Genomic DNA, 57,671 nt, shown 5'->3' with positions numbered 1-57,671 from the left:
GCCGCCGTCGGTGGAGCGGAACAGCGCGGCCGGCTCGGTGCCCGCGTAGACGACGCCGGGGGCCTCCGCTCCGGCGGGCTGGAGCTGCCAGACCCTGGTGAGCGAGGCGCCGGTGGACTCGGGGAAGCGGACGGCCGGCTGCGGCGGCTCGAACCAGGTGGCGCCGAGGTCGTCGGAGCGCCAGACCGAGGGCCCCCAGTGGCTGCTGTCGGCCCCGGCCAGCACTCTGGTCCGGCCGTCACGGCGGTCGATGGAGACGGAGTAGATCGCGTTCATCGGGAAGTGCGGCCCGCTGAACCTCCACGTCAGCCGGTCGCGGCTGCGGCCGAGAAAGAGGCCCTTCTCGGTTCCGACGGCCAACAGCACCTCGGTCATGCCTCACACCACCTGGTCACGAACTCGGCCCCCCGGGACGGCCCCCGACTGCCAGTGTCCCGCCGTCCACCGGCGGTCACACCTCGCCGCGCCGCTCACCCGGGAGGCCGACGGGTACGCCGGTCGCCCGGGAGGCCGTCGTCCGGTCGGACGGACGGCCTCCCGTCCGGGGGCGCCGCTACCCCCGGCAGTCCTCCAGCAGCCGCAGCCAGACCTCGCTGATCGTCGGGTACGCGGGCACCGCGTGCCAGAGCCGGTCGATCGGCACCTCGCCGACCACCGCGACGGTCGCCGAGTGCAGCAGCTCGGCCACCCCGGGGCCGACCAGGCAGGCGCCGACGATCACCTCCCGGTCCAGGTCGAAGACCACCCGGGCCCGGCCGCGGTAGTCGTCGCCGTAGAGCGAGGCCCCGGCGACGGAGCCGATCTCGTGATCGACGGCCTTCACCCGCAGCCCGGCCGCCTCGGCGGCGGCCTGGGTCAGACCGACGGCGGCGACCTCGGGCTGGGTGAAGACCACCTGGGGGGCGCCCGCGAGGTCGGCGGACGCGGCGTGCGCGCCCCAGCGCGAGGTGTCCAGCGGGCGCCCCTGGGCGCGGGCGGCGATCGCCGCGCCGGTGATCCGGGCCTGGTACTTGCCCTGGTGGGTGAGCAGCGCCCGGTGGTTGACGTCCCCGGCGGCGTAGAGCCACGCGCCGTCCACGCCGAGCACCGTGCAGCTGTCGTCCACCTCCAGCCAGCCGCCCGGCTTCAGGCCGACCTGCTCCAGCCCGATGTCGGCGCTGCGCGGGGCCCGGCCGGTCGCGTACAGCACCTCGTCGGCGGTCAGCGTCCCGCCGCCGCCCCGGTCGTCCCGGGTGGCGAGCGTCAGGGTCACCGGCCCGGAGCCGTCCGCCCGCTCCAGCGCGGTGACCTCGGTGCCGAAGCGGAGGTCCACCCCGGCCGCCCGCAGTCCGTCCGCCACCAGCTCGCCCGCGAACGGCTCCATCCGTGGCAGCAGCCCGTCACCGCGCACCAGCAGCACCACCTCGGAGCCGAGCGCCCGCCAGGCGGCGGCCATCTCCACCCCGACCACCCCGCCGCCGATCACCGCCAGCCGCCCGGGGACGGCCTGCGAGCCAGTCGCCTCCCGGTTGGTCCACGGGTGGGCCTCGGCGAGCCCCGGTACGTGCGCGGGCAGCATCGGGCGGCTGCCGGTGCACACCGCGACGGCGTGCCGGGCGGTGAGCACCCGCTCGCTGCCGTCCTCGGCCTCCACCGTCACCGTCCGCTCCCCGGACAGCCGGCCGTGGCCGCGGACCAGCTCGATGCCGGTGTCCCGCAGCCACTGGACCTGGCCGTCGTCCTGCCAGTCGGAGGTGAAGGAGTTCCGCCGGGCCAGCACCGCGGCCGGGTCCAGCTGCCGGTCGCCGACGGCCTCCCGGGAGCCGGCCACCGCGCGGGCGTCGTCCAGCGCGGCCATCGGGCGCAGCAGCGCCTTGCTGGGCATGCAGGCCCAGTAGGAACACTCGCCGCCGACCAGCTCGGCCTCCACGATCACGGTGCGCAGCCCGGCGGCGACCGTCCGGTCGGCAACGTTCTCGCCGGTCGGGCCGGCCCCCAGGACGATGACGTCGTACTCCTCGGCGGTGCTGGTCATGCCCGGTCCTCCGTCGTCTCGATGGCCACCCCGGCCCGCTGGGCGAGGGTGGCGGGTGTGCGCTCGCGGATGTCGAGCGGCCGGGCGCGCCGGCTCCCGTCCGGGCCGCCGGTGAGGGCGACCCTCCGGGAGAGCGGGCCGCGGCCGCCTTCGGTTCCGTACCCGAGCCTGACCCGGACCGCCCGCAGCGGCCACTTCTCGGGCCCGTCACGTGTCCGCAGGGTGGCCAGGGGGCAGGGGCCGGGCGCGGCGCGCAGCAGGGCGAACGGCCCCGGACCGCCGTCCGGCCGGAACTCCGGCACGGCGTCCGGCGGTTCGGTACGGCTGGGCTGCTCGCGCACGGATGCTCGCTCTTCGCTCGGGTACGGCGTGGGCCCCATCCTGCCGGTCCGGGCGCGGTTGCGCGACGGACGGACACGCGGAGGGCGCCGTCGGACGAGCCGAGGACACGGACAGGACAGAACGAGGGCCCGGCGGCGGACGGACCGACGGGCCGGGCTCAGAGCGTGGCGAGCTCCGCCAGCACCGCCGCCGTGTCGGCCGGGCGGGAGAACATCGGCCAGTGCCCGGTGGGCAGTTCACGCAGCTCCCAGTTCGGCCCGGACATCCCGGCGAAGTACGGGTGCCCGGCGGCGATCAGCTCGCGCACCTGGGAGAGCGGGAAGGAGCAGGAGACCAGTGCCTGCGGCAGCGCGGCCCCGGCGCCGGTCAGCCGCAGCCGGTCCCGGAACGCCCCGGCCGGGTGCGGGGTGGCGCGGGAGCGGATGCGGGCGAGGGCGGCCTCGTCCAGCCCCGCCGTGCTCACGCCGTGCTCGGACTGGAACTCCCAGGACGGCATCGGGAGGCGGCCGTCGACCACCGAGGTGTCGGCCATCCGACGGTAGTCGGGCTGCCACAGGTCGTACACCGACGCGCCGTCGATCAGCGGGCCGCCGTCCAGGTAGACCACCCGGCGGATCCGCTCCGGCAGCCGGTCCGCGAGCCCGCCCACCGGGGCGCTGGCGCCGCTGTGGGCGACCAGGACGACGTCCGACAGGTCCTCCCGGACCAGCAGTCCGGCCAGGTCGGCGATCTGCTCCTCCAGCCCGAACTCGCCCGCCTCGCAGGCGCGTTCGGCCATCCCGGGCAGGCTGACGGCGTACACCCGGTGCCCGGCCGCGCGCAGCGGCGCCGCCACCTCGTCCCAGGCCCAGGCGCCGAGCCAGAACCCGGGGACCAGTACGAACGTGCTCATGGTGCATCTCTCCTTCGTCGACGGGGATGTCCGGGGGAGGCCGCGACGGGCCCGCGGGCGGGCTCAGCCGCGGTGGGGCCTCCTGCACCGCCGACCCTAGGATCGGATCCGGTCAGAAGTCGCCCGGATTTCTCTCCGCCTCGCCGCCGGGCATGCGGAAGAGCGGCGCAGAGAAGGGAAGGAGTACACGGTGGAGCACCCGGTCAGCCGCGTCCTCGCCCTGCTGGAACTGCTCCAGGACCGCCCCGGCCTGACCGGCGCCGAACTGGCCGCCCGGCTCGACGTGGACGAGCGCACCGTCCGCCGTTACGCCGCCCGGCTGGCCGAACTCGGCATCCCCGTCCAGGCCGACCGCGGCCGCTACGGGGGTTACCGCCTGCGGCCCGGCTACCGGCTGCCGCCGTTGATGCTCACCCCGGACGAGGCGGCCTCCGTCGTGCTCGGCCTGCTGGCCGGCCGCAGCTCCGGCCTGTCGGTGGGGGAGGGGGCCACCGAGACCGCCCTCGCCAAGATCCAGCGAGTGCTGCCGCCGCCGCTGCGCGAACGCGTCTGCGCCGTCGAGCAGACCCTCGGCCTCACCGCCGTCCCCGCCACCGGTCCCGGCCCGGCCGCCGCCGCGCTGTTCACCCTGGCGGAGGCGGCCCGCCGCCGGCGCCGGGTGCGGATCGCCTACCGGGACCGCGAGGACCGGCCCAGCGAGCGCGAGTTCGACCCGTACGGGCTGGTCTTCCACTCCGGGCGCTGGTACACCACCGGGCTCGACCACCGCAGCGGCGAGCAGCGCACCTTCCGGCTGGACCGGATCACCCGGGTCGAGCAGGGTGAGGCCGGCTTCGAGCCGCCCGAGGACTTCGACCCGGTCCAGCGGGTGGTGGAGTCACTGGCCGGGGCGCCCTGGCGGCACCGGGTGGAGGTGGAGCTGGAGACCACCCTCGCCGAGGCCCGCCGCCGGCTGCCGCCCGCCGCCGGCACGCTCACCGAACTCGCCGAGGACCGGGTGTTGCTGCGGGCCCGGGCACAGAACCTGGACGGCGTCGCGGTGCTGCTGGCCGGCCTGGGGTGGCCGTTCACCGTCCGGGAGCCCGCCGCGCTGCGCGCCGAGGTGCGGGCGCTCGCGGCCCGGCTCGCCGCCTGGGGCGCCGAGCCGGACTGACCGCCGCCGGACTGACCTGAGCGGGACTGGTCGGAGCCGGACTGGTCGGAGCCGGACTGGTCGGAGCGGGACTGGCCGGAGCCGGCGTGACGGGCCGGGGCCCGGTACGGCGAAGGGCCGGGGAGACCACGCTCCCCGGCCCTCGGGCGTCCGGATCAGGCCTGGCCGCCGGCCGCCTGGTCCTCGGCGACCTTGCGCTTCACCTCGGCCATGTCCAGGTTGCGGGCCTGGCCGATCAGGTCCTCGAACGTCGCCTCCGGCAGCGCTCCGGGCTGCGAGAAGACGAGCACGCCCTCACGGATGATCGCCAGCGTCGGGATCGACTGGATGTCGAACGCGGCGGCCAGTTCCTGCTGCGCCTCGGTGTCCACCTTGGCGAAGACCAGGTCCGAGTGGCGCTCGGCGGCCTTCTCGTACACCGGGGCGAACTGGCGGCACGGCCCGCACCACCCGGCCCAGAAGTCGATGAAGACGAAGTCCTTGCCCTCCGGGCCCGGGACGATGTCGTCGAAGTTCTCCTTGGTCAGCTCGACCGTGCTGCTCATCTCGCGGTTCCTTCCCTTCCGGCGTCGGCGCTTCCGACCATGTGCCCGCCACAACGGTCCTGGCCGACGGGGTATTCCGGCGGTCCCGGGCGCCGGGGTCGGGCAGCCGGAGGCCACCGCCCGTACAGAAGGGTGTCCGGTTCGTCCCGAACCTTCCCCCGCGCGGGAGGCACCCCATGCGCAACACACTCCGCACCCGCCGGGCCGTCGCGCTGACCGCGTCCGGCATCGCGGCGGCCGCCCTGATCGCCGGCTGCGGTTCGTCCGGCGGCGCGGCCTGCCAGCCGGGGGACATCGACCACTTCGAGGTCCGCGTCCAGAACGGCGGCGCGCTACTCGTCGTGGTCCCGGCGCGCGATGAACGACCCCCACGAAATCGTGTACGACTCCAGCCGCTCGACCCGGGCCGCGCCCCGGACGCCGGGCCGGTGCGGGTTCGGCTCGCCGGCGCCGGTCATGTGCTCCCGCCGCCAGGTCCGGCTCCAGCCGACCCGCAGCGCGGGCTCGAAGCTGTGCCACTGCCCGCAGTCACAGGGCGTCAGGACCCGCGCGCAGCAGCGGCACAGCTCGGCGTGGCCGTGGCCGGTCGGAAGCGGCACCGGCCGGCCCTGCTCCCCGCACGCCGGGCAGCCGGGCAACTCGGCGCCGTCCAGCAGTGCGTTCTGCCGCCGCACGTAGTCGGGCAGGCGCAGCGGCGGATGCAGGAACGGGTCGTGCTGCCAGGCCGCGTCCGGCGAGCCCCACCAGCGCAGGTGCCACCAGGCCGTCTCCGGCGGCTGCCGCCGCCCGGCCTGCTTCTGCGCCCGGCGCTGCTCCGCGTACTCCTCGGCCCGGGCCAGCCACAGCTCGCGCGCCTCGTGCAGCTCGTCCACCGCACGGACCAGCGAGTCCGGGTCGGCCTCCAGGTGGCGCGGCACCCGGGCGCTGACGGTGAGGTGGTGGTACGTCGCCCGCAGGCCGTACGGGGCGAAGCGGGTCAGGCAGGTGCGCAGCGCGCTGTGCCGCCGGTACGGCGGGAGCGAGGCGTCGTGCACTCGGGCCCGGTGGGTGTGGAAGCTGGTCATGCCGGCGGCTCCAGGTCCAGTGCCCGGGCGAGCGCGGCGGTGACGGTCTCGGCGTGTTCGGGAACCTGCTGTCCGGCCCAACTCGCCACCAGGGCGAGGAAGTCGAGCAGGTCCTGCTCGGCCCCGGCGAGCAGCCGGCGCAGCTCGTCCACCGGCAGCTCGATCACCGTGTCGTCGCGGTCCTCGCCGTCCTCGCCGTCCTCGCCGTCCTCGCTGTCCTCGCGGTCCCCGGCGTCCTGGGTCAGCCGGACGACCCGGCCGACGCGTTCGGCCCGGGCATCGGGGTCGTGGCCGAACCAGGCGGTGCCGGAGCCGTCCGTGGCGTCCCGCCATTCGCGCCAGTCCTCCAGGCCGTTGCAGCAGCCCGGTTCGAAGACGGCGCCGGTGACCGAGTCGCTCAGCACCAGCCCACCGGGGGCGTGCGGGTGCGGCTCGGTGAGCAGCCCGTGCAGGAAGGCACCCAACGGGTCCGCCGGCCGGGGGCCGCGCTCCTCGGCCTGCTCGGGGTCGGGCTCGACGTCGTTGCAGACGGCCAGGCGCCACACCGCCATACCCACCTCGGCCGGCGTCAACCGCCCGGTCAGCGTGAGTTCCAGGTGCGGCGCGTGACTGCCCGTCGGCCAGAGCGTGAAGCCGTCGGGGGCGAAGATCTCCAGGACCGGGCGCATCGACATCATCCGCCGATCATCCAGGACAGCCCGCCGTCCCGACCAGCGGTTTTACCCCCGCCGGCAGGCGCCGGCCCCGCCGCGATCCGGGCCAGTACGCGCCCGCAGTGCCGGGCGAAGACGCGCTGGGCGAGCGGGAGCAGCGGGCCGGCGAGCCGGGCGTACCAGGCGACCGGGCGGCTGAAGGCGGTGACGGAGAACCGGACCGCACCGTCCGGGGCCAGTTCGACCAGGAAGGTCTCCTCGCCCCGGGCCAGGTGCCCGGCCCTGGTGCCGTAGGTGAAACCGTACCGGTCCGGGCCGTCGAACGCGGCCGGCACCCGGTTGGGGGCGCCGGCCCGCAGCGGGCCGAGGCCGATGGCGCAGCGCACGGCGACGCCTGGGGCGGCCCGGTGGGCCGTCGATTCGATCCGGACGCCCGCGAGCCGGTGCATCCGCCAGTCGAGCAGGGCGGCGCCGGCGGCCTCCAGCGCGGGGCGGCCGTGGCCGATGAGGGCGCTGTGCCGCAGGTGGTTGTAGCCGGCGGGCAGTTCGCCGGTGCGGCTGGCGCCCTGCTCGGGGTAGTTGTAGTCGTTCACCGGGCGGTCTCCGGCGTCTTGACCGGGGTGGTGGTGCGGGGGCGGTCGGCGGCGAGCCGCCGCCAGGCGAGCAGGGCGCAGAGCGCGAAGCCGAGCGCGTTCGACTCTACGCGGCTGACTTGAACGCGTTCAACTCTCTCTCCCACTGCCAACCGACCCGGCTGGCCTGGTGTTCACGGTGGGTGCGGCGCACTCTGGAGGAGTAACCGATGGAGGTGATCCGCCATGAAGACTCTGGTCGGTTGGCACATCGAGATGGAGTTCCGCGAAGAGGGGCCGCGGACCAGCGCCGCCGCGCTGCTGCGGCTCGGCGACGGGAGCGAACTGCGCGCCCACGGCTACAGCAGCCGCCACCCCGCCGACCCGGAACAGCTGCGGGTCGGCGAGGAGATCGCCGGGGCCCGGGCGCTCAACGAGCTCGCCTCGCAGTTGCTCACCAAGGCCCACGGCGAGATCCAGGAGGTCAGTCCGGTCCCGACCCACCCGCTGTCGTGACCTCCTGGTGACCGGACGGCGGCCCGGGAGCGGCTCTGGCGGCCCGGGAGCGGCTCCGGAAAGGAGGCGGCTCCGGAAACGTCGAGCGCCGGAGCCGCCCGTTCCGGGGTCCGGCGCCCGACGGGAATTGACGGCCCGTCAGTTGGCGCAGTAGGTGCCCGGCGGCTGCCACTCCGGGCCGACCAGCCGCTGTTCCAGCTCGTTCGGCGTGATCCGGATGCCGACCGTCCCGGCCAGCCCCACCCGGAACCGGCTGCGGGCCAACGCGATCAGCGCCGTCAGTCCGTACTTGTTGATCAGCGAGGTGCGGTAGCGCGCGGTGTCGTCGGCGTCGCAGAGCCGCGCCCGCGCCGGGACCTGCCGGCCGGTGGGGCGTCCGTGGGCGTCGCAGGGGCCGATCAGTACCCGGGGGTGGCGGCGGATCCGTTCGGCCTCGCCGGAGTGGGCCGGGGTCCAGACCCCGAGGGCCGTGCCGTCCGGCACCACCCAGAGCTGCGACTCCATCCGGCTGCCGTCCTCGCCGAAGGTGGTGAGCAGGAGGTACCTGCTGTCGGCGAGCCGGTCGGTTCGGTGGTGCACCTGTCCTCCCTGTGCCATCGGGGGGTGCGGGTCAGTGCCCGCGGCCCTCGGTGATCTCGCGGTACTCCTCGGCGGTGGGCTTGGGGATCCGGCCGCTCTCGCCGTGGAACCCGCGGGAGAGCCGGGTCCGGGTGCGGGTGAGCACCCCTGCCGGGCGGGCCACTCCATTCTCGTCCACCGGGGCGGGCAGTTCGAGGGGGCGGGGCTGTTCGTGCGCCGTGAGCCGGTGCAGCTCCCGTGGTGAGAGCCGGGCGTGCACCTCGGTGAACTCGCCGTGCGGCAGGCGCTTGATGACGCCGGTCTCGCGTCCGTGCAGCACCTTGTCGCGGTCCCGGCGCTGGAGGCCGAGGCACCAGCGCTTGGTGACGAGGAAGACGACCACCGGGACGACGAAGAAGCCGACCCGGGCGGCGTACGTGATGGCGTTGAGCGACAGGTGCAGGTGGGTGGCGATGAGGTCGTTGCCGCCGGCCACCAGCGCCACCAGGTACAGGCTGATCCAGGCGGCACCGAGCGCGGTGCGGACGGGCGCGTTGCGTGGCCGGTCGAGCAGGTGGTGCTCCCGTTTGTCGTCGGTCGCCCAGCCCTCCACGAACGGGTGGACGGCGATGGCGCCCAGGATCAGCGGGAACAGCGTGAACGGGATGAGCACCCCGAGGTTGAGGGTGTGCCCCCACAGCCCGATCTCCCAGCCGGGCATGATCCGGATCAGGCCCTCGGCGAATCCCATGTACCAGTCCGGCTGGGCGTCGGTGGACACCTGGTCCGGGCGGTACGGGCCGTACGCCCAGATCGGGTTGACGGTCGCGACCGCCGCCACCAGCGCGATGATGCCGAAGGCCAGGAAGAAGAACCCGCCGGCCTTGGCCGTGTAGACCGGCATCAGCGGCGAGCCGACGACGTTCTTCTCGGTCCTGCCCGGGCCCGCCCACTGGGTGTGCTTGTGGTGGAAGACCAGGATCAGGTGCGCCACCAGCAGGCCGAGCATGATGCCCGGGATGAGCAGCACGTGGATGGTGAAGAACCGCGGCACGATGTCGTGGCCGGGGAACTCCCCGCCGAACAGGAACATCTGGATGTACGTGCCGACCAGTGGTACGGCGAGGATCGCGCCCTCGATGAACCGGATGCCGGTGCCCGAGAGCAGGTCGTCCGGCAGCGAGTAGCCGAAGAAGCCGTCCAGCATGCCGAGGAAGAGCAGCAGGAAGCCGAACACCCAGTTGATCTCGCGCGGCTTGCGGAAGGCTCCGGTGAAGAACACCCGCATCATGTGGACGAACATGGCCGCGACGAAGACGATCGCCGCCCAGTGGTGGATCTGCCGGATCAGCAGGCCGCCGCGGACCTCGAAGCTGATGTCCACGGTGGAGGCGTAGGCCTCCGACATCGGAACGCCCTTGAGCGGCACGTACGAGCCGGCGTAGACCACCTCGCCCATGCTGGGCTTGAAGAACAGCGTCAGCCAGACACCGGTCAGGATGATGATCAGGAAGGTGTAGAGGCAGATCTCGCCCAGCATGAAGGACCAGTGGTCCGGGAAGATCTTCCGCAGGTTCGCCCTGGCCAGGGAGTAGATCCCCAGCCGGCCGTCCGCCCAGTCGGCGGCCCGCTGCCCCCGCCCAGGGCTCTGATTCCGGGTCATGTGCACGCACCTCGGTCCGAAGGAAACGGGGATGTGTCCCCGATTCGCACTGGCGCCCACGATAACCGGGGAATGATCCCCACTTCTACTCGTGGTGTCGGGTGCCGGGTGCTCGGTGCCGGAGTCGCGGCCGGCGGAGCCGGCCGGTGCGGGAGGGGTGGGGCGGGGGCCCGCGCCCCGGGGCGCTAGGAGAGGTGCTCCTCGATCTCGGCGATCAGCCCGCCCTCGAACCGGAAGTAGGTGGTGGCGTGGACCCGGCTGCGGGTGCCGTCCGGCGCCACCAGCTCCAGGACGTGCTGCTGGAGTGCCTCGCCGGGCTTGTGGAACCGGCGCACGACCTCGAACCGCAGCGATTCGACGGTGTCGAGGAACGTGGCGATCTGTTCGAGCCGGACGTCGATCGTCCGGGTGCCGTCGCCGTCGTTCTGCCACACCGTGGCGCCGGGGGTGCACAGCGCGCGGAAGCCGGCGAGGTCGCGCGACTCCAGCAGTCGCAGTCCCGCGGTCAAGGCCCCGTCGAGTTCCTGTTCCGTGCCGACGTCCTGTCCCATGGGTTCTCCGTTCGGTGGGATCGGCTGGTGGTGGACGGTGGTGTGACGCAGCGTCAGATGCCCTGGTCGAGCAGCCCGAGGCCGCGCAGGTCGGTGACGTACTTGGTGACGAGGCCGGGTGACAGACGCGGTACGTCCCGGTCGGGCCCGATCCCGGCCGCCTGCACGGCGGCCCGGAACCGCGGGGCCGGAGCGCGGCGTTCGTCGTCCGGCCGCTCGAACGCGTGCAGCAGGGGTAGCAGCGAGTGGCTGCGCTGCCGTTCCGGCAGGGCCCGGACCGCGGTCGTGAAGCGGGCGAACCAGTCCGCGTAGTCGTCGATGCGCCGGATCGGGTGGCCCTCCTCGACGAGCCGGTCCACGAAGGTGTCCAGCGAGGCGCCGTCGTGGTGCGTGTTCCAGGCGTTGTAGGTGCGGTAGCCGTCCGGGCCCGGGGTGCCCAGCGCGGTGACCGCCTCGGCGAGGAAGTCGACCGGGAGGCCGTCGTGGGGCACGGGCACTCCGCCGCGGTGGAACGACCGCGGGGCGATGCCGGTGGCCACCAGGCTGAGGACCAGCCGGGTGAACACGTCCGGCACGTTCAGCTGCCCGGGGTAGCTGCTGTGCGCGAGGATCATGCCCGACCGGAACGTGGTGACCGGTAGGCCGTACCGCTCGTTGGCCTCCCGCAGCAGCACCTCGCCGGCCCACTTGCCGGCGGCGTACCCGTCGGCGTAGCCGCGGCCGAGGCGCCGGCGCGGGATCGCCTCCCGGACGTCGGCGTCCTCGTCGAGCACGGACGGCCCGGCCGCCCCGCGCACGGCCACCGTCGACAGGTAGGTGATGGGCTTGATCCGTTCGGTCAGCGCCAGCCTGACCAGTTCGGCGGTGCCGGTGACGTTGGGGCCGAACAACTCGGCGTAGGGCAGCACGTGGTTGACCAGCGCGGCCGGGTGGACGATCAGGTCCACCGACTCGGCCAGCCTGTGCCACCCGGCCGGGTCCAGGCCCAGGCGGGGTTCGGCGAGGTCCCCGGCGAGGACGGTCAGTGTGCCGGGGGCCAGCTCCCGGTACAGCCGGGACGCCTCGCCCCCGTCGCCGAAGGCCCGGTCGAGCCGCTCGGCCGCGTCCGCCGGCGTCCGGCCCCGGACGAGGCAGACCAGCCGACCGCCGGACGGGCCCAGCCGGCGGAGCCACTCCAGGCAGAGGAAACGGCCGAGGAACCCGTTGGCGCCGGTGAGCAGGACGGTCCGCGGGGACGCCGCGGGGCCGGGCAGGTCCGGTGCGGCGGCCAGGGTCGGGGCGTCGATGAAACGGTCCGGAGCGAGGTCGCGGGCCCGGACCTCGGTCGCGCCGGGGCCGTGCACGGAGGCGGACGTGGGCCTGGTCCCCGGGACGGCGCGCCGGGCCTCGACGTACGCCGCGAGGCCGGCCAGGTCGGTGGTCGGACCGATGACGACGCCGACCGGCACCTCGACGCCCAGGACCTCCTTCAGGAGGGTGGCGAAGGACAGCGCGGAGAGCGAGTCGCCGCCGAGGTCGGTGAAGCGCGCACCGGGGTCCGCTCCGGCGTCGGCCCGGCCCAGGACGGCGCGAACGGCCCGGGCCACGGTCTCCTCGACCGGCCGGTCGGCACCGGTCCGGCGCAGTTCCCGCAGTTGCCGGCCCTGCTCGTCGGCGAGTTCGGCGTAACGGCGCTCCAGGGCCTCGCCGTAGCGCTCCAGGAGCTTGGGGCGCAGCGGCTTGTGACTGTCGGAGAGCAGGCCGTTGGCCGGGCTGAAGGGCTCGGTCTCGACCAGGAAGTCCCGGGGCACCTCGTACGGGTTGAGCCCGTTCTCCCCGGCCGTGCGCCGGAGTTCCCGGTCGACCAGCCGCTTGAGCTCCTGCGGATCGCCGCCGGCGCGGGCGATCGCGTCCGGCGTGGGCACCACCACGGCGAGCAGGTGGGCGCGCTCGCTGTTGCCGTACACGAACACCTGCCGGATCAGCGGACTGCCGAGGAAGACGCCCTCCAGCCGGGAGACGGTGACGAACTCGCCCTGGGACAGCTTGAGCACGTCCTTGGTGCGGCCGACGTAGACCAGCCGGTCCGGGCCGACCTCGGCCATGATGTCGCCGGTGCGGTAGTAGCCGTCCTCGTCGAAGACGGCCGCGGTGAGTTCGGGCCGACGGTAGTACCCGGCGAAGGCGGCGCTCGTCCTGAGCAGCAACTCGCCGCGCGGGTGCGGCAGATCGGTGGTGAAGCAGCCCAGCTCGGGGACGTCGACCAGCTTGTAGTCGAGTACGGGCGGGCGCTGCACCACGGTGTCGAGCAGCACCCCGCCGGCCTCGGTCGAGCCGTACCCGGTGTACAGGTGCAGTCCCAGGCAGGACTCGACGAACTCCGCGACCTCGGCGGACACCGGCGCTGTCCCGCAGAAGGCCTTCGCCACCCGTCCGCCCAGGACGGTCTCCCGCAGGTGGGCCTTCACGGCCGCGTCGACGTCGCCGGGCTCGCCGGCCCGCCGGTCGAGTTCGCTCCGGTACTGCTGGAAGAGCATGTCGCAGATCCGGGGCACCATGGTCAGCTCGGTCGGGCGGACCAGCGCGATGTCCTCGAACAGGCAGGACAGGTCGCTCCTGGCGGTGAAGCAGCCCAGGCCGCCCCGGGCGAGCGTGCCCAGCACCGACATCCGGCCGGCCTGGTGGCTCTGCGGCATGTAGTGGACGACGACCGACGGCACGTCGGCGGGCCCGTAGACGAAACCCCACCACGTGTTGCGGGTCAGCCGCTGCGGGTGCATCGCCCCCTTCGGGGCGCCGGTGCTGCCGGAGGTGTAGAGGAGCAGGGCCAGCGGGTCCTCACCCGGGGCGGGCACGTGCAGCGGGGGCTCGGGCAGCAGGGCGCCGCGCCCGACCGCCGCGGTGAGCGTGTCGAGCACGGCGGTGCCGCCGGCCTCGGCCAGCCGCCGCGCCGCGGCCTCGACGGCCGCGTGCTCGGCGGGGACCCCGGGGTGGTGGTCGAACACCAGGAGGTGACGGACCGACGGCTGCCCGAGCAACGCGGCGACGGCGATGTCCAGCCGTTCGACACTCGTGGCGAGGACCCGTGGCTCGGTCTCCGCGACGATCGGCGCCAGCTGGGAGAGCGGCGCGCTGGCGTGCAGCGGCACCGGGACCAGGCCCAGGTGGACACAGGCGAGGTCGACCGTGGCGTAGTCGGTGCTGCTGAAGCCGAGGACGCAGATCCGGTCGCCCGGCGCCAGCCGGTACCGGGGCTCGTGCGCCCAGGCCCCGGCGAGCGCCCGCACCCGGGTCCACAGCTCCCGGTAGCTGATGGTGTCGTACCTCGGCAGCAGACGTCCCGTCGCGTGGTCGCGGGCGCGTTCGCCCAGGGCGGGCCGGTCCCCGTAGGCCACCATGACGGTCGCCATGATCTCGGCCGGGCTGACGGCCGGATCGGCGATCGCGGCCCGGACGGCCTCCGACTGGCCCGTCGTGCCGGACCCGGCCGTGGTGGGGCTCACCAGGCGACCGGCAGGGCTTCCGCCCCGCGGATCAGGCGTTCGGTGCGCCAGCTGATCCGCTCGGACGGGACGGCGAGGTGCAGACCCGGCAGCCGGCGGGCCAGGGAGTCGAGCACCGTGCGCAGTTCCATCCTGGCGAGCTGGGCGCCGAGGCAGTGGTGCACGCCGTGCCCGAAGGTGACGTGCGGGGCCGCGTTGCGGTGAAAGTCGATCACGTCAGGCTGCTCGAAGACCTCCGGGTCCCGGTTGGCCAGCCCGAGTTCGGCGACCACCGCCTCGCCCGCGCGGATCTTCTGCCCGCTGAGCTCCACGTCCTCGACGGCGATCCGGGTGAACCCGGCGGTGGCGCTGATCGGGACGATCCGGGAGAGCTCCTCCACCGCGTCGGGGATCAGGCCGGGATCGGCGACCAGCTCCCGCCACAGCTCCGGGCGGGTCAGCAGGGTGTAGACGAAGTTGCCGATCTGGTTGGCGGTGGCCTCCTGGCCGGCGGACAGCAGGCTGACCCCGAGACCGACCAGCTCCTCCTCGGTGAGCGAGTTCTCCTCGCCCTCGACGGAGGCCAGTTCACCGAGCAGGTCGGAGGTGGGGTGCTCCCGGCGTTCGGCGACCAGGCCCGCCAGGTAGTCGTTGAGGTTTCCTCGGTCGCGGGCGGACAGCTCGGGGTCGGAGAGCGTCAGCAGGCCGTCGACCCAGGAGTTGAACCGGTCGCGGTCGGCGACCGGCACCCCCAGCAGTTCGCAGATCACGGTGACCGGGAGGGGCCAGGTCAGGGCCGTGGTCAGGTCGGCCGGCGAGCCCGAGGCGATCATCACGTCCAGCAGGTCGTCCACGATCTCCTGGGCCCGCGGCCGCAGCTTCTCGACCCGGCGGAGGGTGAACGGGTTGGCCACCCGGCGCCGCAGCCGGGTGTGCTCGGGCGGGTCCATGCTCAGCATCGAGGTGCGGGGGAGGCCGGCCGAGACCGTGCGGGGCACGTGGTCGCCCACCGCCTGGGCGCGGCTGAACCGGGGGTCGGCCAGCACGGTGCGGACGTCGGCGTAGCGGGTGACCAGCCAGCCGTCCCCGCCGAAGGGCAGCCGGACCCTCAGCACGGGCCGCTCGCCGCAGACGGCGGCCAGCTCCGGGTCGATGTCGAGCCGGTGCGTCGGGCCGAACGGATAGGCCCGGGGCCCGTCTTCCGTCGCGGTCATGATGTCAGTCCTTCCGGTCCCGGGGGCGGTCACAGAGCCGCGATCCGCCCGCCGTCGATGACGAGGTTGCTGCCGGTGATCCAGGAGGCGCGCGGGGACACCAGAAACCCGACCGCCTCGGCGATGTCCTCGGTGCGCCCGATCCGGCCGAGCGGGATCCCCTCGGCCCAGTCCGCCGTTTCCGTCCCGAGCCCGAGGTAGTCGGCGATCCCGTCCCGGGCCTCGTCCGCGCCCGGTGTCATGACATTCCCGGGGGAAAGCGCGACGACCCGGATGCCGTCCGGCGCCAGCTCGGCCGCGAGCCCCTTGTGGTAGACCTCCAGGGCCGATTTCGCGGCGGCGTAGTGCAGGATCATCGGATAGGACGAGACCGTGGCGATCGAGGACATGTGGACGATGACGCCACCGCCTCCCGAACGCATCACGGGGACGAGTGCGGAATTGAGCCGGACAGCAGCCAGGAAATTGATGTCGACGGTGTACTGCCAGTCCTTCTCGATGTCCAGTGCGCTCTGGAAGCTGCGGCAGCCGCCGGCGTTGTTGACCACGATGTCCACGCCGCCGAGGATTTCGAGCGCGGTGTCGGCGAATTCACGGACACCGGCCGCCGTGCTGAGGTCGGACGGCACGAAGGCGGCCTCGGCCGGCGTGTCCTCGGTCGGTTTGCGCGCGGTGGCGACGACGGTGGCGCCGTCCTCCAGCAGCTTCCGCGTGATGGCGGCGCCGATGCCGCGGCTCCCACCGGTGACCACCGCGCGCTTTCCCGTCAATTCCCGTTCCATTCCGGTCCCGTCGCCCTTCCCTGGTCGGAAAATCTGTCCGCGACGCTTTCGGCAACGGGGCGCGCATGGTCCGGTGTCGATTCGAAAGGGCGGCGCGGAACCACTGCGGACCACTATCCGGGACCACCTTCGTCATGGTCAAGAAGATTGTGTCGATGCAGTGCATCGCCTGATGCGGTGCAAAGGCGGACCGGCCGATGCGCGCGCTGGTCCCGCTGGACGCCGGGAACGCCGGCACCGATAATCGTCGATTGCCGACGCACGGGCATCCGGTATTCGACGGAGGGAAACGCCGCCGGGACGCGGCCGGATATCGACCGGGGCGTCCGGCTCGGAATTCAGACGAACTCGGGAGGAACAATGGCGGGCTTGGGAGAGCCGTTCACCGTGGGCGACCTGACGGTCCCGAACCGGATCGTGATGGCGCCGATGACCAGGATGAAGTCCCCCGGAGGGGTGCCGGGCCCGGACGTCGCGGAGTACTACGCCCGCCGTGCGGCGCACCGGGTGGGGCTGATCGTCACCGAGGGCACCTACATCGGCCGGGAGGCCGCCGCGGCCTACGACGGAGTCCCCCACTTCCACGGGGAGGAGGCCCTGGCGGGCTGGTCCCGGGTGGTGGCCTCGGTCCACGCGGCCGGCGGCCGGATCATCCCGCAGCTGTGGCACACCGGGGTGCAGCGCCCGGGCACCGAACCGCCGGCCGAGGGGCCCTCCGGGATCGGCCTGGACGGCGGCCCGGCCGGGCGGGCGATGAGCCAGCAGGACATCGACGACACCGTGGCCGCCTTCGCGCGCGGTGCTGCGGACGCCGAGCGGCTCGGGTTCGACGGGGTCGAACTGCACGGTGCGCACGGCTATCTGATCGACGACTTCCTGTGGCGGGGCACCAACCGCCGCAGCGACCGCTACGGCGGCGACCCGGCCTCCCGGGCGCGGTTCGCGGCCGAGATCGTGCACGCCGTCCGCGCGGCGGTGAGCCCGGGCTTCCCGCTCTTCTTCCGGCTCTCCCAGTGGAAGGTCAACCGCTACGACGCCCGCATCGCGGAGAGCCCGGACGAGCTGGAGCAGCTGCTGACCCCGCTGGCCGACGCCGGCGTCGACGCCTTCCACGCCTCCACCCGCCGCTACTGGCTGCCCGAGTTCGAGGGCAGCGCCCTGAACCTGGCGGGCTGGGCGCGCGAACTCACCGGCAAGGCGGCCGTGACGGTCGGTTCGGTCGGGCTGGACCGCCAGTACGGCGAAGGCGAGTTCGTCGACGGCTTCACCCGGCCGGCCGGGCTCGCCGGCATCGAGGGGCTGGTCGAGCGGCTGGAGCGCGACGAGTTCGACCTGGTCGCGGTCGGCCGGCCGCTGCTGGCCAACCCCGACTGGGCGGTGCGAGCGCTCAGCGGCGAGCTGGCCGGGGCGGTCCCGTACGACCCGTCGGTGCTCACGACGCTGGTCTGACCGTCCCACCGCCGGAGCGGAAGGGCCTGGCCTGCGGCGTGTGCCGCGGGCCAGGCCCTTCGGCGTCCCGGCCCGGTGGGCGGGGGAAGTCCCCGCCCACCGGGCCCGCTACCCGGCGGCCACGACGGTCCGCAGGGCCGCCAGCCACTCGTCCGCCATCCGCCGGGCCGTGGCCTCCTCGAACAGCTGGGTGTCGTACTTGAGGAAGGCCTTGAAGCCGTCCTCGTCCCGGTAGACCTCCAGGGCGAGGGCGTACTCCCCCGGGTAGGGCAGGTCGTCGAAGGGCCGGAGGTCCAACTCGCCGGGGCCGGTGGGCGATCCGATGGTCAGCAGGTCCGCGCCGTCGAAGTTCTGGAACAGGAAGTTGGTCCGCACCAGCGGTTCGTCCCCGTCGCCCCGGGCCCGGCCGATCTCGGCCAGCGGGTAGGCGCCGTGCTCGATCCCGGCCACCACCCGGCGGTGGACGGACCGGAGCAGCTCGGCGACGTCCTCCGTGGCGGTGGAGCGGATCGGCAGGCAGTTCGCGAACTGGCCGACCACGCCCTGGAAGCGCTCCTCGTAGCGCGCGGCCGTGGTGACCCCCGCGATCAGGTCGTCCTGGCCGGTCACCCGGTGGAGGAACCGGGTGTAGGCGGCGAACAGCACGGTCGAGACGCTCACCCGGTGGCTGCGCGCCGTTCCCGCGACCGCGGCGGCCAGCTCCCGCGGCAGCCGGGCCACGACCACGTCCGCGCGGGGCAGCCGTCCCGGCACCGGCGGACGGTCGTACGGCAGGTCCAGCCGCCCGTCCGCACCGGCCAGTTCGGTCAGCCAGTGGTTCCGGTGGCGCTGCCCCCGCGGGCCGGCCAGCAGCTCCTCCTCCCAGGCGGTGTAGTCGCCGAACTCGGCGTCCCCCAGCTGTCCCCGGCCGCGGTAGGCGTCCTTGAGCGTGCGGACCAGCAGGGCCGTGGAGGTCCCGTCCAGCAGGATGTGGTGCGCGGTGACCAGCAGGAGCCGGCGTCCGTCCGAGAGGGTGACCAGGTGCGCCCGGACCAGCGGGCCCGCGGCCAGGTCGAAGGGCGCGCCGACCAGCTCGCGCAGCCCGGCCGTCCGGCCGGCCGGCGTGGTGGGCGTGAGCGTGGTCCGTTCGAAGGACGGGCCACGGGCCGGATCGACGTCCAGGTACGGGACACCGTCCCGCTCGGCGACCACCGCGCCCAGCAGCGGGTGGATCCGGGCCAGCTCCCGGACCGCGCGCTCCAGCGCCGCCTCGTCCGGGTCGCCGTGGAGCTCGAAGAGGATCGGGAGGTGGTAGGCGACGGAGTCCGGGCAGCGCAGCTGGTCCCGGTACATGGTCAGCTGGCCGCGGGACAGGGCCCACCGCCGGCCGGGGGCGCCGGCGAGGCGGGCGTGGAGGGCGTCGATGGTCTCGGCCTCGAACAGCAGGGTGGGGGAGACGTCCTCGCCGAAGTCCTCGCGCAGGGCGTTGGTGAGCTGGAGCACGAGGATCGAGTCCAGGCCGTAGTCGGTGAGCGGGGCGGAGGCGTCGATCCGCTCGACCGGGATACCGAGGACGGCCGCCGCCTTGGCCAGGATCAGCGCGGCCGGATCGGTCTGCGGCCGGGCCGGCGGGGTGTCGACGGGCGGGGTGTCGACGGGCAGGGTGTCGACCGCCCGCGTCCCCGACCTGACGGCCGGGGCGCCGACGGCGCGGGTGGCCGCGGACGGCTCCCGCCCGCCGACCGCCGGTGCCGCCGCTGCCCGCTGCCGGGCCACCCCGTCGCTCTCCGCCGCGATGACCTGCTGCCCCAGCGGAAGCGCCCGGGACACCGGGAACACGACGGTGCGGAAGCCCTCACCGGCCAGCACATCCCGCCAGCTCTCCGGCGACAGCGCCGGCGAGCCGGGGATCCGCAGCGACCGGTCGTCGAACAGCCACCAGCCCTCCAGCAGGCCGAAGGTCACGTGGCTGAACAGGTCGAACGCGGAGAGTTCGTTCAGCAGCAGCCAACCGCCGGGCCGCAGCGCGGCCTTGGCATTGCGCAGGGTGTTGCGGGTGTCCTTGGTCGCGTGCAGCACGTTCGCGGCGATGACCAGGTCGAACGCGCCCTCGTCGACCTCCTGCCCGGCCAGCGGCCGCTCGATGTCGAGCAGCCGGCAGTCCAGGTACGGGACCTCCGGCCCGTACGAGGCCCGGGCGTGGTTCAGGAAGGCCTTGGAGACGTCCGTGTAGACGTAGCTCTCGATGCTGTCCCGGTACGGCTGCAGGGCCGCGAACATCCCCACGCTGGTGCCGCCGGTGCCCGCGCCGACCTCCAGGATCCGCAGCCGGGTGCCCGGCTCCCGGCGCAACCGGTCGGCGACCAGCAGGGCGGCGGTCCTGGACATGGCCCGGTTGAACAGGTCGGCGGCGTGGTTGTCGCGGTAGCAGCCCTCCACCAGCTCCATGGAGCCGCGCGGGAACATCACGTCGGTGGGCCGGACGCGGCCGGTCAGGATCCCGGGCAGGGCCCCGAGCATGGCCGAGGCCAGTCGCAGCTCCGCCGCCCGGTCGGCGTCCGCGGACCACCGGGCGCACTGCCGCTCCCACCGGGCCAGCACCTCGTCCGCGGGCTCCGCCGGAACCAGGACCCGCTGGGCGTGCTCCCACCACTGTGCGTACTGCGGCAGGACCGCGGCCCGGTCGACGCCGGCCAGCTGGGCGGCAAGGACCTTGGCGAGCCACGGGTCCCGCTCGGCCCGGCGCCACCGGACGACCTCGTCCAGGCCGGTGTCCGGCTCGTCGAGGCCGGCCAGCGGCGTGCCGGGGTGCGGCAGGACGGCCGGGCCGTGCGCGGAGACCCTGGTGGTGCGGTCGAAGTTGGACAGGGTGTTGCGCCGGTCGGTGCGGACGTAGGCGAGCTGCCGCTGCGCGCCGCCGAGCAGGGCGTCCAGGGCGGCGAGCCCCTCCGGCGGTTCGATCGACACCAGCCCGACCCGGGTCATCCGCTCCCGGTAGAACTCGGAGGTGACGCTCCCGAGTCCGCCCCACCAGCCCCAGTTCATGACCCGGACCGGGGTGTCCCAGTGCCGGCCGAGGGCGTGCGCGTAGGCGTCGCTGAAGGTGCATCCGGCCGCGTAGTTGCCCTGGCCGGCGGCGGTCGTGAAGGACTGCATGGAGGACAGCAGGAGCGCGAAGTCCAGTGGTTCGCCGTCGAAGGCCTCGGCCATCGCGGTCGTCACGTCGACCTTGGCGGCCAGGGCGGCCCGCAGGCCGGCCTCGTCCATCCGTGCGACGGTGCTGTCCCGCAGCACCAGCGCCGCCTGGACGACGCCGTGCACCCGGGGGTGGCTGCGCCTGATCTCCGCCAGGGCCCGGCGCAGTGCGGCCGGGTCGCCGGCGTCGGCCCGGAGGTAGCGGACGTGGTCCGGTCCTCCGGCGGAGCGGATCCGCTCCGCCACGGTGGCGTCGTGCGCCCGGCGGCCGATCCAGGTGACGTGGGCGCCGTGGTTCCGCACGACGTGCCGGGTCCACGCGGAGCCCAGCCCGCCGGCCCCGCCGATGACGACGTACACGCCGCCCTCCCGGTACACCGGGCGCCGCGGGGCCTCGCACGGGGCCCAGCGGCGGGCCAGCCACTGGCCGGCCCGCCGGACCCAGGAGTCGTCGGGGGAGCGGGCGGGCAGGGCCGTGAGGTCGGCGGGCCAGCCGGAGCCGTCCAGGTCGACGCGGCGGACGGTCCAGTTGCCGTACTCCCGGCCCAGCGAGCCGAACAGTCCGTGCAGCCCGGCGTGCGCGGGCTGGACCGCGTCGTCCGCGTGGGTGGCGAGCGCACGGGTCGTCACCAGGGTGATCCCGAGCGGCCTGGCGTCGTAGCCCGCCGCGATCAGTGCCTTCACCAGGCGGAACGCCGCGACCACCCCGTCGTTCTGCGCGGTGGTGTACCCGGCGGCGTCGGTGGGCGCGAGTTTGGCCTCGGGGGCGGCCCACACCAGGTGGTCGATCGGTCCGAGCCCGCGCAGGGCGGCGGTCGCCTCCTCGACGCTCGCCGAAGCCGGCAGCGGCCAGCCGAGCGCACCCGCGATCGGGGACGGGCCGCCGACGACCAGGACGCGGTCCGCGCCGGAGGGCACCGAGGGGCCGTCCGCGGCGATCGGGTCCCAGACCGGGGCGTAGAGGGCCGGTTCGACGGCCGCTTCGGCGCGGTCCCCGGTCAGGTCCCCGGCGCGGTCCTCGGCCGGCGTCCCGGGCCGGTGGTCGGGGGAGGGTTCGGCCCGTGGCTCGGTCCGGCGGGAGCTGTAGCCGACCAGCCGCACCCGCACCTCGCCGTCCTCGTCCACCAGGTCGATGTCCAGCTTGCCGAGCGGCCCGGCCGCGAGGCCCCGTACGACGGCCGTCATGACCGGGGTGCAGGGGGCGAACAGGTCGAGCCGCTCCAGCGCGAACGGCACGGCGGTGTCCCGCAGTTCGGTCAGGTGCGCCGCGACGGTGGCCTGGATCGCCGAGTCCAGCAGGGCGGGGGTGAGCGCGCCGGGCTCGGCCGAGTCGGGCAGATCCAGTTCGGCGAGCACCGTGTCGGAGCCCACGTGCGCCCGACGGACGGCCCGCAGGCTCGGTCCGTGCTCGATGCCCATCGACCGCAGGGCCTGGTGGATCCGTTCGCCCGTCACCGTCTCCGGGCACTGCGCGCGCAGCACGGCGAGGTCCACCCGGGCCGGGCTCGGGGCGTCGGAGGCGGTCAGCGTGCCCTCGCTGCGGACCGTCCCGCCGGTCGACACCGAGAACCTCCGGTCGCCGCGGGCGTCGGTGCGCAGATCGACCAGCACCTCGACCGGGTCCTCCCCGACCTCCAGCGGCTGGACCCACGTCACGTTGGTCATCCGGACGCGGGTGCCGCCCAGCGCCCGACGGGCCAGTTCCAGGTGGGCGACGGCGGGCAGGATGTGGCGGCCCTGCACGACGTGGTCCCGCAACAGGCCGTCCTCGCGGGACAGCGTGACGCGGTCGCGGCCCGCCGCGGGCCCGTGCCGGTCCCGGGCGAACGGGTAGGCCGGCAGCGGGACGAGGCGCCCCCCGGCCGGGGCCGGTGCGTCCCCGGCCGGACGGGCGGGCACGGTGCCGTCGAGCACCGCGATCAGCTCGGCGGTGTCGCCCACCAGGCAGTCGAAGCGGTGCTCGAACCGCTTCCGGCCGGCCCACAGCGTGTGGGCGAGGTCGCGCAGTTCCACCGAGGGGTGGGCTCGCAGGTGCGCCGCGAGCCGGCGCCGCTGCTCGGAGAGCTGGTGCTCCGAGCGGGCCGACAGGACCACGGGGTGGTCCGCCCTCGGCGCCGGCGGCCGCTCCACGGGCGGCGCCTCCTCGAGGACGACGTGCGCGTTGGTGCCGCTGGCGCCGAAGGAGCTCACCACGCCGCAGCGCGGGCCGCCGGCGGGGGCGGTCCAGTCGAGGGTCCGGGTGTTGACGTAGAACGGGCTGCCGGCCAGCGGGACGGCCTCGTTGGCGGCCTCGAAGTTCAGCGTCGCGGGGATCCGCCGGTGCCTGAGCGCCAGCAGGACCTTCAGCACGCCCGCGATGCCGGCGGCGAACTGGGCGTGCCCGATGGTGGTCTTCACCGAGCCCAGCGCGCAGTACTCGGTGCGGTCGGTCCGGGCGCGGAAGACCCGGTCGAGGGCCCGGAACTCGATCGGGTCGCCGAGCGGCGTGCCGGTGCCGTGGGCCTCGACCAGGCCGATCCGCTCCACGTCGATGCCGGCCCGCTCGTACAGCCCGCTGATCAGGTCCTCCTGGGAGACCGAGCTCGGGGCGGTGATCCCGTTGGTGGCGCCGTCCTGGTTGACCCCGACAGCCGTGATCACGCCGTGGACGTGGTCCCCGTCCGCCAGCGCGTCGGCGAGCCGCTTGAGCACCACGACCCCGACCCCCTCGCCGGGGACGAAGCCGTCCGCCCGGTGGTCGAAGCTGTGGCAGCGCCCGCTCGGGGAGAGCATCCCCGCGCGGCCCGCGAGCCCGTACAGCCGCGGTGTGGACTGGACGAACACCCCGCCGGCCAGGGCCATCGAGGTCTCGCCGGACCAGAGGTCCTTGCACGCCAGGTCGATCGCCACCAGCGAACTGGAGCAGGAGGTGTCGACGGCGATCGCCGGGCCCTTGAGGTCCAGGGCGTAGCTGACCCGGCTGGGGATCACCGAGGCCATGTTGCCCCACAGGGCCTGCGCCGGGGCGTCCCGGTCGAGCAGCTCCAGGTAGTCCCCGGCCCAGGCGCCGACGTACACGCCGCACCGCCGCCGGTCCATCCGGCCGGCGTACCCGGCGTCCTCCAGGGCCCTCCAGGACTCCTCCAGCAGCAGCCGCTGCTGGGGGTCCATCACGGCGGCCTCCGTGCCCGAGATGTTGAAGAACAGCGCGTCGAACTCGTCGATCCGGTCGAGGAACCCGCCCTTGGTGCACGGGCTCACGCCGTCGAGGCGGAAGCGGGTGGCGTCGGTGACCAGGTCGTCCCCGTTCTCCAGCCGCGTCCACAGCTCGTCCAGCGAGCCGGTGCCCGCGAACCGGCCGCTCATGCCGACGATCGCGATCGGGCCGCGCTCCGCCGGCCCGGGGTCGGGGGCCGGACGCCCGGGGGCGGGACGGTGCTCGGCGGTCCCGCCGCCGGGCGGTGCGGTGGGAGGCGCGGTCGGAGTGGTCCCGGCGGGCGGTGCGGTGCGGGCCGGCGGTGCGGTGCGGGCGGGCACGATGGTGTCCCGGTGTTCGGCAAGCAGGTGCGCGGCCAGCCGGTCGACTGTGGCGTGGTCGAACACCACGGTGGTCGAAAGGTCCAGCGAGAGCGCGGTGTTGAGCTCGTGGACCACCCGGACGGCGAGGATGGAGTCCAGGCCCAGGTCGGCGAACGCCAGCCCGTCGAGGACCTCGCCGACGTCCATCACGAGGGCCGCGGCGACCTTCTCCCGCACCAGCGCGGGCACCAGCTCCTCCAGGTCGGCCGGTTCGGGGGCCGGTTCGGCCGCCGGTTCCGGAGCCACGAGGAGCGCGGGAGCGGGCGCGGGAAGGGGCGTCGGAGCGGGCGCGGGCTCCGGATCCGGCACGGACCCGGAGCGGGGCAGGTCGCCGATCCAGAACCGCTCCGCGGCGAACGGATAGGTGGGCAGGGCGATGGTCCGCCGCGCGCCCCGGTGCAGCCGCCGCCAGTCGACCCCGACGCCGGACGCCCAGAGGGCCGCGATCTTGGACAGTTCCCCGGCGGCGCTCCACCGCTGGACGAGCAGGTCCTGGAGCTCGCCGTCCGAGGTGAGTTCCGCGAGCAGTCCGCCGGGCGCCGCTCCCGCGCTGCCCCGGTGTCCCCGGCCGTCGCGCAGCGCGGCCCGCAGGTCCCCGGTCGAGGAGACCACGACCGCGTACCGCTCGGCCATCGCCTCCCGTCCCACCTGGAGCGTGTACGCGAGGTCGGTCAGCGGGGTGTCCGGGGCCCGGTCCAGGAATGCGGCCAACCGGTCGACGGAGTCGGCGAGTTGGCCGGGGGTCCGGGCGGACAGGACGATGACCTGTTCGGCGCCGTCCACGGCGCCGTCTGCGGGCTGCACGGGGTACTCCTCGACGATCACGTGCGCGTTGGAGCCGCCGGCGCCGAAGGAGGAGACAGCCGCGATCCGCGGGCCCTCACTGTGCCAGGGCGCCAGTTCGCGCTGGAGCCGGAAGGGGGACGATTCGAAGTCGATGTTCGGGTTGGGCCGTTCGGCATTCAGGGTGGGGACCAGTTCCCGGTGCCGGAGCTGCAGCAGCACCTTGGTGAGGCCGGCCACGCCGGCGGCGGCCTCCAGGTGTCCGATGCCGGACTTCACCGAGCCGATCGCGCAGTACTGCCGGTCGTCGGTGTCCTGCCGGAATGCCGTGGCCAGGCCGGCGATCTCGATCGGATCGCCCAGCTCGGTGCCGGTGCCGTGCGCCTCGACGTAGCCGACCCGCCGGGCCGGGACACCGGCCCGGTCCAGCACCTCGCGGATCAGCGAGGCGTGGGCGGTCGGGCTCGGCACCGTGTAACCGGTGCTGCGTCCGCCGTGGTTGACGCCGGTGGCGCGGATCAGCCCCAGCACCCGGTCCCCGTCCGCCAGGGCCCGGGACAGCGGCTTGAGCAGGACGCAGCCGACTCCCTCGCCGGGCACGAACCCGTGGCCGCCGGCCCCGAAGCTGCGGCAGTGCCGGTCGGGCGAGAGCATGCCGGAGCGGCACAGTTCGACGTAGTCCAGCGGGTGGGCGTAGACGTTCGCGCCGCCGGCGAGGGCGACCTCGCAGGCGCCGCTGCGGAGCTGCTCACAGGCCTCGTGGATCGCGGTCAGCGAGGCGGAGCACATGGTGTCCACGGTCAGGCTCGGCCCCCGCAGGTCGAGCAGGTAGGAGACCCGGGCGCTCAGCGAGGCGAACGAGAGCGCGGGGACGACGAGTTCGCCCGAGGGCAGCCGGCCGGCTTCGTGCCGGGCGTGCCCGACCTTGGTGACGCCGGCGAACACGCCGACCCGGTGGTCGTGTTGTTCGGCGAGGCGGGCCCGGGTGTACCCGGCGTCCTCCAGTACCTCCCAGGCGGCCTGGACGAACAGCCGCTCCTGCGGGTCCATGGCGTAGGCGTCGCGCGGGGCGATGCCGAAGAACCTCGGGTCGAAGTCGGCGAAGCCGTCCAGGAACCCGCCCCACTTGCTGTAGCTGCGCCCGGAGGCCACGGCGGTGTTGCGGTCGGGTTCGAAGAAGCCGTCCAGCGGCCACCGGTCGATCTCCCGGATGCCCTCGCGGCCGGCCCTGAGGTTCTCCCAGAACTCGTCCGGGTCGGCGGCGCCCGGGTAGCGGCCGCTCAGCCCGATGACGGCGATCGGCTCGTCGGGGGCGACGGCCCGTCCGGTGGCGGGCTCCCCGGAGGGGGCGGTCCGTCCCGACCGGGCCACGGGGGCTGCCGGGGCGGGCCCGTCCGGCCGACCTGTCACGGGCTGCGATACGGGCTGCGGCACGGCCTCCGCCGTGGGCTGCGGCCGTCGGCCGCCGCTGAGCCGGGCGGCCACCGCCCGCAGGGTCGGGTGCTCGTAGAAGAGGGTCGACGAGGCCTCGGGGTAGAACGGGGCCAGCGCACGCCTGAGCTGGATCACCATCACCGAGTCGAGACCGATGTCGACGAACGGCCGGTCCGGATCCACCGCCTCCGGCGCGAGCTTGCTGACCTCCGCGAAGACCTCGCGCAGGTGGTCCAGCACGGCGCGGTCGGCGGCGCGGCTCCCACCGGGGCCGGGCGGCGCGGACGCGGGCCGCACGGACGTGGGCGGCGCCGACGCGGGCCGGGCGACCGGCGTGCCGTGGTGCACCCACACCCGGTCCGCCCCGGTGCGCCAGGCGTCGGCCAGGGCCGCGAAGCCCGCCTCCGTCGGCATCGGGACCAGCCCCCGGTCCTCCCGCAGGTAGGCCAGGGTGCGGTCGTCGACGGCCATGCCGCCGTCCTGCCACAGCGGCCAGGCGACGGAGAGCGTCCGGCCCCGCCGTTCTCCCAGGGCGACGGCCGCGTTCCGGGAGACGGCGAACTCGTCCAGGAAGGCGTTGGCGGCCGCGTAGTCGCACTGCCCGGGGTTGCCGGTGACCGCGGCACCGGAGGAGTAGGCCAGGACGAACTCCAGCGGGCAGTGCGCGGTGGCCCGGTCGAGGTGGACGAGGCCGTCCGCCTTGGCGCCGAGGACCTCCTCCCACTGCGCCCCGGTCTTCTCGGTGAACAGGGCGTCGCGGACCGTACCGGCGGCGTGCACCACCCCGGTGACCTCGCCCGCCTCGGCGACGAGGTGGCGGACCTCCTCCCAGCGCGAGAGGTCGGCCCGTACGTAGCGGGCGACCGCGCCGGTCCGCCGCAGTTCGGCCAGCAGCGCTTCCACCCGCTCGTCGGCCGGCGAGCGGCCCGCGAGGACGAGGGTGGGCCGTCGGACGTCGGCGGCGATCCGGCGGGCCGTCGCGGCGCCGATGGCGCCGGCGCCTCCGGTGATGAGGTACACACCGCTGTCCCGCCACGGCGGGGCGGAGCCGGTGACCGGGGGCGCGACAGGGGTCCAGCCGAGGGTCTGCCGGACGCCGTGGTGGTAGCGGACGAGGTCGTCCGCGCCGTCGGCGTTCTCCGCGACCGCCACGGCCGGGTCGACGGCCGAGCCGCGGTCCAGGACGATCACCTGGCCGAGCACTCCCGGGTCCTCCTTGGCCACCGAGCGCAGCAGCCCGGCCGGGGCCGCCGTGTCGGTGACCACCTGGACCAGCACCGTGCCGCCCTCGGCCGCGAGGCCCCGGACGGTCTCCAGCAGCTTCCAGGACAGGTCGCGGAACCGGCTCTCCGGCCGCCGTTTGGCGGTCTCCAGCCGGATCGCCCCGGGGACGTCGCCGTCGACCCCGCACAGCACGACCGCGCGGCGGTCGTGGCGGCGGCCAGGCGCGGCGCGGGCCGGGGCGGGGGCCCAGCTCGGGACCGACAGGGTCGTGACGGCCTCGTGAACGCCGTCGGGCGCCGTCCGCGGTCCCGCGGCCGGGGGCACGGCCGCCGGTGCCGGCTCGGCCTCGGGGTACCAGAACCGGTCCCGGGCGAAGGGGTACCCGGGCAGGTGCACGCGCCCGGGTGTCGCCCCGTCCGGCCACACCGACCGGCCGAGGGCCTCGCCGGCGATCCAGCGCGCCGCCGGACCGGTGGTTTCGCCGCGGTCGCCGGTGGCCACGAACTCCCGCAGCCGGTCCGTCAGTTCGGCCAGTGACGACACGCTCCAGGCGGCCCGCTCGGCCATCTCCTCCCGGCCCTCCAGGAGGGTCCGGGCGACCGCGCGCAGCGACAACCCCTCCGACCGCTCCAGGAAGGCCAGCAGGTCCCCGGCCCGCTCCGTCAACTGCTGTGCGGTGCGCGCCGACAGCGGGACCAGGACGTCCCCGGCGGGCTCGTCCCGCTCCGCACGGACCGGGACGTACTCCTCGACCACGACGTGGGCGTTGACGCCGCCGAAGCCGAAGCTGCTCACCCCGGCCCGCCTCGGCGCGTCCCGGCCGTCGCGGTCACGCGGACGCGGCCAGGGCTCGTTCTCCCGGACCAGGTGGAAGGGCCCGTCGGCGATTTCGACGAAGGGGTTGACCCGCCGCAGGTGCCGGATCGCGGGCAGCACCCCGTGCCGGAGCGCGAGCAGCACCTTCAACAGACCGGCGATGCCGGCCGCCGATTCCAGGTGCCCGATATTGGTCTTCACCGAGCCCAGGCCGCAGGAGCCGTCGTCACTCCGGCCGAGCCTGCGGAAGGCCGTGCGCAGCGCGCGGACCTCGACCGGGTCGCCGAGGGCCGTCCCGGTGCCGTGGGTCTCGACGTAGCCGATGGTGTCCGGGTCGAGGCCGCCGACCGCCGCGGTGACCAGCTCGGCCTGGGCGTCGGCGTTCGGCGCGGTGAGCGAGTTGGCCCGCCCGCCGTGGTTGTAGGCGCTGCCCCGGAGCACACCGAGGATCGCGTCGCCGTCGCGTTCGGCTGCCGCCAGCGGCTTGAGGACGACGGCTCCCACGCCCTCGCCGCGTACGTAGCCGTTGGCCTCGGCGTCGAAGGTGCGGCAGAGCCCGTCCGGGCTGAGCATCCCCGCGCGGTGGGCGCTGACGAAGGTGCCGGCGTCGAGCAGGACGTTCACCCCGCCCGCGATCGCCAGGTCGCAGGCGCCGGACCTGATCGCCTCCATCGCGCGGTGCACCGCGACCAGCGAGCTGGAGCAGGCGGTGTCGATGGGCTCGCTCGGGCCGCGCACGTCGAGCAGGTAGGAGATGCGGTTGGCCAGGATCGCGTGGGTCGTGCCGGTCGCGGTGAAGGCGTCCGGCGGTACCCCGCGAGTGCTGAGCAGCGTCGCGTAGTCGTTGCCGGTGACGCCGATGAACACCCCGGTGTTGGCGGGGAGTTCGCTCGGCCGGTGGGCGCTGTCCTCCAGGGCCTGCCAGACCGTCTCCAGCATCAGGCGGTGCTGCGGGTCCATCAGCTCGGCCTCGCGCGGCAGGATCCGGAAGAACGCCGCGTCGAAGGCGTCGACGTCGTCGAGGACGCCCATCCGCCGGGGGAAGTCCAGGGCCGTGACGGCCCGGCGCTGCTCCTCGTCGTAGCGGTCCAGCGGGAAGTCGGTGACGGAGTCCCGCCCGGCCAGCAGGTTCGCCCAGAACTCGGTGAGGTCGCGGGCACCGGGGAAGCGTCCGGCCGCGCCGATCACGGCGATCGGCTCGTCCGGGGCAACCCCGGCCCGGGCCGGCCGGGGTTGCGGCCGGGGCTCGTCGGCGGGCGGCGGGGCCGGGTCCGCCGCGGTGGCGGAGACCGGCACGGGACCCTCGGCCGCCGGGCGGGCCGGGTGCGGCGCGGCCGAGGCCCCGTGCTCCTCGACCAGGTGGGCGCCCAGCACCTCCAGGTTCCTGAGGTCGAAGAAGACGGCCGGGCTGACCGTGACGCCGAAGCGCTCCTCGATCCGCTTGGCGAAGGCGACCAGGGAGATGGAGTCGAAGCCGAACTCGTCCAGGCCGGTCCGGGGGTCGAGTTCCGCGGGCTCGAACTTCAGCAGCCCCGCCGCGATCTCGCGCAGCCCGTCCACGACCCCGGCCGCACCGGCCGGGGCCGACGCGCTCTCCGCCGGCTCGTCCGGGCCCGCCCCGACGGTGTCCGCCCCGATGGTGCCGGGCCCGGCGGTGTCGGGCCCGGGTAGGACGCCGGCCGGCCGGGGAGCCGGGCGTGCGGCCGGGGCCGTTCCCCCGGTGCCGCACAGTACGTCCTCCAGCACTCCGAGGACCTCGCCCGAACCGTCGGCCAGGAGGATCCGGTCGGCAGCGAGGAGGACGTACGCGACCGGCCCGCCGGAGCGGACCGTGATCCCGCCGATCCGGTTGGGCGCGACGTGCGGCCAGTCCGGACGTCCGGCCCGCCGGGCCGTCCACTGCACGCCCAGGGCGATCGCCGCGAGCACGGGCGGCTCGATGGTCACGTGCCGCCGGACGTGGTCCTGCTGGGCGTCGGGGCGGGTCAGCCGCAGGACGGTGCTGCCGTCCGGCGCGGCGGACACCCCGTCGACGGCGCACGAGGCAGCCCGGGGGACGACACCGCCCTCGGCCAGTTCGGCCAGGAAGCCCGCCCGGTCCAGCACGGGCCGCAGACCCGTCAGGTCGATCCGGCCGGTGGGCGCGCCGCCCGCCCGGACGGTGAACTCGACGGCCGGCGACCCGTCCCCGGCCAGCACCCGGCCGTGGCCGTCGGCGAACTCGGTGACGAGGCGGTCGGTGGCCGGCCAGTCGATCGGCCGCAGCACCCGCAGGTCGTGGACCGCCGGCCGGGCCGCGAACCCGCTGACCTTCCCGGTGGCGAGTGCGAGGTCCACGGCGAAGGTGGGCACCACGACGGGGAGCCCGTCCTGGCGGTAGGTGTAGTCCAGGAGGTCGTCGAGGCGCAGGTCCGCGGTGTACCGCAGGCCGTGGACGTCGGACTCGTTGCGTCCCAGGAAGGGGTGCAGCCGCTCGCGGAAGGCCAGCGGGGCGAGTACGGACGGCGCGTCCTCGTCCACCTCGACCCAGCAGCGCACCCGGTCGAAGGGGTACGGGGGCAGCGGAACCCGCCGGGCGGAAGGCAGACGGTCCCAGTCGACGCTCCGGCCCGCGAGCCAGGTCCGGGCCGTCTCGTGCTCCGGCACGTCCCGGCGGCCCGCCGGCCAGCCGTCCAGGGCGGCCAGGGCGGCGGCCTTGTCGCCCGCCAGGAAGGCCCAGCGGTACGGCAGTTCGTTCCTGCCGACCCGGAGGGTGAAGGCGATGTCGGGGAGGTCGGCCTCGCGGACCCCGGCGAGGTGGTCGCGGAAGACGGCGAGGTAGCGCCCGAGGGCGGCCTCGTTCATCGCGGAGAACACGAACAGCTGCTCGCCGAAGGGTTCCCGGCGCACCGGCCGCGGCGGGTACTCCTCCAGGATGATGTGGGAGTTCATGCCGCCGGCGCCGATCGAGGTGAGGCCGGCCCGGCGCGGGTGGGTGACCTCCCGGCCGTCGACCGTGGTGACGACCGGCTGCCAGTCGGCGAGGGTCTGCTGCACCCGGAACGGGGTGTCCGCGAAGTCGATGTCCGGATTGAGCTCCGAACTGTGCAGGGACGGCACCAGCTTGCCGTGCCGCAGCTGGAGCAGCACCTTCGACAGGCCCACCATCCCGGCGGCGGCGAGCAGGTGTCCCATGTTGGCCTTGACCGAGCCGAGCGCGCAGAACTGCCGGTCCGCGGTGTACTTCCGGTACGCCGAGGTGAGGGCGCGGACCTCGATCGGGTCGCCCAGGGCGGTGCCCGAGCCGTGGCCCTCGACGTAGCCGATCGTCCGCGGGTCGATCCCGGCGTCCTCGACGGCCTTCTCGATCGCGCGGGCCTGCATCGCGGGGCTCGGCACGGTGAAGCCGTTGCGCACACCGGCGTTGGCCAGGGCGGTGCCCTTGATCACGGCGTACACGTGGTCGCCGTCCCGCTCCGCGTCGACCAGCGGCTTGAGCACCACCGCGCCGACGCCCTCGCCGAGGATGGTGCCGTCCACGCCGAGACCGAAGCTGCGGATCACGTCCGAGGTGCCGGTGGTGAAGTGCTCCTGCGAGGAGGTGATCAGGTTGTACGGGTGCAGCAGCAGGTTGATGCCGCCCGCGACGACCATCCGGCACTCGCCGGCCCGCAGCATCTGCACGCCCTGGTGGATGCAGGTCGAGGAGGCCGAGCACATGGTGTCCAGGAAGATCGACGGTCCGGTCAGGCCGTAGAAGTAGGACAGCATGTTCGGGATCGTGCCGGTGTAGCTGCCGCTCTGCGGCGCGCCGCGGGTGAGGCTGTTCTGGAAGCCGTACAGGTTGTAGTGGTTGCTCATCGTTCCGACGAGCACGCCGACGTCGCCCTGGTAGCGGCGCCGGATGGTCTCCCGCGAGTAGCCCGCGTCCTCCAGCGCCTGCACCCCGGCCTGGAGGAACAGCCGCACCTCCGGGGACATCTGCTCGGCCTCGCGCTTGGAGATCCGGAAGTAGCGGGGGTCGAAGGCGTCGATGTCGCGCAGGAAGGTTCCGGTCCGGATCACGGTCTTGCCGGGTACGGACCGGTCGCCGTCGAGGACGACCCGGTGGTCCCAGCGCTCGGCGGGGATCTCGGTGAAGCTGTGCCGGCCGTTCTCCAGGAGCTCCCACAGCTCGTCGAGGGTGTCGGCGCCGGGGTAGCGGCCGGAGATCCCGATGATCGCGATGTCGTGCCGGTCGTCCCGGCCCGCGCCGGACCGTTCCGCGCCGGACCGTTCCGCCCGGGTCCCGACGACGTCGAGGACACCGGTGGCGTCGGCGGCCCCGGGGCCCCGGGCCGTCCCGGAGTCCTCGGCGGACCGGACGGGCTCCTCGGCGGGCTCGGGCTCGGGCTCGGACTTGGACTCGGGCTCTGGCTCTGACTGGGCCTGCGGCACCGCCCCGCCGAGGACGGCCGCCAACTGTTCCCGCCGGGACTCCATGAAGTGGGCGGCGACGTCGGCGATGTTGAGGTACTCGAAGAAGATGGTCTTGGAGAGCGGCCCGAACAGCTTCTCCAACTCGGCGGTCACGCCCATGATGCTCAGCGAGTCGATGCCGTACGTGCCGAGGTCGGTGGCCGGGTCGAGGTGCTCCGGGGGGTGCCGGAGGACCTCGCCGACGATCCGCCGCAGCAGGTCCTCGGTCAGCGCGGTCAGTTCCTCGTCGCCGATGCCCGGCGTGGCCGTTACCGCGGTTCCCGCCGTTCCGGCGGCTCGACCCGGCGCGGCCGTGCGGTGCGGCGCGGCGGGCCGGGCCGCGAGCGTGGCGCCCGCGCCGTAGCCGACCACGACGTGGGCCGGGGCGTCGGCGCCCAGCGCCCGGCCGAGTGCGCGCAGCCCCTCCTCGGTGGGCAGCGGTTCCCAGCCCCGCTCGCGGCGCATCGCCTCCCGGCCGGCCTCGTCCATCGTCATGCCGCCGTCGGCCCACAGCGGCCAACTGACCGCGACGGTACGGCCGCTGCGCTCGCCGGCGTCGACCAGCGCCTGCCGGTGCCCGGCGAACGCGTCCAGGAACGCGTTGGCCGCGGCGTAGTCGGACTGGCCGGCGTTGCCGTACACCCCGGCGACCGACGAGAAGAGCACGAAGTGGTCCAGGCCGAGGCGGCGGGTGGCGGCGTCCAGGTTGAGCGCGCCGCGGATCTTCGGCGCGCCCACCGTGCGGACGTCGGCGAGGTCCTTGCGCACCAGGTACTGGTCGCGCAGGACGCCGGCCGCGTGGACGACACCGTCGAGCGAGCCGTGGTCGCGCAGGATCGTCTCGACCGCGTCGCGGACCTCGTCGGCGTCGGCGACGTCCACCGGCAGGTAGTGCGCGTCGACGCCGTCGGCGCGCAGGGCCGCGAGCGAGCCGGTGGCGGACCGCCCGCTGAGCACCACCGTGGCCCCCGCCCGGCCGAAGTAGCGGGCCAGGTGCGGACCGAGGCCGCCCAGACCGCCGGTGACCCAGTACACCCCACCGGTTCGCAGCTCCGGGACGGCCGGGCCGTCCCCGAGCGGTGTCCCGACGGGTTCCAGCACCTGCCGGACCCCGTCGGCGCGGCGACGGACCTCGCTGTCGGTGCCCCCGTCGGAGCACTCCTCGCCGACGATCCGTTCGATCGTGGCCCGGTCGGCGCCCTCCAGGCCGTCGACGCGCACCACCCGGCCGGAGACCAGCGGGTTCTCCAGCGCGACCGTGCGGAACAGGCCCGCGAGCGGCCGGTGGAAGTGTGCCGGGACCCGCCCGTCGACCAGCACCACGAACCGGTGCTCGGTGGTGGGCCGGGAGAGCAGCAGCTCCCGGACGGCGGCGAACACCGTGTCCGTCACGGCCTCGATGCCGTCGGCCGGGGCCGCCGGGGCGACGCCGGGCAGCTCCGGGGTGTGCGGGGTGCGGGCCGGGCCGCCCGGGACGGCCGGCCGGTCCGTCCACCGGGTGGTGGCGGTGACGACGCGCGGGCCCGTGCCGGTGGCGCGCTGGGCGAGCCCCCGGACCGTGGCGTGGACGACGCCCTCGCTGTCGAACAGGTCGATGTCGAAGGTGGCCACGGCACCCGAGCCGCCCGTCCGCCGGACCCACGCCCAGCTCTCGGCCGGGCACGGCCGGTGGACCACGACCTCGTCCAGGGCGAGCGGGAGGGTCGGCCCGGCGGTGTCCGCCATCAGCGTGACGGAGACCTGGAAGGCCGCGTCCAGCAGGCTCGGCGGCAGCAGGTGCCCGCCGCCCCCGGGCTCGGTCGGCCGGATGCGGGCGAGCGCCCGGTCCGGGCCGGTGCGCAGCTCCCGCAGCGCGCGCATGGCGGGGCCGTACTCCAGGCCCTGGGCGCGCAGCCGCCGGTGGACCGCGTCCGGGTCGGCCGGGTCCGGGCAGGAGGCGCGCAGCGCGTCCGGGTCGAGCGGGGCCGGCGGTGCGGGCGGGACGAGTTCGGCGCGGCCGGTGCCGTGCTCCGTGTCGCCCTGGCGGAACGCGACGGCGATCCCCCGCTCCCCGGGCGTCAGTTCGACCCGGACCTCGACGGGTTCCCCGTCGACGGTGATCGGCCGCAGCCAGGCCAGGTCGCGCAGCCGGACGGTCCCCGTCCCGGTGGCCGAGAGTTTCACGGCGGCCCGGGCCATCTCGACGTAGGCCGCGGCGGGCAGCACCTGCCGGCCGTTGACGCGGTGGTCGTCGAGGAAGGGCTCGGCGCCGGTGAACGTCGAGGTGTAGCGCTGCTGCACCAGGTCGGAGGTGTTGCGGTGGACGAGGGGGTGCAGGTGCCCGGTCGCGGCCACGGCGGGGGCGACGGGCTCCGGCACGCGGTACCAGTGCCGGTCCCGCGCGAACGGGTAGGTGGGCAGCCGCACCCGGTGGGCACCGGGGAGGTGCGGCCACGTGGCGTCCCCGCCGCCCAGCCAGTCGGCGACCGCGGTCATGATCTCCGGTCCGGCGCCGGCGGGGTCGGCGCAGCCGCCGGCCGGGAGCTCACCGGACGCCAGCGGTTCCAGCGCGGCGACGAGCTGTTCCCGGTCGGAGACGACGAGGGCGGCCCGGGCCGCCAGCGGTTCGCGGCCCACCCGCAGGGTGTGGGCGATGTCGGCCGGCGACTGGTGCGGCAGCAGCGCGGACTCCGGCGCGAGCAGGTGCTCCCGCAGCAGCCCGGCGAGCACGCGCAGCCGCTCGGGGGTGCGCGCCGACAGCGGGACGACGTACGGGCCCGGTGCGTCGGCCGACGCGGTGCGGTGCCGCGGTTCCTCCAGCAGCACGTGGGCGTTGGTCCCGCCGAAGCCGAAGGAGCTGACGCCGGCCCGGCGGGGCGTGTCGTCCCCGGCCGGCCAGGGCCGGGTCCCGTCCACGATGTAGAAGGGGCTGCCGTCCAGGTTGATCAGCGGGTTCAGGGTCTCGAAGTTGACGGTTGCGGGCAGCACCCCGGCGGCCATGGCGGCGACGACCTTCACCATGCCGGCCACCCCGGCGGCGGATTCCAGGTGCCCGATGTTGGTCTTGACCGAGCCGATGCCGGTCGTGCCCGGGACGGGCTCGGTGCCGGCGGCCTCGTGCAGGTTCCGGAAGGCGCGCTTGAGGCCGACGACCTCGATCGGGTCCCCGACCGGCGTGCCCGGTCCGTGCGCCTCGATGTAGCCGACGCTCCCGGGCGCGATGCCCGCGCGGGTGTAGACGTCCTCGATCAGCGCGGCCTGGGCGGCCGGGCTGGTCACGGTCAGCGAGTTGGTCCGCCCGCCGTGGTTGGTGCCGACGCCCTTGATCACCCCGTGGACCGGGTCGCCGTGCGCGAGCGCCCGGGCGAGCGGCTTGAGCAGCAGGACCGCGCCGCCCTCGCCGCGGACGAACCCGTCGGCGCCCTGGTCGAAGGCGTGCGCCCGGCCCGTGGGCGAGAGCATGCCGGCCTTGCTGAAGGCCACGAAGTGCTTCGGGGACCAGCACAGGTTCACGCCGCCGGCCAGCGCCAGGTCGCAGTCCCCGTTGTTCAGCGCCGTCACGGCCTCGTAGACGGACACCAGGGAGCTGGAGCAGGCGGTGTCGTTGGCGATGCTCGGGCCGTGGAGGTCGAAGTGGTACGAGATCCGGTTGGCGACGATCGAGTAGGCCGTGCCGGTCGGGAAGTAGGCGTCGGTCGCCACGTCGTCGCGCTCGATCAGCTCGGCGTAGTCGGCGTGGCAGACGCCCATGAAGACCCCGGTGCGGCTGCCCGCGAGCTCGCCCGCGCGGTAGCCCGCGTCCTCGATGGCCTTCCAGGCGAGTTCGAGGGCGAACCGCTGCTGCGGGTCCATCGTCTCGGCCTCGCGCGGGGAGATGGCGAAGAAGGCGGCGTCGAAGCGGTCCGCGTCCTCGATGAACCCGGCCCAGATGCTGTTGGTCCGTTCGCCGCCGCCGCGCGGGTCGCCGAAGTAGCGTTCCTTGGACCACCGTTCGGCCGGGACCTCGGTGATCAGGGAGCGTCCGGCGACGAGGTGGTCGAAGAGCGTGGCAAGGGTGTCGGCCCCGGGGAAGCGCAGTGCGAGGCCGATGATGGCCATGTCGTCGGTGGTCACCGGGCCTCCTTGCCGGTCCGGACGGCGTGACGCCGGTCCACGGTCACCTTCAGGTCGAGCGCCCCGGCCGGGGCCCCACTGGCCCGGCCGGCGCCGTCGAGCACGAACTGCCGGTGGAGCACGGCGGTGGTGAGCAGGTAGACGAAGGCCTGGTCCTCCTTGGTGCTCACCTCCTCGACGGGCGACTCCATGATCCGGTCCGTCAGGCGGCGGGCGAATCGCCGGTCCAGGAAGTCGAGCTTGCCCAACTCGGCGTCGGACAGGATGAGTTCCAGGTAGTCCGGACGGCCCTCCTTGAACGCCTCGGCGCCCGGTGCGCGGTAGGGCTGCTTGGGGCGGTCGGTGGTCCACTGCGGGAGCTCGGCGCGGAACGCCTTCTTCAGGAGGGCCTTCTCGTTCCACCCGTCGTCGAACCGGAGGTTGACCGAGGAGGCGGTCCGGACCACCGCCGGGTCGAGGAACGGGCAGCGGTTCTCCACGCCGTGTGCCAGGGCGACGCGCTCGCCCTGGGTCGAGAGCAGGAAGCCGGGCAGCAGGGTCTTGTACTCCAGCCACTGAGCCTTCTGCACCGCGGACATGGCCGGGTACCCCGGTGTCCGGGCGACCAGGTCGAGCAGGTCGGCGAACGGGTCCTCCTTGGCGGCGAGCAGCCGGGCCGCGAACCTGCCGTTCTGGTAGCGCAGTTCATGGGAGAACAGGCCGGGCAGCCGCTCGGTGGCGAACTGCTGGTACAGGCCGAGCAGATGGCCCTGGTGGGCCGGGCCGAAGTGCGCCAGCTCCGGGTGCAGGGTGGCGAGCGCGGCCCGCCGCTCGGCGTCCGTGAGCTCGTGCCAGCGTTCGCGCAGCATGGTCTCGCGGAACAGGGAGTACCCGAGGAAGGCCTCGTCGGAGCCCTCGCCGCTGAGCACGGTCTTGATGCCGGCGTCGCGGACGTGGCGGGAGAGCAGGAACATCGGGACGAAGGACGTCCGGAAGGCCGGCACCTCGGCGTGGTACACCGCCGAGGGGAGGTTGTCGGCGATGTCCGCACCGGTGACCGGGAGGGCGGAGTGCACGGTGCCCAGGTGCTCGGCGACCAGGAGCTGGCTGTCGGACTCGTCGAAGTGCTTGTTCCGGAAGGCCACCGAGAAGGTGCGGACCTGGTGCCGGGACAGCCGGGTGGCGAGGCTGGTCACCACGGAGGAGTCCAGACCGCCGCTCAGGTAGACGCCGACCTCCACATCGGAGCGCAGGCGCAGCTCCACCGCGTGGTGCAGGCTCTCCCGGACGGACTCCACCGCCTCGCGTTCCGTGCCGTCGAAGCCCGGTACGTCGAAGGAGAGTTCCTCGTACGCGCGCAGCGAGCGCCGGTCGCCGTCGATCTCCAGGAGCGAGCCCATCGGCAGCTGGTGGACACCGACGAACGGCGTGCGGTCGGGCAGCGGCGTCCACACCGCGTAGATCGCGGCCAGGTCCTTCGGGGAGAGCTCGAAGCGGAAGCCGGGGAAGGCGCCGAAGGCCTTCGCCTCGGAGGCGAACAGGAGGGCGCCGTCGTGCTCGGCGTAGTACAGCGGGCGTTTGCCGTAGCGGTCGCGGGCCAGGACGAACCGGCCGGTCACGGTGTCCCGGATCGCGAGCGCGAACGGGCCGTTGAAGCGGGCCAAGCAGTCCGGACCCCACTGGATCCAGGCCTGGAGGGCGACTTCGGTGTCGGAGTGGTGGGTGCGGAACGGACGGCCCAGGCCCTCCAGTTCCGCGCGCAGTTCGACGTGGTTGTAGATCTCGCCGTTGAAGCAGATCCAGTACCTCTCGGCCGGGTCCGACATCGGCTGCGTGCCGTCGGCGGGGTCGACGATCGCCAGTCGTACGGTGCCCATCGCGAGCCCGTCGTCCAGGTAGTAGCCGGCCTGGTCCGGCCCGCGGTGGCGGATGGCCGAGAGCATCGAGGTGATGACCTCGGTGGCCGCTCCGGACCGTGGTGGGTTCCCGAGGAACCCGGCGATTCCGCACATGACAGTCCCCTCAGTTGCCGGCGAGCTTCTTCTGGACGAATCCGTCGATCGCGTCGAGCGAGACGAGGACGTCCATGAGGATCTCGTCGCTGTCGAGGACCATGGAGAATTCGGACTCCAGGAATTTCATCATCCTGACGTAGCCGAAGGAGTCGATCACGCCGGCCTTGAACAGGTCGGTGTTCGGGGTGATCTCCTCGTCGAACTCGAAGAGGAAGCGCTCCTCCAGGTACGTCCGGATCGTGTCGGTCGTCGATTCCATCGTTCAGGCTCCAGAGGTGATTTTGTCGACCATGCGGGTGAGGGCGGTGCCCCCGATCTCGGTGAACTCCAGGACGCCGTCGCGGTCGACGAGACTTCGTACGCAGTCGGTCCAGCGCACCGGGGCGACGAGCTGTTCGGCCAGGAGTCGGGCGGTGTCCTCCGGCCGGTGCGGCCGGGCGGTGACGTTCGAGACGACGGGCGTTCCGGGGGCGGCGAACGTGAAGCCGGTGAGGAATTCCGCGAACCGTTCGCGGGCCGGTTCCATGTAGCGGGAGTGGAAGGGCGCGCTCACCTTCAGCCGCGCCACCCGGATCCCCTGCTCCTCCAGACAGCCGATCGCGGCGGTCAGCACGGGGGGAGTGGCCGCGATGACGAGTTGTGAGGGGGTGTTCAGGCCGGCGATGTCGACGCCGTCGACGCCGTGGTCGGCGAGGATCCCCAGCAACCGCTCCTCGGGGGTGTCCAGCACGGCGGCCATGCCGCCCTCGGAGGCCGCGGCCATGAGCTCGCCGCGCTTGGCGACGAGCCGCAGCCCGGTCTCGAAGTCGAAGACCCCGGCGGCCAGAAGGGCGTTGTACTCGCCGAGGCTGTGCCCGAGGTAGACGTCCGCCGGGCGGTCCTCCCGGTGGGTGTGCTCGAAGCTGTGCAGGGCGTTGACGACGAAGATCGCCGGCTGGGTGTACTCGGTCCGGGAGAGCAGGCGGTCCGGGTCCTTCGTGCACAGGGTGGCCAGGTCGTACCCCAGCAGGTCGGAGGCGAATCCGACCAGTCCCGGGTAGCGTTCGAGGACCTCGGAGCCCATTCCCTTGTGCTGGCTGCCCTGACCGGCGAAGAGCATGGCGAACACGGCATTCCTCCGGCGTGTGTCGCGTGGTTGAGGGGGATGTGTGTGGCGACGACGGCGCGCCTCGGCGTCACAGACGGCTGGCCGGGACCACCGACCTGAGGACGTTCAGGACGGCCCGGCCGCGCCGGTCGAGGGCGAGGCCGGGCGCGGTGGCCACGCCGAGCGACGCGGTCGGCGTGTCCTCCGCGAGTTCCACCGGGCGGAGCCGCCCGCCGTCCGGCGCCGTGGCCCGGTGGACGCGCTGGTGGACCAGGGTGAACCCGCATCCGGCAGCCACCAGGCCGCGGACGGTCTCCGGTCCGGCCGCGGTGATCACCGGCGGCAGCGGGACGCCGACGTCGGCGAAGAACTTCTCGAAGTGGAGCATCAGCGGCGGGTCGTCGAGGGCGACGAACGGCCGCTCGGCGAGCTCGGCCAGGCGGACGGGGCCGCCGCGGCCACAGGGGTCGTCGTCCGCGAGGAGCGCCCGCAGGGGCAGCTCGGCCAGCGGGACGAACCGGGTGTCGCCGCTCAGGAAGTCGTAGGTGACGGCCAGTTCGCACTGCCCTTCCCGGAGCAGCGCCAGCAGCCGGTCGGCCGGTTCCTCCCTGGTGGCCAGCCGCAGGCCGGCGTGCCGTTCCGCAGTGACCCGGTGGGTCCGGGGGAGCAGGACCGGGGCCACCGGGGTGAGGAAGCCGAGGCCGAGCCGGCCCTCGATGCCGCCGGCCAGCGCGTCCCCCTGTTCCTGGAGGCTCCTGGCCTGTCCCAGCAGGGCGCGGGCGCCGAGCAGCAGGTGCCGCCCGTTCGGGGTGAGGGTGACCCCGCGGGCGTGGTGGCGGAGCAGGAGTTGCACGCCGAGCTGGCGTTCCAGCCGCATGATGGCCGAGGAGACGGTCGATTGTGAGGCTCTGAGTTTCTCGGCCGCTTCCGAGATGTTGCCGAGTTCGGCCGATTCCACGAAGTAGCGCAACTGCGTGAGGCTGAAGTCCAGGCGGTCGGTCATTCATCACGTCCGGAGGAGTTTCTCGGGAGAACGGATCGTGGGGTGCGGTTCGTGCGCGTTTCCGGCCGCGTCAGGCCTGGTGCGCGCTCCGCCGGGACCGTCTCTGCGCACTGGCCGTCCTTCCGGGGCCGGGACGGTGGAACTCCGGCCGGCGGGACCGGACGTGCGGGTGCGACGGCGACATGGCGGAACCCTCCGCTGGTTTCGGGAGCGAGGAGCTGGCTGTCGGGCGGGCACTGCGGAACGCTCTATGTCGTGAGCGTGTCAAAAACGTAAAAGCGCAGGCCCAGGGGGTTTGCCGGAAATGCGCGAGGGGGTGCACACGGAGCGAAGTGCTTCGCTCACCATAGGCGACGGGTCGACCGTGGAACAAGCGCGCCTTGGGACCGGAATGTGAGGAACTCGCGGGCGTATCCGGTGGCCCGGATTCCGCGGGCCCCCCGCTTCGGAGCCCGGCGGCCCGGGGCTCGCCCGCGGTCCCGTCCGGCCCCGGGCCGTCCCCGGGGAAACGGCGAGCGGCCCGCCCGGTGTCGTGGAGGACACCGGACGGGCCGCGTACGCACCCGAGCAACCCCAAGGGCGTCAGTGCACCAGCACCGGCACCTCGTTCTCCTTCGCCGCGCCCGTGTCCGAGCCCGCCGCGGCACCCGGCCGGCCGGCGTTGACGAAGGTGAAGGCGACCGCGGCGGCCGCCACCAGGATTCCGAAGGACACCCAGATCGCGGTGGTGAAGCCGTGCACCATGCCCTGGAACTGCATGGCCTTGGCGGCCGCCGGAGAGGTGGCGGCGGCGCCGGCGTGCGAGGTCAGCCAGCTGGTGGTCGCGCTCGCCGCGATGGTGTTCAGCAGCGCGGTGCCGATGGCGCCGCCGACCTGCTGCGAGGTGTTGACCATCGCCGAGGCCACACCCGCGTCGCGCGGCTGGACGCCGTGCGTGGCGAGGCTCATGGCCGGCATGAACGCGGTACCCATGCCGAGGCCCATCAGGACGAGGCCGGGCAGGATCAGCGCCGGGTAGGAGGTGTCCAGGCCGATGTGGGCCAGCAGGAACATGCCGGCCGAGGCGACCAGGAAGCCCGGCGCCATCAGGTAGCGGGCCGGGACCCGGGTCATCAGCCGGGCGCCGATCTGGGTCGAGCCGGTGATCATGCCCGCCACCATCGGCAGGAAGGCCACACCGGTGAGCACCGGGCTGTAGCCGAGCACGATCTGGAGGTAGTAGGTCAGGAAGAGGAACAGACCGAACATGCCGATCACGGCCATGCCCAGCGACAGGTACACCCCGCCGCGGTTGCGGTCGAGCACCACGCGCAGCGGCAGCAGCGGGGCCTTGACCAGGAGCTCCACCACGACGAAGGCGGACAGCAGCACGGCGGCCGCGACGAACAGCCCCACGGTGCTGCCGGACGACCAGCCGTCGGACTCGGCGCGGGTGAAGCCGTAGACCAGCGAGACCAGGCCGGCGGTCACCAGCAGCACGCCGGGGACGTCCAGCTTGTTGCGGTTGCGGCCCTCGGCGGGCTCGCGGATCACCAGCACGGCGCCCGCGGCGGCCACGATGGCGAACGGGATGTTGACGAAGAAGGTCCAGCGCCAGTTCATGTACTCGGTGAGCAGGCCGCCGAGGATCAGACCGATGGCGCCACCGCCACCGGCGATCGCACCGTAGATGCCGAAGGCCTTGGCGCGCTCCCTGGCCTCGGTGAAGGTCACCGCGAGCAGCGACAGCGCGGCCGGCGCGAGCAGCGCGCCGAACACGCCCTGGAGTGCGCGGGCGCCGAGCAGCATCGCGGTGTTGGCCGCGGCGCCGCCGAGCGCGGAGGCGAGGGCGAAGCCGGTCAGGCCCACGATGAAGGTCCGCTTGCGGCCCCAGAGGTCCGCGATCCGGCCGCCGAACAGCAGCAGGCCGCCGAAGGCCAGCGCGTAGGCGGTGATCACCCACTGGCGGTTGCCGTCGGAGATGCCCAGGTCGCGCTGCGCGGACGGCAGGGCGATGTTCACGATGGTCGCGTCGAGGACGACCATCAGCTGGGCGAGGCCGATGAATATCAGCGCCTTCCAGCGCCGGGGATCGGGCAGCGTCGCCGGTCGGGCGTCGGCTTGAGGCATGGGGGTACTCACTTCAGGGTGCGTGTGGTGTGCGTGAACGGTCGAGTGCCGTACGGCAACGGTGGGTTGCCGTACGGGGAACGTGCGGTCGAAGGGCGTGCCGGGGCGCGGCAGCGCGCGTCGTCGGACGGTCGGTACTGGTGGTCGGTCAGTTCTGGGGCTGGAAGTCCTCGAAGGTCGCGGCCCGGCCGGGCAGGGCCGAACGGGCCGGCGCGCGCAGGCCGTCCAGGAAGATCTGCAGGTGTCGGTGGACGAACTCGTCGAGCAGTCGGCAGGAGGTGTTCGGCAGCGGCCGGGTCAGCTGGCTCATCGCGATGAACAGGTCACCGTGGTCGATGTCCGACCGCAGCTCGCCCGCGGCCCGGGCGCGCTCCATCAGTCCGCCCACGGCGGCCTGCAGGCGTTCCCGGATCTCGCTCAACTCCGGGTCGTGCGGGTCGACATGGTTGCTGAACAAGGTGCAGAGGCCGCCGACCTTCTCCCCGACGGACGCGTGCGCGAACCGCTGGAGGGCGTCGAACGGGCCGCCGCCGTCAGGAGCGTCCGCCTCCGCCGTCGCCGTCTCGGCGAGCGCCAGGACGCGGTTCTTGACGAGTACCGCCACCTCGCGGATCAGTGCCACCCGGTCCGGGAAGTTCCGGTACAGGGTGGCGTTGCCGACCCCCGCCCGCTTCGCGATCTCGTCCAGCGGTGCATCCGCACCGTGCTCGACGAACGCGTCCCGGGCCGCCAGCACGATCCGCTCCCGGTTCCGGCTCGCGTCCGCACGCAGCTTCGGCGTACGCGCGCTCCCCGTGGGACGGACCGACTCGGCGGTGGTGGTCACGGCGACTGCTCCTCATCAGGATACCGGGGAAGTTCTCCCCGGTTCTGCCAACGTACTCGAAAACGGGGAATCCGTCCCCGGAATTTCCCCTCCATGTGTGACCTGCGTCACATTGGAGAGTCGGTGGCCGGATTCCACTGTCGTCAGAACCCAGCCCGTGATCATCGTCGTCCACAGCCGGCCCGACGGCGTCCGCTGCGAGACCGACCGGACCCTCCCCTTCGGCGAGGTCGTCCACCTCTCCGGCCCCGTGGGCATCTCCCCGGACGCCGAGCCCCTCGAGAACCGGGTGCGCCGATCCCGGGCATGGCTTCCCCGGGGCGGTGCGGGTGGCGGCCTAGGCTGTGGGCGTCCCGGGCGGCCGGTGGGTCGTGGGAGTCGGGAGGAGCCCGGCGGCCGGGTGGGCGAGGAGGTTCGCGATGGGCAGCGGTGAGATGGCCGCCAAGGTGCGCTGTGTGGCGGCCGTGCCGTGCTGGGTGAGCCTGATGGCCCGGGACCTGGGGGATGCCGAGGGGTTCTACGGGCCGCTGCTCGGCTGGGAGTTCGAGCCCGGTCCGGACCGCTTCGGGCCGTACGTGCACGCGGTGACCGGCGGGGAGGCGGTGGCCGGGCTGGGCGTCGCCGGCTTCGGGGCGGTCCCGCTCGCGTGGACCAGCTACTTCGGCACGGAGAGCGCCGACGCCGCCGCCGACGCGGTGCGTGAGCGCGGTGCCACCCTGGCCGTCGGCCCGTTGGCCTTCGACGCCGGGCGGGTGGCCTTCGCGGCGGACCCGGTGGGCGCGGTGTTCGGCATCTGGGAGGGCCCGCCGGGCCGGGCCCGGAAGCTGGACCTGCCCGGGGCGCCGGTCTGGATCGAGCTGCGCACCCCGGACCCGTTCGCGGCGGCGTTGTTCTACGGCGAGGTGTTCCGCTGGGACGGCCGGGACCCGGAGCGCTTCGACGTCCGCTGGGAGCACGACCGGGTGGTGCTGCGCGCCGAGGGGCACAGCGTCGCGGCGCTGGCCAGGGAGCAGGCGGGCGGCCCGGCCGGGATGCCGCCGCACTGGGAGGTGTCCTTCGCCGTCCCGGACACCGACCGGGCGCTGGCCCGGGCCGTGGAGCTGGGCGGCGGGGCGATCGGGCCGGCCTTCGACTCCCCGTACGGGCGGGTGGCGCGGCTGCGGGACCGCGAGGGCGCCCGGTTCGCCGTGATCAGCCCGAAGGACTGAGCAGGCCCGAGGGGTGCTCTAGGAGGCGTCCAGCTCCGCCCGCTCCGCCCGCAGCCGGTCGCCCAGTGCGGCGCGGGTGGCGGCGGGCAGGGTTTTGCGGGTGGCCGGGAAGAGCTGTTCCTCCTCGTCGCGCAGGTGCCGCCGCAGGGTTTCGGCGAGGCTCTGCAGCAGGGTGTCGAAGGCCGGGTCGGCCGGTCCGAGCCCCTGGAGGTCGGCCAGGTACTGCCCGATCGCCAGGTGGTCCTGGATGCTGCGGAACACCAGGGCCCCGCCGTCGGGCACGTCGTGCTGGACCGCCGGGAAGAGGTGCTCCTCCTCGGCGGCGCAGTGGGTGAACAGCAGGTCGGTCAGCCGGGAGACCAGCTCGCCGCGCCCGGGGTCGTCGGCCGGCGCGGCCTCGATCCGGTCGAGCAGCTCGATGGCCGCCCGGTGGTCGGCGGTGAACTCGCCGAGGATGTCAGGCCTGCGGCTCATGGCCCGCCCGCCTCTCGCACGGAAGACTTCCCCCGGCTTCCAGTATCCGGCACCGGGAGGCGCGTCCGGTCACCCTCCGTCCCGCCGCCCGGTGAGGGCGAGCAGCCGGGTCTGCGGGCCGGCGTCCTCGGGCACCGGCAGCGGCGGGTCGAAGAGCCCGCTGCCGGAGAGGTCCCCGTACCCGGCGAACTCACCGAGCGCGAACTCGACGAGCCCGGCCGGGAGCCGGGTGCGCCGTCCGATGCCCTGGGCGAGGTCCCAGGAGTGGATCACCAGGTCGGTGGTGAGCTGGTCCAGGTAGTAGTGGCCGGAGACGTCCCCGTAGGAGAGGTGGACGGTCAGCTCGGTGGCGCCCGGGACGGCCCAGGCCTTCCGGGCGGCCTCGGCGGCGTCGGTCCAGGCGGTGGCCGGGTCGTCGCCGAGCACATCGCCGTCGAAGCGTCCGCCGACCTCGCCGATGGTGGCGCCCATCAGCAGTTCGGGCACCCAGAGCTGCTCGCCGGTGAGGTGGTTGACCAGGTCGCGGACGGACCAGCCGCCGCACGGGGTGGGGGAGTCCCACTGGCCGGGGGTGATCAGCCGGACGCGCTCGCCGAAGGCGTCCAGCGCCTCGGCGTACGGGGCGCCGGTCCGCGACTCCCGTCGGTGTTGCCTGTGTTGAGCCATGTCTCCACCCTCCCCGGCCCGCGCGGGGCCCGCGAGTCGCCGACGGTCCGTCAGTTGTTCAAATTCGAACTTCGAGGTACGGTCGGGAGAGCGGCAGGTTCAAATTTGAACAACGACGCGGGGTGACGACCCCTGCCCGCCGCACCACCACGACCAGTGACCACGTCCGGCCGCGCCGGACGACGACCGAACCCCGATCGATGGAGACGCGCATGCCGAGCAGCAGCCCGAGCACGACCGCCGCCGCCACCACCGTCAGCCCGGCCCGGGACACCTCCGGGTCCGCGACGACCTCCCCGCACGCCTACGACGCCGGACTCCTGCTCCTGCGCCTGGTCCTCGGCCTGACCATGGCCGCGCACGGCAGTCAGAAGCTGTTCGGCTGGTTCGGCGGCGGTGGGATCGACGGCACCGGTCAGTTCTTCACCATGAGCGGCTACCCGGCCGGCCACGCCATGGCCGTGGTGGCGGGCCTCACCGAGACGCTGGGCGGACTCGCCCTCGCCGTCGGCCTGCTGACCCCGCTCGCGGGTGCCGCGATCGTCGGCACGATGGTCAACGCGATAGCCGTCACCTGGGGCGGCGGCTTCTTCGCCCCGAAGGGCAGCGAGTACGAACTGCTGCTGACCGCCGGTGCCGCCGCGCTCGCCCTGACCGGCCCCGGCCGCTACGCCGTGGATCGCTTCCTGCCGGTGCTGCGGGCGCACCGCCTGGCGTACGGCGTGGCCGCCGTCGTGGTCGGGCTGGTGACGGCGGGCGTGATCCTGCTGCTCCGCAAGTAGCCGCCCGGGGGTGGCCGGAGAAAACCCGGAATTCCCCGTTCCGTCAGTGGAAAGGGCATGGTGACGACCCGTCGCCATGCCCTTCACGCTTTTGCGAATGAGTGGACCTCGGGTAAAGGTCGTCACAATGTTGTGTGATGTGTGAAATGGTACATGTCCGGACAACTCGGAGACGCTGACCGTCGGCAACCCGCCGGCCGGCTACGTCTTCTTCAGCCTCTACGCCCAGCAGGGCTTCAGCGGGGTGAGCGTCACGAGCGAATTCTGAGCCGACTCCGGCAGGCCGGACAGGTGACCGCCCCGGGCGGAGCGCTACGGCGGCCCGCCCGGGGCGGGTCTTTTGGCGGACCGTCATCACGGGTCCTGACTCAATTCCCCGCAAACCGCGCACAACGCCCCGGGTTCCCAAGGGCAAGTGGGATGTGCCATGGTACATGTCACATCCCCCACCGTGCCCGACGGAACCGCCGCCCCCACGCGGCGCCGTCACCAACGGTCCTCGACACCCCCACCGGCCGCGACCCCACGTCGCGGTCGACGACGGCCCGGAGGCCCCCACGTGAGTCCTTCACGTCTGCTGCGACTCCCGCAGCTGGCACGCTTGTTGACGCTCGTCCTGTCCCTGTTCCTGGCGGTCGGCCTGTTCGCCCCGCAGTCCCAGGCCGCCCCCGCCACCCCCACCCCGGGCGGCACGCCCGCGCCCGTCCCGACCGGGCCGGCCCCGCAGCCCGCCATCGGCGCCACCGAACGAGCCGACAGCGGGCAGCAGTTGGCATCGGCGGACCAGCGCGCCCCGCTCCCGGTCGACACCCGGCCGGCCGAGGTCCGGCCGGCCGCCAAGGCCTTCAGCCTCGGCGTGGCGGCCGAAAAGCCCTGTACCGTCGGCGACTTCTCCGGCCGGACCGGCAGCGACCTGGTCCAGCACATCAAGGATGCCGACATCCAGTGCATCAACAGCCTGTTCCAGCTCACCGGCGGCGACGCGCGGGGCGCGTTCCGCGAGGAGCAGATGAGCACGGTGGCCTACGCGCTGCGCGACGCGGCGGCCAACTACCCCGGCGACAACTCCACCTCCGTCGAGCAGCTGGTGCTCTACCTGCGCGCCGGCTACTTCGTGCAGTGGTACCACAAGGAGGACGTCGGCGAGTACGGCGCCGGCCTCAAGACCGCGATCCAGTCCGGCCTGGACTCCTTCTTCAACAGCGCGCACTCGCGTGACGTCGCCCCGGGCAACGGGCCCATCCTGGGCGAGGCGGTCACCCTGATCGACAGCGCGCAGGAGAACGTCCGCTACCTGCCGGTGGTCAAGCGGCTGCTGGGCGACTACAAGGCCGACACCTGGAACCCGGCCGGCATGGCCTGGGCGGTCAACCCGGTGTTCACCGTGCTGTTCCGCGGCCACCAGGTGCCCGGCTTCGACGCGGCCGTCGAGGCCGACCCGAGCGTGCTGGACTCGCTGTCCGACTTCGCGGCCCGCAACAACGGCCTGCTCGGCGACACCTACGGCGTGCTGGTCTACAACGCGACCAAGGAGCTGACCCGCTTCCTGAAGGACACGGCCCTCCAGGTCAAGGTCCGTCCGCTCGCCAAGGGGCTGGTCGACAAGTCCGAGCCGAAGGGCCGCACCGTCTACCAGTGGGCCGCGGTCGCCGAGGGCGTCGACTACTACGACGTCGGCAACTGCTCGTACTACGGCACCTGCAACAAGGCCGACCAGCTCAAGGCCGGCGTGCTGACGGTGAACTACACCTGCAGCCCGAGCATCAAGCTGATCGCCCAAGCGCTGGACAGCACCCAGCTGGGCACCGCCTGCACCAGCCTGACCGGCCAGGACGCGTTCTTCCACTCGGTGGCCAAGGACACCGGCCCGGTCAAGGACGACAACAACAACACGATCGAGGTCGTGGTCTTCCACTCCTCGCTCGACTACCAGGTGCTGGCCGCCGCGATCTACGGCATCGACACCAACAACGGCGGCATGTACCTGGAGGGCCAGCCGGCCACGGTCGGCAACCAGCCGCGCTTCCTCTGCTACGAGGCCGAGTGGGCCCGTCCGTCCTTCGAGATCTGGAACCTCAACCACGAGTACACCCACTACCTCGACGGCCGGTTCGACATGTACGGCGACTTCAACGCCGGCATGACCACCCCGACCGTCTGGTGGGTCGAGGGCTTCGCGGAGTACGTCTCCTACTCGTACCGCAAGGTGAACAACGACGGTGCCATCGCGGCCGCCGCCCGGCACACCTACAAGCTGAGCGACCTGTTCGACACCGCCTACGGTGACCAGGACCGGGTCTACCGCTGGGGCTACCTGGCCGTGCGCTACATGCTGGAGCAGCACCGCTCCGACATGGACGCGGTCCTCGCCAAGTACCGGGCCGGTGACTGGGCCGGTGCCCGCACCATCCTGAAGACCACCATCGGCACCCGCTACGACGCCGACTTCGACAGCTGGCTGACCAGGTGCGCGGCCGGCGCCTGCGCCACCGACGGCGGCGGCACGCCCACCACGCCGCAGCTGCCGGAGTGCACCGGCACCGACACCCGGCAGTTGGACGCCAACTGCACCCGCAGCAACGTCGCGGCCACCACGGGCAACTACGCGCACTTCTACCTGCTGGTGCCGGCCGGCACCAAGCAGGTGAAGATCACCACCAGCGGCGGCACCGGCAACGGCGACCTCTACTACAACCCGACCGGCTGGGCGTACACCGACAGCAACACCGCGCGGTCGACCAACCCGGACAACTCCGAGACGCTGACCGTCACGAACCCGGCGGCCGGCTACGTCTACTTCAGCCTCTACGCCCAGCAGGGCTTCAGCGGGGTGAGCGTCACGAGCGAAATCTGAGCCGGGAACGGCCAACGGACAGGTGACCGCCCCGGGCGGAGCGCTACGGCGCCCCGCCCGGGGCGGGTCCGTTCCGCCGGGAACCAGGCGCCCCTACGCCCCGACCTGCACCAGTGCCAGGGTGATGTTGTCCGGCCCGCCGGCCTCGATCGCGGCCTTCCACAGTTCGAACGCCGCCTTGCCGTCCGAGCGGTCCGCCCCCTCGAACGACCGTTCCAGCAGCCCGGCCAGCTCCTCCTCGGGCACCGGGTCGGTCAGGCCGTCGCTGCACACCAGGTACCGGTCCCCGGTGGCCAGCGGCGCGGCCCGGACGTGCGGTTCGACGAAGGTGAGCCCGAGCGAGCCGCCCAGCGTCTGGGTGACCACCGAGGTGGTGCGCTGTCCGGGCGGCAGCGGTGGGCTGTCGTCCACGCTGACCCGGCGCAGTCCGTCCGCGGTGATCCGGTAGACCCGGCTGTCGCCGACGTTGAAGGTCACCACCTGCTCGGGCAGCAGCACCAGTCCGGCGACGGTGGTGCCCATCGCGGCGAGCTCCGGTTCCCCGGCGGCGGCTGCGTAGACGGCCCGGTTGCAGTCCTGGAGCTCCTCGCGGACAGCCTCCTCGCTGTCCAGCGTGCCCCCGTCGGCGGCGAGCCGCCGGGCGACCAGGGCGCTGGCCACCTCGCCGCCGGGGTGGCCGCCCAGACCGTCGGAGACCGCGACCACGCAGGGCGGGCCGAGCGGGAAGAGCAGGGTCTGCGGGTTGGTGGTCACGGTGGCGCAGAGCGTCCACGGTCCGACCGTGAGGCTGTCCTCGTTGTGCTCGCGCACCAGGCCCTCGTGGCTCAGCGCGCTCACCGCGATGTACGGACCCATCGTCCGCCGTCCTTCCGGAGCCTTCCCTTGCCCGCCCGTGCTCTTCATTGTCCCCGCAGGGAACGGGAAGCGGCCAGGGGGAATACCCGCACCTGCCCGAGTGCTAGAGTGGTTGAAAGTTGGACTACCTGGGATCTGGTGAGCAGCATGCAGTTCGGAATCTTCTCCGTCGGCGACGTGACGACCGACCCCACCACCGGCCGCACCCCGACCGAGCACGAGCGGATCAAGGCCATGGTGGCCATCGCCCGCAAGGCCGAGGAGGTCGGCCTGGACGTCTTCGCCATGGGCGAGCACCACAACCCGCCGTTCGTCCCGTCCTCGCCGACGACCATGCTCGGCTACATCGCCGCGCAGACCGACCGCATCATCCTGTCCACCTCGACCACGCTGATCACCACCAACGACCCGGTGAAGATCGCCGAGGACTACGCGATGCTCCAGCACCTGGCGGAGGGCCGGGTGGACGTCATGATGGGCCGCGGCAACACCGGCCCGGTCTACCCGTGGTTCGGCAAGGACATCCGCCAGGGCATCCCGCTCGCGATCGAGAACTACGCGCTGCTGCACCAGCTGTGGCGCGAGGAGGTCGTGGACTGGCAGGGCCGCTTCCGCACCCCGCTCCAGGGCTTCACCTCCACGCCGCGCCCGCTGGGCGACGTCCCGCCGTTCGTCTGGCACGGCTCGATCCGCAGCCCGGAGATCGCCGAGCAGGCCGCCTACTACGGTGACGGCTTTTTCGCGAACAACATCTTCTGGCCCAAGGAACACTTCCAGAAGCTGATCGAGCTCTACCGCGAGCGCTTCGCCCACTACGGCCACGGCACGCCCGAGCAGGCGATCGTCGGCCTCGGCGGGCAGGTGTTCATGCGGAAGAACTCCCAGGACGCGGTGCGCGAGTTCCGTCCGTACTTCGACAACGCGCCGGTGTACGGGCACGGGCCCTCGCTGGAGGAGTTCACCGAGCAGACCCCGCTGACCGTGGGCAGCCCGCAGGAGGTCATCGAGAAGACCCTGACCTTCCGCGAGACCTTCGGCGACTACCAGCGCCAGCTGTTCCTGATGGACCACGCCGGCCTGCCGCTGAAGACGGTGCTGGAGCAGCTGGACCTGCTCGGTGAGGAGGTCGTGCCGGTGCTGCGCGAGGAGTTCGCCAAGGGCCGGCCGGCCGGAGTGCCGGACGGGCCGACCCACGCCGCGCTGGTCGCGGCCCGGGACGAGAAGGCCGTGGAGGTGGCCAAGTGACCGCGTTCAAGCTGGTGGTGGTGAGTGCCGGGCTGAGCAAGCCGTCCTCGACGCGCCTGCTGGCCGACCGGCTCGCCGACTCGACGGTGCGCCGACTCGCCCCGGAGGGGCGGGAGGTGGGCGTCACCGTGGTCGAACTGCGGGACCTGGCGGTGGAGATAGCCAACAACTTCGTCACCGGCTTCCCCGGTGCCGGGCTGCGCGCGGCGATCGAGGCGGTGACGGAGGCGGACGCCCTGATCGCGGTGACGCCGATCTTCACGGCCTCGTACAGCGGTCTGTTCAAGTCCTTCTTCGACGTGATCGACAACGATGCGCTCACCGGCAAGCCGGTGCTGATCGCCGCCACCGGCGGCACGGCCCGGCACTCGCTCGCCCTGGAGCACGCCGTCCGGCCGCTGTTCAGCTACCTGCGCGCGGTGGTGCTGCCGACCGCCGTCTACGCGGCCACCGACGACTGGGGTGCGGCGGGGGACGGGCTCACCGACGGCCTGCCGCGCCGGATCGACCGGGCGGCCGGCGAGCTGGCGGCCCTGCTGGCCGGGCGCGGCCCGGCGGCGCCGGCGCTGCCCGAGCAGGTGGTGCCGTTCGCCGAGCAGCTGGCGGCGCTGCGGGTCTGAGCCGGACCGGGTCGGGCGAGGGGCGGGTGCGGGGCGGGTGCGCGAGGAGGCGCATCCGCCCCTCGCCGCGACTCAGGACGCGTCCTCCCGGGCGTCGTACGCGGCCCGCGCGGCCGCGATCTCGCGCTGGTGCGCCTCGGTCCAGGTGACCAGGGACTGGATGGTGGCGTGCAGCGTCCGGCCGAGCGGCGTCAGCGCGTAGTCCACCCGGGGCGGCACCACGGGGTGGACCGTCCGCTCGACCAGGCCGTCCCGCTCCAGCTGGCGCAGCGTGACGGTGAGCATCCGCTGGCTGACCCCGTCGATCGCCCGGCGCAGCTCGGTGAAGCGCAGCGACTGCCGGTCCAGCAGGGCGATCACGAGCAGCGACCACTTGTCGGCGATCCGGTCCAGGATCTGCCGTACCTCGCAGTCCTCCCGGACGTCCCACTGGAGGACGTCGTAGCCGTCCTCGGTACCCGCGCAGTGCGTCGGTTCCTTTGAAGTGCCTTCTTCCACGATCCCCGATGCTGCCCGAGGATGACGGGTGGTTACAAGAGGGAACCGGCCGGACGGAAGAGAACCGTCGGAGGCCCTCGCCGCCCCCCTTTCCCCGAGGAGCCTCAGGTGTCCGTGTCATCAGCCCTGCCCGAAAACGGCCGGGAGGCCGCCCCGGTGCCCGAGGAGCGCCCGACGGGGCCCGGCGGCCGGTCCGTCGCCGTCCTGGCCGTGCTCTGCGGCGCGATCTTCCTGGAGGGCATCGACGTCGCCATGCTGAACGTGGCGCTGCCCTCGATCCGCGTCGACCTGGGGATGTCCACCGGGGCGCTGTCCTGGGTGCTGAGCGCCTACGTGCTGGGCTACGGCGGGTTCATGCTGCTCGGCGGCCGGACGGCCGACCTGCTGGGCCGGCGCCGGATGTTCCTGCTCTGGCTGACCGTCTTCGTCCTCTTCTCCGGCCTCGGCGGCCTGGCCGCCGAGGGCTGGGTGCTGATCCTGGCCCGGTTCGTCACCGGCCTGTCGGCGGCCTTCATGACCCCGGCCGGGCTGTCGATCATCACCACCGCCTTCCCCGAGGGCCCGCGGCGCAACCGGGCGCTGCTGGTGTACGCGGGGACGGCCGCGGCGGGCTTCTCGCTCGGCCTGGTGGTCGGCGGCCTGTTGACGGCGGTCAGCTGGCGCTGGGTGTTCTTCGCTCCGGTGCTGCTGGCCGGCGCGCTGCTGGTGGCGGCCGTCCCGCTGATCCCCCGTGAGGCGGCGCCGGAGCGGGCCCGCGGCGAGCGCTTCGACCTGGCCGGAGCGGCCGCCGTGACCGGTGCGATGCTGCTGCTGGTGTACGGCGTGGTCCGGATCGGCGAGCCGGGCGCGCGGGCCGGCACCACCGCCGCCGTGCTGGCCGGCGGACTCGTCCTGCTGGCGGCGTTCGTGGTGGTCGAGCGGCGTTCGCCCGCGCCGCTGGTGCGCCTGGGCATCCTGCGCTCCGGGCCGTTGCTGCGGGCCAACCTCGGCGCGGTGCTGTTCGCCGGCTCGTTCTTCGGCTTCCAGTTCGTCGCCACCCTCTACCTCCAGGACCTGCGCGGCTGGTCCCCGCTCCGGACCGGCCTCGCGCTGCTCGCGATCGGAGTGGACTCGGTGCTGGCACCGACCCTCACCCCGAAGCTGGTGGAGCGCTTCGGCAACGCCCGGGTGATCCTCGGCGGCTTCCTGCTGGCCGTGCTCTCGTACGCGCTGTTCCTGCCGGTGGGGGCCGACTGGACGTACCCGATGATGTTCCCGACCATGCTGCTGACCGGGCTCGCCTTCGCCCTCGCGTACGGGCCGCTGACCATCGCGGCCACCGAAGGGGTCGCGGAGGAGGAACAGGGGCTGGCCGGCGGGCTGCTCAACACCTCGTTCCAGTTCGGTGCGGCGCTCGGCCTCTCGGTGGTGACCACGGTGAACCTGGCCGCGCTGGGGTCGGGGGCCACCGTGCTGGAGGGCTTCCGGGCGGCCCTGGTGGTGCCGGTCGTCTCGGCGGTGCTGGGTGCCGCGGTGGCCGCCACCGGCGCCGGGCGGCGGCGCGACTGACGCCCACGCGCAGGGGCCGGCCGCCTCAGCCGAACGGCCCCGTCGGGACGGACTCCGGCGGGGCCGTTCGGATGCGCGCCGGTCGTGCCGGATTGTCTGCTTTGCGATGTAATCATTCCCATGATCGGATCAGTGCTGGTCCATCCCCCGTTCGGCGTCCCCGCACCGCACCGGGAGCGGCTGCCGTGAACCTGCCGCGGGAGAACCCCGTCCTCGCGCTGTTCGTCTGCCCGGCGCCCGGCCACGTCGCAGGCCCCCGGTTCTTCGCCGACCCCAACGCCAACGCCTCGCGTCGGCGAGCTCCCGGGCACCACCTGAAGCAGATCTCCGCGGACCACCGCGCCGAGTGGAACGCCTCCCGGGCGTCCTGAGGAGCATCGTGACCATCCAACCCGAGCAGCCCGGCGGGCCCGCGGCCGGGCCCGTCCCGCAGGCCGTGCTCTCCCCGCTGACCGACGCGGCGATCTTCCTGGTCCTCACGGTCGAACCCGGCGGCGAGGCGGCCGTCCGCGACCTGCTGCCCGACCTCGCCGGACTGCGCCGCTCGGTCGGCTTCCGGATCCCCGACGGCGGCCTCACCTGCGTCACCGGCATCGGCTCGGAACTCTGGGACCGCCTCTTCGGCGGCCCCCGGCCCACCTCCCTGCACCCCTTCCAGGAGGTCGCCGGCACCCGCCACCGGGCCCCGGCCACCCCCGGCGACCTGCTGCTGCACCTGCGGGCCGCCCGGATGGACCTCTGCTTCGAGCTGGCCGGGCAACTCGTCGACCGGCTCGGCGGGGCGGCCACCGTGGTCGACTCCGTCCAGGGCTTCCGCTACTTCGACGACCGGGACCTGCTGGGCTTCGTCGACGGCACCGAGAACCCCGAGGGCCGGGCCGCGGTGAGCGCCGCCCTGGTCGGCGCGGAGGACCCGGGGTTCGCCGGCGGCAGCTACGTCATCGTCCAGAAGTACCTGCACGACCTGGACAAGTGGAACACGCTGAGCGTCGAGGAGCAGGAGGGCGCGGTCGGCCGCACCAAGCTCAGCGACATCGAGCTGGCCGACGACGTCAAGCCCGCCGACTCGCACGTGGCGCTCACCGTGATCACGGGGCCGGACGGCGAGGAGCGGAAGATCGTCCGGTTCAACATGGCGTTCGGCTCCTTCGACCGCGGCGGCGAGTTCGGCACCTACTTCATCGGCTACGCGGCGGACCCGGGGGTGACCGAGGAGATGCTGCGGAACATGTTCGTCGGCAACCCGCCCGGCACCACCGACCGGCTGCTCGACTTCTCCACCGCCGTCACCGGTGGGCTGTTCTTCGTCCCGACCGCCGACTTCCTCGACTCCCCGCCCTCGGAACCCTCGGCGTCCGCGGTTTCCTCCGCGCCCGCTGCCGCTACCGCTGCCGTCTCCGGGGACGGCTCGCTCGGCATCGGCAGCCTCAAGCAGACCCCCTGACAGCCCCCTGAACAGGACCCCGCACATGAACAACCTCCACCGGGACCTCGCCCCGATCTCCGCCGCCGCGTGGGAGGAAATCGAGGAGGAGGCCCGTCAGACCTTCAAACTGCACATCGCCGGCCGCCGGGTGGTCGACCTCAGCGGTCCCGAGGGCGCCGCCCTCGCCGCCGTCGGCACCGGCCACCTGACCACCATCGACCCCCCGACGGACGGCATCCAGGCCCGCGCCCGCACCGCCCAGCCGGTGGTCGAGCTGCGCGTCCCCTTCACCGTCCGCCGCGACGCCGTGGACGACGTCGAACGCGGCTCCCGCGACTCCGACTGGCAGCCCGTCAAGGACGCGGCCCGCAACCTGGCCCTGGCCGAGGACCGCGCCGTCTTCGAGGGCTACCGGGCCGCGGCCATCGACGGCATCCGCGCCGCCTCCACCAACCCCCCGGTCCAACTCCCCGAGGACGTCCGGGAATACCCGGAGGCCGTGAGCCGCGCGCTCACCGTCCTCCGCCTCGCCGGCGTCGGCGGCCCCTACTCACTCCTGCTCGGCGCCGCCGCCTTCACCGCCGTCAACGAGACCAGCGACCACGGCTACCCCGTCCACAACCACCTCGCCCGCCTCCTCGACGGCGAGATCATCTGGGCCCCGGCCATCGAGGGCGCCTACCTGCTCTCCACCCGCGGCGGCGACTTCGAACTGTTCCTCGGCCAGGACGCCTCGGTCGGCTACCTCTCCCACAGCGCCGAAACGATTCAGCTCTATCTGCAGGAGACGCTGACATTCCGGGTGCACACGGGAGAGGCGGCCGTCGTGCTACGCGCCTAGGGTCCGTCTTCAAATCCCCGTCGTCCGCCCGGAGGCGGGGGTTTGAAGACGGGCCCTAGCACCAGATGGGCGTCCTGTTCCCCGTGCACCGAGGTCATCCTTCCCCCTCCTTGATCCAGGCCGGGGCCGCCGGCCGGCCCCGGGGAACCGGGAAGGGTACTGAGTTCCTTTACCAGGGGTACTGAGTGCCGTATTCTCTCCTTGGAGCCTCTGACGCCAGTCGAAGAGAGCCGACACGGTATGCCGGTCCAGGTGGCGCTTGCGGTGCGCGGGTCGCGCCCGGGCCAGGCTTGGCACTCAGTACCCTCGGCATGCCTGAGGCCATGGATCCAGTTGCATCCGTGCACCCGTGACAGGAGAACCGCTCATGAGCTTGAGGATCGTCGTCTGTGTGAAGCACGTGCCGGACGCGACGGGTGACCGTCGTTTCGCGGACGACCACACCACGGACCGGGAGGGCGTGGACGGCCTCCTGTCGGAGCTGGACGAGTACGGCGTGGAGCAGGCGCTGCGGATCGCGGAGGCGAACGAGGGCGCCGAGGTGACGGTGCTGACGGTGGGCCCGGACGATGCCAAGGACGCGCTGCGCAAGGCGCTGTCGATGGGTGCGGACAAGGCCGTGCACGTGAACGACGACGACATCCACGGTACGGACGTGATCGGGACGTCGGCGATCCTGGCGAAGGCG

38 protein-coding genes and 1 pseudogene (1 of these 39 running past the window's edge) are annotated in these 57,671 nt (G+C 73.6%); 13 read left to right on the top strand and 26 right to left on the bottom strand.

The window, feature by feature from the left end; genetic code table 11:
- The 4 genes from AB0O11_RS18640 to AB0O11_RS18625 all read right to left on the bottom strand — a co-directional run.
- On the bottom strand, positions 1-375 hold the beginning of the coding sequence (locus tag AB0O11_RS18640; protein WP_363387748.1) for an exo-alpha-sialidase. 720 nt of this gene lie to the left of the window's left edge; the window shows 375 of its 1,095 coding nt (coding positions 1-375); the start codon lies at positions 373-375; its stop codon lies off the left edge, out of view.
- Positions 376-553: 178 nt separating this feature from the next.
- On the bottom strand, positions 554-2,014 hold the full coding sequence (locus AB0O11_RS18635) for an NAD(P)/FAD-dependent oxidoreductase (RefSeq protein ID WP_363387745.1): 1,461 nt from the start codon (positions 2,012-2,014) through the stop codon (positions 554-556).
- Positions 2,011-2,355 carry a hypothetical protein gene (locus AB0O11_RS18630; protein WP_363387742.1) on the bottom strand — a complete coding sequence of 115 codons (345 nt, stop codon included), beginning with the start codon at positions 2,353-2,355 and terminating at the stop codon, positions 2,011-2,013. Before AB0O11_RS18630 ends, AB0O11_RS18635 begins: the two co-directional genes overlap by 4 nt.
- A 158-nt stretch (positions 2,356-2,513) precedes the next feature.
- A complete protein-coding gene (locus tag AB0O11_RS18625) occupies positions 2,514-3,248 on the bottom strand; it encodes an alpha/beta hydrolase (protein WP_363387739.1) in 735 nt (244 codons plus the stop codon).
- Between the two features lie 190 nt (positions 3,249-3,438).
- On the opposite strand from AB0O11_RS18625, the gene AB0O11_RS18620 reads away from it, so the two are divergent.
- Positions 3,439-4,401, top strand: a complete 963-nt coding sequence (locus AB0O11_RS18620) for a YafY family protein (RefSeq protein ID WP_363387736.1) — start codon at positions 3,439-3,441, stop codon at positions 4,399-4,401.
- Between the two features lie 155 nt (positions 4,402-4,556).
- On the opposite strand, the gene AB0O11_RS18615 is transcribed toward AB0O11_RS18620, so the two are convergent.
- The 5 genes from AB0O11_RS18615 to AB0O11_RS18595 all read right to left on the bottom strand — a co-directional run bounded on the left by AB0O11_RS18615 (position 4,557) and on the right by AB0O11_RS18595 (position 7,402).
- Positions 4,557-4,946, bottom strand: coding sequence for a thioredoxin domain-containing protein (locus AB0O11_RS18615; RefSeq protein WP_363387733.1), 390 nt, complete (start codon positions 4,944-4,946; stop codon positions 4,557-4,559).
- 332 nt (positions 4,947-5,278) lie between these two features.
- Positions 5,279-6,010 carry a hypothetical protein gene (locus tag AB0O11_RS18610; protein ID WP_363387730.1) on the bottom strand — a complete coding sequence of 244 codons (732 nt, stop codon included), beginning with the start codon at positions 6,008-6,010 and terminating at the stop codon, positions 5,279-5,281.
- On the bottom strand, positions 6,007-6,687 hold the full coding sequence (locus tag AB0O11_RS18605) for a hypothetical protein (protein WP_363387728.1): 681 nt from the start codon (positions 6,685-6,687) through the stop codon (positions 6,007-6,009). The genes AB0O11_RS18610 and AB0O11_RS18605 overlap by 4 nt, the downstream gene beginning before the upstream one ends.
- Positions 6,684-7,256 (bottom strand): DUF1990 domain-containing protein, encoded by a 573-nt coding sequence (locus AB0O11_RS18600; protein WP_363387725.1) that lies wholly within the window; start codon positions 7,254-7,256, stop codon positions 6,684-6,686. The genes AB0O11_RS18605 and AB0O11_RS18600 overlap by 4 nt, the downstream gene beginning before the upstream one ends.
- Complete coding sequence (locus AB0O11_RS18595; protein ID WP_363387723.1) at positions 7,253-7,402, bottom strand: hypothetical protein; 150 nt, start codon at positions 7,400-7,402, stop codon at positions 7,253-7,255. Before AB0O11_RS18595 ends, AB0O11_RS18600 begins: the two co-directional genes overlap by 4 nt.
- Before the next feature lie 79 nt (positions 7,403-7,481).
- On the opposite strand from AB0O11_RS18595, the gene AB0O11_RS18590 reads away from it, so the two are divergent.
- On the top strand, positions 7,482-7,751 hold the full coding sequence (locus AB0O11_RS18590) for a DUF1876 domain-containing protein (protein WP_224280512.1): 270 nt from the start codon (positions 7,482-7,484) through the stop codon (positions 7,749-7,751).
- A 138-nt stretch (positions 7,752-7,889) separates the two neighbouring features.
- On the opposite strand, the gene AB0O11_RS18585 is transcribed toward AB0O11_RS18590, so the two are convergent.
- The 6 genes from AB0O11_RS18585 to AB0O11_RS18560 all read right to left on the bottom strand — a co-directional run bounded on the left by AB0O11_RS18585 (position 7,890) and on the right by AB0O11_RS18560 (position 15,980).
- Positions 7,890-8,330 carry a PPOX class F420-dependent oxidoreductase gene (locus AB0O11_RS18585; RefSeq protein WP_363387721.1) on the bottom strand — a complete coding sequence of 147 codons (441 nt, stop codon included), beginning with the start codon at positions 8,328-8,330 and terminating at the stop codon, positions 7,890-7,892.
- A 31-nt stretch (positions 8,331-8,361) separates the two neighbouring features.
- Entirely contained in the window at positions 8,362-9,972 is a 1,611-nt protein-coding gene (locus AB0O11_RS18580; RefSeq protein WP_363387719.1) for a cytochrome bc complex cytochrome b subunit, read from the bottom strand.
- Positions 9,973-10,157: 185 nt separating this feature from the next.
- The gene (locus AB0O11_RS18575; protein WP_363387716.1) at positions 10,158-10,523 is read right to left on the bottom strand and encodes a nuclear transport factor 2 family protein; all 366 of its coding nucleotides are present in this window, start codon (positions 10,521-10,523) and stop codon (positions 10,158-10,160) included.
- Positions 10,524-10,576: 53 nt separating this feature from the next.
- Positions 10,577-14,005, bottom strand: coding sequence for a carboxylic acid reductase (gene car / locus AB0O11_RS18570; RefSeq protein WP_363387713.1), 3,429 nt, complete (start codon positions 14,003-14,005; stop codon positions 10,577-10,579).
- Complete coding sequence (locus AB0O11_RS18565; protein ID WP_363387710.1) at positions 14,002-15,198, bottom strand: cytochrome P450; 1,197 nt, start codon at positions 15,196-15,198, stop codon at positions 14,002-14,004. Before AB0O11_RS18565 ends, car begins: the two co-directional genes overlap by 4 nt.
- 29 nt (positions 15,199-15,227) lie before the next feature.
- The gene (locus tag AB0O11_RS18560; RefSeq protein WP_363388069.1) at positions 15,228-15,980 is read right to left on the bottom strand and encodes an oxidoreductase; all 753 of its coding nucleotides are present in this window, start codon (positions 15,978-15,980) and stop codon (positions 15,228-15,230) included.
- Between the two features lie 360 nt (positions 15,981-16,340).
- On the opposite strand from AB0O11_RS18560, the gene AB0O11_RS18555 reads away from it, so the two are divergent.
- Positions 16,341-17,429, top strand: coding sequence for an NADH:flavin oxidoreductase (locus tag AB0O11_RS18555; protein ID WP_363387707.1), 1,089 nt, complete (start codon positions 16,341-16,343; stop codon positions 17,427-17,429).
- Between the two features lie 108 nt (positions 17,430-17,537).
- Here AB0O11_RS18555 and AB0O11_RS18550 read toward each other — a convergent pair whose 3' ends face one another.
- The 7 genes from AB0O11_RS18550 to AB0O11_RS18520 all read right to left on the bottom strand — a co-directional run bounded on the left by AB0O11_RS18550 (position 17,538) and on the right by AB0O11_RS18520 (position 43,966).
- The gene (locus AB0O11_RS18550) at positions 17,538-36,947 is read right to left on the bottom strand and encodes an SDR family NAD(P)-dependent oxidoreductase (RefSeq protein ID WP_363387704.1); all 19,410 of its coding nucleotides are present in this window, start codon (positions 36,945-36,947) and stop codon (positions 17,538-17,540) included.
- Positions 36,944-38,938: an asparagine synthase (glutamine-hydrolyzing) gene (asnB, locus tag AB0O11_RS18545; RefSeq protein ID WP_363387701.1), complete on the bottom strand. Its 1,995-nt coding sequence runs from the start codon at positions 38,936-38,938 to the stop codon at positions 36,944-36,946. The genes AB0O11_RS18550 and asnB overlap by 4 nt, the downstream gene beginning before the upstream one ends.
- Positions 38,939-38,948: 10 nt before the next feature.
- The gene (locus tag AB0O11_RS18540) at positions 38,949-39,200 is read right to left on the bottom strand and encodes an acyl carrier protein (RefSeq protein WP_363387694.1); all 252 of its coding nucleotides are present in this window, start codon (positions 39,198-39,200) and stop codon (positions 38,949-38,951) included.
- A gap of 3 nt (positions 39,201-39,203) precedes the next feature.
- Positions 39,204-40,040, bottom strand: coding sequence for an acyltransferase domain-containing protein (locus tag AB0O11_RS18535; RefSeq protein WP_363387691.1), 837 nt, complete (start codon positions 40,038-40,040; stop codon positions 39,204-39,206).
- A gap of 76 nt (positions 40,041-40,116) precedes the next feature.
- Positions 40,117-41,031 carry a LysR family transcriptional regulator gene (locus tag AB0O11_RS18530; RefSeq protein ID WP_363387688.1) on the bottom strand — a complete coding sequence of 305 codons (915 nt, stop codon included), beginning with the start codon at positions 41,029-41,031 and terminating at the stop codon, positions 40,117-40,119.
- 582 nt (positions 41,032-41,613) lie between these two features.
- Complete coding sequence (locus AB0O11_RS18525) at positions 41,614-43,140, bottom strand: MFS transporter (protein WP_363387685.1); 1,527 nt, start codon at positions 43,138-43,140, stop codon at positions 41,614-41,616.
- Between the two features lie 148 nt (positions 43,141-43,288).
- Entirely contained in the window at positions 43,289-43,966 is a 678-nt protein-coding gene (locus AB0O11_RS18520) for a TetR/AcrR family transcriptional regulator (RefSeq protein ID WP_363387682.1), read from the bottom strand.
- Positions 43,967-44,385: 419 nt separating this feature from the next.
- On the opposite strand from AB0O11_RS18520, the gene AB0O11_RS18515 reads away from it, so the two are divergent.
- Complete coding sequence (locus AB0O11_RS18515; RefSeq protein ID WP_363387680.1) at positions 44,386-45,174, top strand: VOC family protein; 789 nt, start codon at positions 44,386-44,388, stop codon at positions 45,172-45,174.
- An 18-nt stretch (positions 45,175-45,192) separates the two neighbouring features.
- Here AB0O11_RS18515 and AB0O11_RS18510 read toward each other — a convergent pair whose 3' ends face one another.
- Together AB0O11_RS18510 and AB0O11_RS18505 are read right to left on the bottom strand one after the other, a co-directional pair.
- Positions 45,193-45,648: a hemerythrin domain-containing protein gene (locus tag AB0O11_RS18510; protein WP_363387677.1), complete on the bottom strand. Its 456-nt coding sequence runs from the start codon at positions 45,646-45,648 to the stop codon at positions 45,193-45,195.
- A 69-nt stretch (positions 45,649-45,717) separates the two neighbouring features.
- Positions 45,718-46,314, bottom strand: a complete 597-nt coding sequence (locus tag AB0O11_RS18505) for a TIGR03086 family metal-binding protein (protein ID WP_363387675.1) — start codon at positions 46,312-46,314, stop codon at positions 45,718-45,720.
- Positions 46,315-46,526: 212 nt separating this feature from the next.
- Between AB0O11_RS18505 and AB0O11_RS18500 the strand changes: the two genes are divergently transcribed.
- On the top strand, positions 46,527-47,096 hold the full coding sequence (locus AB0O11_RS18500) for a DoxX family protein (RefSeq protein ID WP_363387672.1): 570 nt from the start codon (positions 46,527-46,529) through the stop codon (positions 47,094-47,096).
- Between the two features lie 559 nt (positions 47,097-47,655).
- The gene (locus AB0O11_RS18495; protein WP_363387669.1) at positions 47,656-49,950 is read left to right on the top strand and encodes a collagenase; all 2,295 of its coding nucleotides are present in this window, start codon (positions 47,656-47,658) and stop codon (positions 49,948-49,950) included.
- Positions 49,951-50,043: 93 nt separating this feature from the next.
- Here AB0O11_RS18495 and AB0O11_RS18490 read toward each other — a convergent pair whose 3' ends face one another.
- A complete protein-coding gene (locus AB0O11_RS18490; RefSeq protein WP_363387666.1) occupies positions 50,044-50,805 on the bottom strand; it encodes a protein phosphatase 2C domain-containing protein in 762 nt (253 codons plus the stop codon).
- A 147-nt stretch (positions 50,806-50,952) separates the two neighbouring features.
- On the opposite strand from AB0O11_RS18490, the gene AB0O11_RS18485 reads away from it, so the two are divergent.
- Complete coding sequence (locus tag AB0O11_RS18485) at positions 50,953-52,050, top strand: LLM class flavin-dependent oxidoreductase (protein ID WP_363387663.1); 1,098 nt, start codon at positions 50,953-50,955, stop codon at positions 52,048-52,050.
- Positions 52,047-52,670 (top strand): FMN reductase, encoded by a 624-nt coding sequence (locus AB0O11_RS18480; RefSeq protein WP_363387660.1) that lies wholly within the window; start codon positions 52,047-52,049, stop codon positions 52,668-52,670. The genes AB0O11_RS18485 and AB0O11_RS18480 overlap by 4 nt, the downstream gene beginning before the upstream one ends.
- Positions 52,671-52,742: 72 nt before the next feature.
- Here AB0O11_RS18480 and AB0O11_RS18475 read toward each other — a convergent pair whose 3' ends face one another.
- Entirely contained in the window at positions 52,743-53,168 is a 426-nt protein-coding gene (locus tag AB0O11_RS18475; protein ID WP_363387657.1) for a helix-turn-helix domain-containing protein, read from the bottom strand.
- Between the two features lie 156 nt (positions 53,169-53,324).
- Here AB0O11_RS18475 and AB0O11_RS18470 point away from each other — a divergent pair, with 156 nt between their 5' ends.
- From AB0O11_RS18470 to AB0O11_RS18450, 5 genes and pseudogenes are all read left to right on the top strand, one after another.
- Positions 53,325-54,716, top strand: coding sequence for an MFS transporter (locus AB0O11_RS18470; RefSeq protein ID WP_363388066.1), 1,392 nt, complete (start codon positions 53,325-53,327; stop codon positions 54,714-54,716).
- Positions 54,717-54,901: 185 nt separating this feature from the next.
- Positions 54,902-55,087 (top strand): hypothetical protein, encoded by a 186-nt coding sequence (locus tag AB0O11_RS18465; protein WP_363387654.1) that lies wholly within the window; start codon positions 54,902-54,904, stop codon positions 55,085-55,087.
- A gap of 8 nt (positions 55,088-55,095) precedes the next feature.
- Positions 55,096-56,160: a Dyp-type peroxidase gene (locus AB0O11_RS18460; RefSeq protein ID WP_363387652.1), complete on the top strand. Its 1,065-nt coding sequence runs from the start codon at positions 55,096-55,098 to the stop codon at positions 56,158-56,160.
- 25 nt (positions 56,161-56,185) lie between these two features.
- The gene (locus AB0O11_RS18455) at positions 56,186-56,983 is read left to right on the top strand and encodes a family 1 encapsulin nanocompartment shell protein (RefSeq protein ID WP_363387649.1); all 798 of its coding nucleotides are present in this window, start codon (positions 56,186-56,188) and stop codon (positions 56,981-56,983) included.
- Between the two features lie 367 nt (positions 56,984-57,350).
- Positions 57,351-57,671 (top strand): annotated as a pseudogene (locus AB0O11_RS18450) (electron transfer flavoprotein subunit beta); the annotation flags it as partial.

The organism is Kitasatospora sp. NPDC093102 (assembly GCF_040683915.1).
Lineage (GTDB): Bacteria > Actinomycetota > Actinomycetes > Streptomycetales > Streptomycetaceae > Kitasatospora.
The sequence above is the reverse complement of the archived record's forward strand: the minus strand, read 5'-3'. Positions and strand labels throughout refer to the sequence as shown.

What these genes read in the sequence shown, in the direction of transcription:
- AB0O11_RS18525 (WP_363387685.1), bottom strand. Translation starts at nt 43,140, where the DNA reads ATGCCTCAAGCCGACGCCCGACCGGCGACGCTGCCCGATCCCCGGCGC.
- AB0O11_RS18605 (WP_363387728.1), bottom strand. Translation starts at nt 6,687, where the DNA reads ATGATGTCGATGCGCCCGGTCCTGGAGATCTTCGCCCCCGACGGCTTC.
- AB0O11_RS18560 (WP_363388069.1), bottom strand. Translation starts at nt 15,980, where the DNA reads ATGGAACGGGAATTGACGGGAAAGCGCGCGGTGGTCACCGGTGGGAGC.
- AB0O11_RS18590 (WP_224280512.1), top strand. Translation starts at nt 7,482, where the DNA reads ATGAAGACTCTGGTCGGTTGGCACATCGAGATGGAGTTCCGCGAAGAG.
- AB0O11_RS18575 (WP_363387716.1), bottom strand. Translation starts at nt 10,523, where the DNA reads ATGGGACAGGACGTCGGCACGGAACAGGAACTCGACGGGGCCTTGACC.
- AB0O11_RS18635 (WP_363387745.1), bottom strand. Translation starts at nt 2,014, where the DNA reads ATGACCAGCACCGCCGAGGAGTACGACGTCATCGTCCTGGGGGCCGGC.
- AB0O11_RS18515 (WP_363387680.1), top strand. Translation starts at nt 44,386, where the DNA reads ATGGGCAGCGGTGAGATGGCCGCCAAGGTGCGCTGTGTGGCGGCCGTG.
- AB0O11_RS18510 (WP_363387677.1), bottom strand. Translation starts at nt 45,648, where the DNA reads ATGAGCCGCAGGCCTGACATCCTCGGCGAGTTCACCGCCGACCACCGG.
- AB0O11_RS18580 (WP_363387719.1), bottom strand. Translation starts at nt 9,972, where the DNA reads ATGACCCGGAATCAGAGCCCTGGGCGGGGGCAGCGGGCCGCCGACTGG.
- AB0O11_RS18555 (WP_363387707.1), top strand. Translation starts at nt 16,341, where the DNA reads ATGGCGGGCTTGGGAGAGCCGTTCACCGTGGGCGACCTGACGGTCCCG.
- AB0O11_RS18490 (WP_363387666.1), bottom strand. Translation starts at nt 50,805, where the DNA reads ATGGGTCCGTACATCGCGGTGAGCGCGCTGAGCCACGAGGGCCTGGTG.
- asnB (WP_363387701.1), bottom strand. Translation starts at nt 38,938, where the DNA reads ATGTGCGGAATCGCCGGGTTCCTCGGGAACCCACCACGGTCCGGAGCG.
- AB0O11_RS18455 (WP_363387649.1), top strand. Translation starts at nt 56,186, where the DNA reads ATGAACAACCTCCACCGGGACCTCGCCCCGATCTCCGCCGCCGCGTGG.
- AB0O11_RS18530 (WP_363387688.1), bottom strand. Translation starts at nt 41,031, where the DNA reads ATGACCGACCGCCTGGACTTCAGCCTCACGCAGTTGCGCTACTTCGTG.
- AB0O11_RS18485 (WP_363387663.1), top strand. Translation starts at nt 50,953, where the DNA reads ATGCAGTTCGGAATCTTCTCCGTCGGCGACGTGACGACCGACCCCACC.
- AB0O11_RS18500 (WP_363387672.1), top strand. Translation starts at nt 46,527, where the DNA reads ATGCCGAGCAGCAGCCCGAGCACGACCGCCGCCGCCACCACCGTCAGC.
- AB0O11_RS18615 (WP_363387733.1), bottom strand. Translation starts at nt 4,946, where the DNA reads ATGAGCAGCACGGTCGAGCTGACCAAGGAGAACTTCGACGACATCGTC.
- AB0O11_RS18540 (WP_363387694.1), bottom strand. Translation starts at nt 39,200, where the DNA reads ATGGAATCGACGACCGACACGATCCGGACGTACCTGGAGGAGCGCTTC.
- AB0O11_RS18505 (WP_363387675.1), bottom strand. Translation starts at nt 46,314, where the DNA reads ATGGCTCAACACAGGCAACACCGACGGGAGTCGCGGACCGGCGCCCCG.
- AB0O11_RS18535 (WP_363387691.1), bottom strand. Translation starts at nt 40,040, where the DNA reads ATGCTCTTCGCCGGTCAGGGCAGCCAGCACAAGGGAATGGGCTCCGAG.
- AB0O11_RS18610 (WP_363387730.1), bottom strand. Translation starts at nt 6,010, where the DNA reads ATGACCAGCTTCCACACCCACCGGGCCCGAGTGCACGACGCCTCGCTC.
- AB0O11_RS18625 (WP_363387739.1), bottom strand. Translation starts at nt 3,248, where the DNA reads ATGAGCACGTTCGTACTGGTCCCCGGGTTCTGGCTCGGCGCCTGGGCC.
- AB0O11_RS18565 (WP_363387710.1), bottom strand. Translation starts at nt 15,198, where the DNA reads ATGACCGCGACGGAAGACGGGCCCCGGGCCTATCCGTTCGGCCCGACG.